This is a genomic window from Bacillus nitroreducens (genome assembly GCF_964021195.1).
Genome location: NZ_CAXHYI020000001.1, coordinates 1 through 57,671, shown reverse-complemented (window position 1 = coordinate 57,671; position 57,671 = coordinate 1). Strand labels below are relative to the sequence as shown.

Here is a 57,671-nt window from a genome sequence, read left to right as displayed (position 1 = left end):
CGACATCCGTCCTAATCGTTTGGCTCAAGGCTTGGGCACAAAAGGTAATGGATGTAGCGACTTTCACCGATACAAGATTAGCGATTTCACTTTCTGTTAATTTTACACCTTCTGGGACAAAATCAGGCTCAGATGTTGGTTTTGGAGAGCTAACTGGTGGTAATGGGACTCCTTCGTCTAACAAAAACTTTTCAATTTTTTTAGTGTCTGCTTGACTAGAATCGTATGCCGACTGTAAGGCATCTCTTAAATCTTTATCGGTAGTCGAATTTAGTCCAACTTGGTAAAGCACATGTGCTTCATTGAATGCTGTATAAGCTGTCCATAATTCCATTACTTCACCAACATGTAAAGGCGGCTTTGGCTCTTCATCAATAAATTCCTTCAGCATTGCAAGTACAGACTCAATTGGATTTGTCATGATACACCTCTTGCACAGTATTATTATTTTATATGTTTCCAAAAAAGTAGAGAATTATGAATCATATTGAAAGGTTTTGATTTATTTGTTTATCGTTGTTGTGATACAGGTTATGTAAAAAGGAGAACCGACCTGACAGGATTGGCGAAAGTAAAGGTTGAATCAGAATAAAAAATTAGGAGAGAGATGATTGAACGTGTAAGAGGTTAAAGAACGATACACAAAAGGGGGGAAGATGATCCGTTTTAATGTAGTTGTTTAGATTAAAAAGTATCAGAGACAATAGTTCTATTTAAGGATTGAGTGATCAAAAAAACACCGCCAATTAGCGGTGTAATAGACAAACATTTTCATCTGTGTATTTGCTTGCCATTCGATTGGGTAGGAACCAATCTTTGTTTCTAATTTTAGTTTTTTGTTGTCGTTAGAAGGATGGGGGTGTCACAACCCATAAACTCACACATTCGGTGTCACCGATGTTTTCATAATGGTGTGGGATGGTAGAATCAAAGTAGATTGAGTCACCTTCCTCTAAAATATAGGAGTTTTCTCCGACGGTATACTTGATTTTCCCACTAATGATATAGCCGAAGTCTTCCCCTTTGTGGCTATGTGGAAATTCTCCTGAATTCGCTCCTGGTTGTACCCTGAGTAACATCGCTTCCATTGATTTTTTATTGGTTGGAGAGAGAAGTTCGTAAATAATGGAATTATCATCTGATCTTACGATAGTAACACGCTCATCTTTACGAACCACATCTGTTACTTCTTCCTCCTCTTGGAATAAATCGACAAGTGAAATGGAGAGGGCATCCACTATTTTTCGTAATGATTCAATTGTAGGACTGTTTAGATTTCGTTCAACATTGCTTAAATACCCATTGGATAACCCTGTTTTTTGCGCTAAATCAGCAATTGTTAATCGTTTGTTTTTGCGTATTTCTTTTAATTTTTCTCCTAGGTTCACATAATTAGCCTCCTTTTTATTTTTTCGTTAATCTATCAATGCCCCTCATATATGGTCGAAGAGCTTCTGGAATGATGACACTGCCATCTTCTTGTTGGTAATTTTCTAGTATTGCCGCTACAGTTCGACCAATTGCCAATCCTGAACCGTTTAAGGTATGAGGGAATTCGAGTTTCCCATTTTTATCGCGACGGAAGCGCATATTTGCTCGACGTGCTTGGAAATCTTCTAAATTACTACAAGAAGAAATCTCACGGTATGTCTGCGAACTTGGCATCCAAACCTCCACATCATATTTCTTTGTTGCAGTAAAACCTAGATCTCCTGCACACATGTTTAGTACTTGATAAGGGAGCCCAAGTAACTGAAGGACTTTTTCTGCTTGATTTGTCAGTTTTTCTAATTCATCATACGAATCTTCAGGTCTTACGATTTTGACTAATTCCACTTTATTGAATTGGTGTTGCCTGATGAGTCCTCTTGTATCTCTTCCAGCTGAACCAGCTTCAGAACGGAAGCAAGCACTATACCCTACATAATTGATCGGTAATTGTTCATTCGTTAAGATATCATCTCGATGAATATTGATTAAAGGCACCTCAGCTGTTGGAATGAGGAAATATTCTTTTTCTGCTATTTTAAATAAATCTTCTTCGAATTTAGGAAGTTGACCAGTGGCTGTCAGGCTGTCCCTGTTTACAATATAGGGTGGAATGACTTCTTCATATCCATGTTCCTCGATATGTAAATCAATCATAAAACTGCTTAATGCGCGTTCCAAACGTGCCCCTAATCCTTTGTAAAAGACAAAACGACTGCCCGTTACTTTGGCTGCAGATTCAAAATCTAGGATGCCTAACTCATGTGCAATATCCCAATGTGGCTTTGGATCAAACGTGAACTCTTGCTTTGATCCCCAGTGACGCACGGGAACATTGTCTTCTTCAGTTAACCCTTTGGGCACGCTTTTATGTGGAATGTTCGGGATTGCGTACATAATTTGGTCGATTTCCGTTTCAATCTCACGAAGCTTTTGGTCGAACTCTTTGATTTGACTTGATACTTGTTTCATTTCTGTAATCAATGTAGATGTATCTTGCTTATCACGGTTTAACAAAGCAATTTGTTCAGATACTCTGTTTTTCTGTTCTTTAAGACTTTCACTTTTTACAATTAGCTCTCTTCTTTTTACATCTAGTTCGACAAATTTGTCAATCTCATTCAGTTGCTCACCACGGTTTGCTAGTGCTTCTTTGACGCCCTCTAAATCATTTCGTAATCTCTTCACGTCTAACATAGAGTCCACCTCAATTTTAGTTAATAAATACATTATACATAACTTTTGTTCACTATAGTGTTATTATACAGATTATTTCGGATAATTCAAATGGCTTTGATACGAAAAAACGGCTTGTCCCATCTGTTATTACCATGCATGATTTGTCCATGTTTCGAATAACTTTTAACAAGTCTTGTTATGGACGTGCATGGAAGGGAGCGAAGAGAATGGTTGAAGCGATATTGAGGTTATTTGTAAGTGAACAGCAAGCAGAGGCTGTGTTGACGAGTCCGTTGGTTGAATTAATTTTTATGGCGTTATTTGCAGGGTTTGTAGTCGCGATTTTTGCACATTTTACATTGTACAGCAAATTAAGAACGATTCGGAATTTTATTCGAGATACGAATTCATTAGAGATTGACCCCCTCAATAAAATAAAGATGGACTTTGAACAAATGAATCAAAAGGAATCGGTGAAGGTGGAGACATTTGTTCAAAATAAGATTTCTGGCTGGCGAGTGTTTCAAGTCCCTGTCGTTAATCTCATTAAACTTGTGCAAATGACTGTCTCGATATTTATTTTAATTGGAGTTCTTGGGACATTTATCGGTCTTGCGATGTCACTTGGTAGCATTGATGTGTCAGGTGACCAACTAGTGGAAAATGTGGCACTGGTACTTGCAGGGATTGATGTAGCCTTTTATACGAGTATTGCAGGGATGGGGCTGTCATTAATTATGACCATCGTCACGAGGGTTGCCAATACTGAATATATGTTAACGGATATCATGTTGAAAACAGAGTCGATTCTCGAGGGGAATGAACAGGATGGGATGAGTCGCCTCATCGCTGTTTCTGAAACCATTAATTCTTCTATTCTTGAATTGCGTGATACAAACCAAGAATCGCTTCAAAGTATTGTGAATTCTTTTAAGGGGTTCCAGGAGTATACAGTTGGGTTGCAGCAATCGGCAAAAGATTTAGCAAAATTTAATGAGGGGCTCACGGAAAATCTTAAGCAGTTCTCGGCTATTTTTCATGGCGTACAGGAATTGACGGAAGGCTTTGATCAAGGTGTGAAAAAATTGAATCAGAACTTTGGGCAAATGTTTACGTATTTTGAAAACATGGATCAGCGTAATGAAAAGATGAAAAATGCTTTTACAGAAACATATAAAAAGATAGCAGAACTTACAACAGACCAAAAGGAAACGATGAACCATTTTCAACAATCTGTCGTAGACATCAGGGAGTATTTTTCTTCAATTGCACAAAGGCAGGAATCGATCTATGGTGCCTTTGATAGACTGAATGAACAAAGTGACCATTATCTCAAACTCATGAAGGAAAATAATCTTCAGTTTGAGCGTGTGTTTGGAACAGATGTGAGTACAAAGTTAACCGATATTATTTCTTCATTAAGGGATGTTAAAAATGATTTTAAGTCGCTAGGAAACTCGATTGGACGCTTACCTCAAGCATTCGATACGATCAATAAGGCACAAAGTGAGTATAAAAATCTGCTAACCTATCGTTTTGATGAATTGACACAGTTTACTCATGAATTTAATTCTCATTTGCAAGTGCATTTGACAAATGCTCAAGCGATTGAAAGCTATTTAAGTGAAGCTTCGCGTTCGAATGAACAGGTTGGTATGAAGTATATGAAGCTATTAACTGAAATTAATCGTACGGTCACCCAAATGACAGATTCATTTCAATATAAAGAAAACCAAATAGAAGCAAGTGTAAATGCATTACGGGATACGCTCTCGAAATACGTGACAAACCTCGAAGGTACGCTTGGGGAAAAGCTAGATAAAGTCAGCAGAAATATAAATGAGTATATTCTTGAGATGAACGAATCTGTGAAAAAAGAGTTTAAGCAGATTGGTGAGATTACGGGAGAGGTGGGCCAAAGAAATGCGCGTCAGCTCCAACAAACATTAGGAGATATTGGTCAGGAATTTCAGCAATTAAATCGACAACTTCAGACGATTGCACAAAGTACGACCCAAGAAAACAGTCGGGTAAGGGTTATCACCCATGATTAATAAATACACAAGGCTGTTTCATCGGGAACAAGAGGAGAGTTCATTTTGGCCTTCCTTTACAGATTTATTAACATCAGTATTGCTGTGTTTTATCCTCATTTTTATTATCATGATGGTCATTAAATCGTTTCAAATTCAAGAAATGAAACGAACAATCGATCAAATCATGGGGGTACGAGTGGGGCTAATTGAGGATTTGAATCAAACATTTAGTGACTCCAGTATTGAGATTGATGAGAAGACAGGTGCGTTAATATTTAATACCGATATTTTATTTGAATATGACTCTGCCGTGTTAAAGCCTGAGGCATATACCTTTTTGAATGAATTTGTCCCAGCCTACCTGGATGTGTTGCTTGAGGAAGGGTATGAGGAGTATATTTCTGAAATTATCGTTGAAGGGCACGCTGACAAAGATGGTACCTATTTGTATAATTTAGAGCTCTCCCAACAGCGGGCCTATCGTGTGGCGGAATATATTCTAAGTAAAGATTTTCCGTATAAAAACATTCAAGAGCATTTAAAAACGAAGCTTACGGTAAATGGACGTTCTTTTACAGATGGACGTACGGATCCAGACGGTAGCTACAACGGTGATGCTTCTCGAAGAGTAGAGTTCAAATTTCGTTTGAAAGATCAAGAGATTTTGGAAAAGACACGAGAATTACTAGGGAAATAGGGAGGCGCCTTGAGGGTAAGTCGTTCTCTTTTGAGGTAGCGACAGTTAAGCTTAGAAGCAGTGGATTTCACGACGGAAATCACACTGCTTTATTAATTTAAATAAAGGTAATAGATGTTAAATTAACTAACGGTTGCGATGATCCAAGAAGGATTATTGCATATCTACGTTGAAGAAATTGTCCTAAAAGCGGCAGTTTAATTGAGAATACAATGGGAGTTTTTGTGTTGCATTTGAAGGAAAATACGACGGTAAAAGGGGTGAAAAAAATGAACGATACAGGTAAATCAGTAGCTAGAACGGGTATTACTTTTGGTTCAGCATTGGCAATCACAATATCTTGGAGTTTACACAAATCAATCTTATGGGCATGTATTCATGGCTTTTTTAGTTGGTTTTATGTAATCTATTATGCTTTTACTAGATAAACTTGATGAAAATTTCGGACATAATGTGTATGAGGTATTTATTATACGAACAGGTGCAATAGTTTATAAAAGAAAACAAGCAAAGCAGCTCAGTTCCTTTAAAAGGATGAGCTGCTTTATTTCATATAGATACGACCTTCTATTGTGACCTGTTTATCTTTTTTCAAAATCTTTTTGCTGGTGATCGTTCCTCTCCATACATCAGATGAAAAAGTGAGTTACTTGCATCTACTAGCTCCTCGAGAACAATAAATTACAAACATATGACAAATTAGTCGTATTTATAGTTATCTGAATTTTGTGTATCATTAAACCAAGGTTAGTCCAATAAGAAGGGGAGGAGTATTGCGATGTCTGAGACGAGAGCTTGGTCGGTCCGCATGGCTGATTCCGTGTTGCAACGATATCCCAATCTGTCAGATAAGTGGGATCATGAATATGGTGTGGTGTTAAAGTCGATTGAAGATGTGTGGCGTAAAACAAACGATCAGAAGTATATTGATTACCTTGAATCCAGTATTAAGCCGCGAATTAATGAAGATGGTGAGATTGCGGGATATCAACTGGAAGATTATAGTGTCGACCATATCAATACTGGCAGGATTTTATTTACGTTGTATGATCAGACAGGTGATGAACGCTACCGGAGAGCAGTCACTACTTTACGAAATCAATTTAAAACGCATCCGCGAACAAGTGAGGGGCTTCTATGGCATAAGCAGATTTTTCCATATCAGAGTTTCTTAGATGGAATCTACATGGCATCCCCTTTTTATGCACAATACGGAAAAACCTTCTATGAACCAGAAATTCTTGATGATGTGGTTAGGCAAGTTACATTACTCGCAAAGCATACACGGGATTCAGAGACAGGCCTCTTCTATCATGGATGGGATGAGAAAAAAGAACAAATCTGGGCAGATCCACAAACAGGACGATCACCAAGTTTTTGGGGGCGTGCTCAAGGATGGTATTGTGTTGGAATCGTAGATATTCTTGATTATCTTCCAACGGAACACCCCAATAGGGAACATTTAATTGAGATTCTTAATGGAATACTTACATCTATCGTAAACTATCAAGATCCACTATCTGGCGTCTGGTACCAAATTGTCGATCAAGGGAACAGGGAAGGAAACTATCTGGAATCCTCCTCCACACACATGTACATCTACGCCTTGGCAAAAGGAATACAAAAAGGCTATTTACCTGAAAGTCTACTTCCTGCGTTAAAACGTGGGTATCAAGGAGTCCTTGATACATTCATTGAGGTGAGTGAGGATGGGCTCGTCAATCTTCATAGTACTTGTAAAACAGCAGGGCTAGGAATCACGAACAATCGTGATGGGTCATTTGACTATTATGTAAGCGAACCTATTGCTACCAACGATTTTAAAGGAATTGGCACATTTATTATGGCCAGTGTTGAAGTTGAATCGATAAAGGAATTTGTTAAGAACGAATCTGTATGAGAAAGGGACGTTCCTTACATGTCCCTCTATTTTCAAAAGAATTATGTAATCGCTTACAATTTATTGGAAATTCATTTAGAAAGGAAGTGAATTGTTTGAAGGAGAAGATAAAAACGGTGTTTTTAAAGGTGGACTCCTTTATAGAATCAATGGCTATTTACATGCTAATGGCCATGACACTGATCGTTTCCTTACAAGTTGCCACTCGGAAAATCTTTAATATAGTCTTTTTCTGGTCTGAAGAAATCACGATCTTGTTACTCATTTGGTTTTCATTTTTAGGAATTGCGATTGGGCTTCGTGAAAAAATACATCTAGCCATGAGTGCCTTTACAAATCTATTTCCAAAATCATGGAACAAAGTGCTAGATAGAATCATTTCTGCTTCTACGTTTTTATTGGGGTTATATTTTATTGTGTATGGTTGGAAATTCTCCGTTGCGATGCACGCAAACACGCTTGCTGCCACAGGATGGCCTGTTAGTGTCATGTATATCATCATGCCCATTACTGGCATTCTGATCTGTGTGTATTCTACTTTAGAGTTCTTTGGAGTCGATACGGTAAGGCACCGATATTTAGATGAGGAGGTCGTGGAGAGATGACGTTAGGTGGAATCATTCTAATCGGAAGTTTTGTAGTTCTCCTCCTCTTGCGTTTCCCTGTTGCTGTAGTTTTAGCCATATCATCACTTATAACAGCGATTTATTTAAATATTCCACTTGAGGTCATAGGCCAACAAATCGTGCAAGGTGTCAATTCATATGGGTTATTAGCGATTCCGTTCTTCATTTTAGCGGGGCTGATTATGAGTGAGGGCGGTCTTGCCCTAAGATTAGTTAACTTCGCACAATTGTTTGTCGGTGCCATTAGGGGTGGCCTTGCGATGGTGAATTGTATCGCATGTATGCTATTTGGAAATATCAGTGGTTCCGCAGCAGCTGATGTTGCTTCGGTTGGATCGGTCATGATTCCTTCGATGAAGAAAAAAGGATATGATCCAGAGTTCTCTGTTGCTGTTACGTCTGCTGCTGCGATTCAGGGAACAGTCATGCCACCAAGCTATAATATGATTCTCTATGCTGTAGCAGCGGGTGGGGTGTCCATCTCAAGTTTATTTTTAGCAGGGATTATTCCTTGTTTGGTGATGTTAACTGGATTATTGCTTGCAACATTTTTTATAGCGAAAAAGCGTGGCTATGAGAAGGGGGAACGAATTCCATTAAGGGACGCCCCAAAAATCATTCGAGATGGGTTTCTATCCTTGTTAACGGGTGTAATCATTCTTGGTGGAATTTTTTCAGGATTATTTACACCGACAGAATCAGGAGCTATTGCTTGTATTTATGCCTATATGATAACTTTCTTTGTTTATAAGGATTTACCACTTAAACATACGAAGATTATTTTTATAAAAGCATTTCGTACTGTTTCAATGGTCTTATTCTTAATTGCATCATCTGCAGCATTTGCTTGGATTTTAACTTATTTAAAAATTCCACACTTACTAGCAGATACACTATTAACGATTTCAGATAACCCGCTCATCATCTTGTTAATCATCAATATTCTATTATTAATTCTTGGTTCACCAATGGATATGGCACCATTGATTTTGATCATGACACCAATCCTGTTTCCAATTGTGACAGCAATGGGAGTTGACCCTGTTCATTTTGGAATCATTATGATCATGAATTTAGGAATTGGTTTGATCACACCACCTGTTGGAACGGTTTTATTTGTTGGAGCAGCGATCGGGAAGGTTAGTATTGAAAGAGGATCTAAGGCGTTATTTCCTTTCTACTTTGTATTAGTTGCTGTCTTGTTGATTGTGACGTATATCCCAAGTATTAGCATGTGGTTGCCAAACTTAATCAACTCTTAATTGGTAGATTCGCATTTTATGCGTTTCATAGTTTCATGACAAATCAAAATTATAGGAAACAAGGGGGAAGTACAATTGTTGAAGAACAAAAGGTCTACAGGGTTGTTTGCATTGCTGTTTGTTTTGATGATGGTTCTTGCAGCTTGCTCAGGTGGTGGGTCAAACAAGACCGATTCTGATACGAAAGAAGGAGATGGTAAAAAGTCAAATGATGAAGGAAAAACGTATTCATTTAGACTAGCTGAAACACACCCAGCAGATTATCCTACGACAAAAGGAGATATTAAATTTGCAGAATTAGTAGAGGAACGAAGCAATGGTCGAATTAAAATTGAGGTGTTCCCATCTGCTCAGTTAGGGGAGGAAAAAGCGGTTATTGAACAGGTACAATTAGGAGCAATTGAATTCACAAGGGTTAGTAGTGGTCCACTAGCGGAATTTAATAAGGACTTTGGCGTGTTCAGTCTCCCATATATTTTTGACAATGATGAACATACATGGAATTTCTTAAATGGGGATATGGGAAATAAGATGTTAGAGAGCTTGGAAGATTCACAATTAAGGGGGCTAGCTTATTATAGTTCTGGTTCACGAAATTTCTATGCATCGTCGCCACTGACTAGTATTGACGATTTAGAAGGATTAAAGATTCGCGTCCAACAAAATAAGATTAATATGGAATTGATTGAGGCATTAGGTGCAAGTGCAACTCCAATGCCATATGGCGAGGTATACAGTTCCTTGCAAACAGGTGTAATTGACGGGGCTGAAAACAACCATCCGAGCTTTTATTCAGCGAAGCACTATGAGGTAGCACCACACTATATCTTAGATGGGCATCAACGTGTACCGGAAGTGTTGTTAATCTCTAAAACGGTTTGGGATAGTCTTTCTGCAGAAGATCAGGAGATTATTAAACAAGCGGCACTTGATTCAGTAGAATATCAACGCGAAGAATGGAATAAGTATGAGCAAGAATCATTAGAAGCTGTGAAAAATGAAGGTGCAACCGTAGTCGAGGTTGATGATTTGACTCCATGGCAGGAAAAAGTAAAACCTGTTATTGATAACTACCGTGATGAATTTAATGAAGTACTAGACGCCATCGATCAAGCCAGATAATAGGTTGATATGGTATAATTAAGCAAGGAATGAGGAGAGTCTCGAATGAGAGAGTCTCTTCTTTTCCTACTTAATTTAAATAGTGGGGATGGTTACTTGAAACCTAAATGGGGCAACATGATCGGTCTTCTTTATCGAACGATTTTACTTCGAGATAAATCATTAACGGTTAAATTATCAGTATTTTCTGCATTATTAATTATTTTCTCCATGATGATCTACACACTCATTTCCTATACTCGATTTTCTGAGGTACTCCAAGAAGAAGCACATGTTTATAATCGTCAAATTAATGAACAAATTCAATTTTATGTCGAAGGCTATTTGCGAGATTTTGAAATTGAGACCTTAAAAATTGTCAACCACCCAGACACCATTCGTTTCTTAGAAACCGAAACGTTTCAACATCTCGATGGCCAAACGGTTCCAGCAGTTCGTAAAGTCCTGAAAAATGCGGCCTACTCTAGATCGGATATCGTCAACTATACGATCATCCTCGATGATGTTCAGATCATTGATTTGGCAGATACTGAGCAAAAGCAATCTTTACTAGCATTACAACGTGAATATTGGTATGAAGATGTACCAAAAAACGGGCAAGCTCACATTATTGTGCGTCGGATCCCCAAAAGCTCGGGTAAGGGATATTCAACAAGTAGAAAAGAACAACCTGTGATTACCATCGCCAAACGTTTGGTAAACCCCAAAACCCTGCAACCATTTGGCATGTTGATTTTAGATATTAATTATAAGAGAATGCATGAAGTCGTAAATAGAGTGAGTCCTGGACACTCTGGCTATCACTATATTCTAGATGACGATGGGCGGTATGTATACCACCCAAATAATGCGATGATTGGAAAGCGTGCAGCACCATCTGAGCGAAATTTAGTTTCACCCGATCATTACCTACTGAATAAACAAGAGAATTTTTTTCTTACTTGGAGTGAAAGTGACAAGCTTGATTGGCACTTTGTCACATCCATTCCCTATTCAGAATTGATGAGTGGCGCAAATTCGATTCGAACGACTCTTTTTATTACATCTGTTGTCTTTATCATCATCGCCTGTTTAATGAGTATTGGACTCGCTACAAGTTTAATTAATCCTTTAAAGCGATTACAACACTTCATTAGAAAAGTGGAGGTAGGGGATTTCACTGGAAAAGTACCAGTTGTGTCGAAAGATGAGATTGGAATGTTAACACATGGATTTAATCATATGGTCGAGAGATTGGATACCCTAATGAAAGAGGTGTATACCTCTAAACTGAAAGAAGTTGAAATGAATCTAAGACAGAAGGAAACAGAACTGAGAATGCTTCAAGCGCAAATCAATCCACATTTTTTCTATAATTCATTAGATACGATAAGAGGTATGGCATTGGAACGAGATATGGATGATATCTCAACGATGGCAGAATCACTCGCCCAGTTGCTGCGCTACAACATTAAAGAAGAAGCGGCCATCGTAACGATCAAACAAGAATTGCAAGTAAGTGAAAAATATTTAAGGATTCAAAAATACCGTTTTGAAGAAAAGTTAACCTATCAATTTGACATTCCTGATGAATGGCTAGAGAAGAAGATTGCAAAATTCACACTTCAACCCCTCTTGGAGAATTGCATTGTTCATGGATTAGAGCCACAAACGGGGCATACAAATATTACAATTCGGGCTAAATCACATGATCCGAACACTTTTTTACTCTTGATATCAGATACTGGACCTGGTATCGAGGGAGAACAATTAGAGAAATTAAGAACTCTCTTACATAATGAATCTACTGAGTATACTGTGAATCATATCGGAATCATGAATGTTCATAAACGAATCAAGCATTTATTCGGATCTGAATATGGAATTTTTATTACGAGTAGTCCTAGATCAGGAACCACAGTTGGCATTAAATTACCACTTTAGTCACGATAAGGGGGAGAATTTATGCATCAAATCTTGTTGGTGGAAGATGAACGATGGGTGCGCACGGTTATTTGTAAAACCGTTGAAAAAACAGGATTGCCTTTTGAAGTTGTCCATGAATCTACGAACGGACTCGAGGCTTATGATTGGCTTAGCGAAAACAAAGTGGACCTCGTGTTAACCGACATTCGTATGCCTGCGATGGACGGAATCGCACTCATACAAGAAGTTCGTCGGCGTGAGATGGAGGCAGATATTATTATCGTTAGCGGGCATGATGATTTTGCTTATACCCAGCAAGCCATTCGAATGGGTGCCTTCGATTATTTATTAAAGCCTGTTGAACAAGAAGGCATGAAGGAAACATTAAATAAGTGGTTAGAGAATGAGGAAACAAAAAACGCTCCAATTGATCGGCTTAGTAAGACGAAAGATTTGAACGAACTATCTCCAATTGAGCAAGCGCTTTTTTATATTGAACAATCGACAACAAAAGATGTTTCCCTCGCAGAAGTTGCCGAAAAGGTACACTTAAGTACGAGCTATTTTTGTAAGTTATTTAAAAAAGAAACAGGAACCAATTTTAGCGATTTTATCGTGAATGTTCGACTGCAGGAGGCGGCCCGATTGCTTGAACAAACTTCTCTTCGAATTTCGGAAATTGCAGAACGACTAGGTTATTCGGACCTTGCTTACTTCAGCAATTGCTTCAAAAAGCAAAATTGCATGACACCTAGTCAATATCGAAAATATAAAACTAGCGGGATATAGGGATAGGTTCACTGTCCCTCGTAAAATGCCAGGTACCCCCATTGAGGTACCTGGCATTTTAAACATCTATAAACTTAGCTTACACTCGCTTGCAAAGTTGACTCTTCTGCGCGTTTTACCTTGATCATTTGTCTTCTTAAAATGAAAATATAGGAAAAGATGGCGAGAACAACACATAAAGCACTGTAAAGAAATACGGCACTAAAACCTGATTTCAAGGAGATAAATCCTAAGCAAATCGCGCCAACTCCGCTCCCAAGATCTTTGGCAGTAAAAAATGTTGAGTTTCCTGCACCTCTACGATCAGGAGGACAAAGCTTGATCATCGTTGCGTTTAAAGCGGGCTCGACAAAACCTAATCCTAATCCATAAAGGATACCAGTCACAATAAATCCTCCTAGTGAAGTCGCGTTGGCTAAAACCACAAATGAAATCGCCATAATGATTAGACCAGGGATCACGACAATCGAAGTCCCGTATTTATCTGACAATTTGCCACCGATAATCCGTGTAAATAAAAGCGCGAATGAATACACCGTAAAATATAAACCAATATCATTAATTCCTAATGAAAGAGCAAACGTTGGGATAAAGGTTAGGGATGCACCCATTCCCACATATACAAATGCTGTGACTAACCCAGTTGGTACAGCTGTTTTTTCAAAAAGTAATTCTGAAATTTTTCTTTTCGTTTTTGGAGCTTTCGCGACTGGCTTGGGATTTCTTTTTTCATAGTTGATCAAAAGGCTACAAATAATCGAAATCAAGCCGATCGTACCCGAAACAATGAAAAGAACCTGATAATTAAACTGTTGAATTAGATAAATCGTTAACGCTGGCCCAATGGCAGTTGCAAGTGTATTGGATAAACCATAATAGCCAATTCCTTCTCCCAACCGTTTCTTGGGAACAATATCCGATATAACGGTTCCAGCTGCATTGGTCGTCGCACTGAAACCTATTCCATGTAAACTTCTCATAATAAGAAGTAGACTAATCGAAAAGGCAACGACATATGACAGGGTAATAAAAGCGGTTACCATTGCACCAATAATAAGTACGATTCTACGACTCTTCTCATCTGATAATCTACCAAAATAAGGTCGAAATAGGATGGCAACAAACATGAAGAAACCAAACAGCATCCCTGAAATTGAATTATCTCCACCTAGATAAATTGCATATAGTGGGAGTCCTGTCATCAACATATTATTGGCAATTTGCGTTGACATGGCATAACTAAATGTGAGGAAATAATCCTTCGTCCATAACTTCTCTGAAACATTCTGTTGTTCTACCAAATGATATCCTTCTTTCTACATATAATCATATTAGCATATTAATATATTATAGAACGAAAGTTAGTAAGAATCAAAATAATCATTTAGTTAAATTACATAAATCGGTTTCTATTATAGTCAATTTTATAAATATTGTTATAATAGTACTAATCTATCAAACGGGGTGACAACATGGAAATCTCACTTTCAGAGAAAATGACAGAGTTCGGAGAATCGATTTTTAATGAATTAGCCAGCTATAAAAGACAAAAACGACAACAGGGGCACGAAATAATTGATTTAAGTATTGGTAGTCCAGACTTGCCACCACCTCCATATGTCATCGAAGAACTGTCTAGTCAAGTTCAAGATTCTTCTTTATATGGATATTCACTAACAGGAACGGATGAATTACATGAAGTAATCTCAGCCTATTATTATAGAAGCTTTGATGTGTCGGTACAAAAGGAAAAAGAGGTCTTAATGTTGATGGGATCTCAAGACGGGCTTGTCCACTTTCCGATGGTATTTGCTAATCCAGGAGATTACGTTCTCGTCCCTGATCCTGGCTACACTGCATATGGAGCAGGTATTGCATTAGCAGGTGCTATTCCTTATGGCATGCCATTAAAAGAAGAAAATCAGTTCCTACCAGACCTGGATGCGATTCCTGAGGATGTTTGTCAGCAGGCAAAAATCATGATCCTGAACTTCCCAGGTAATCCTGTTCCTGCTTTAGCAACCGAGGCCTTCTTTAAAAAGGTCATCGAGTTTGCGAAAAAATATCAGATTATCGTCTTGCATGATTTCGCCTACTCAGAATTGTATTACGATCAGAAACCAATTAGCTTTTTATCAATAGATGGGGCAAAAGAGGTTGGGGTCGAATTCAACTCACTTTCCAAAAGCTTTAATATGGCGGGATGCCGAATTGGCTATATTGTCGGGAACGCTGATGTGATTTCGGCAGTAGGTCGATTGAAGTCAAATCTTGATTACGGAGTTTTCTTACCGATTCAAAAAGCAGCGATTGCAGCATTGCGGAACTCGACAACGTTCAGTGAATCTCTGCGAGAGACATATAAAGAACGACGAGATATTTTGGTAGATGGATTAGCTGAGGTAGGCTGGAAGGTGGATTCTCCAAAAGCATCGATGTTTGTGTGGGCAAAGGTTCCAGCTGGATTTACTTCTACTGAATTTACCTATCAATTAATAGATGAAGCGGGAATTGTTGTCGTTCCTGGTAATGCTTTTGGTCCAAGTGGCGAGGGGTATGTACGAATTGGGCTTGTCCAAGAAAAGGACATCTTAAAAAGGGCAATTCAGCGGTTAAGTGAAAGTCAACTTTTACGATAACGATGTAGAATAATGTCATAAAAATAGGTGAATCTGACTAAGTATTCACCTTATTTTTATGTAAAATATTGGGTAATCTAACTATATAACTAATTCAGGAGTGTATTTCATGCACCTAGTTTATAACGCCATCCTCTTATTTGCTGCTGCGAAATGGGGTGATTGGAGGGGGTGGCGGATCTATTACCCAACCATCTTATTTTTTATCGTGGGAGATCTATTAAAAAATGTCTTGTATCATGATTGCTCGGTCTGGACCTACCAAGAAACCGTATTTGCCCAACATATTTTAATCAATCATACCTTTATTTCACTATTAATTATGTGTGTTGCATATCCTGCCACGGTTCTTATTTATCTCGGCCGTTTTCCTAATAAATGGTGGAAAAAGCTGCTCTGGATCGGCCTGTGGGTGTTGTTATATGTGATGATCGAATATATCAATTTGGAATATTTACATCTAATTAAGCACCATCATGGATGGACGATGTTGTGGTCGCTCCTCTTTAATCTCGTCATGTTTCCGTTGCTCAGACTTCATCAAAAACAACCACTTATCGCGTTAGGGCTATCAATCATTTGGATTATCTTTTTAATATCGATGTTTCCCATTCCATTGGAACATTTAAAATAAGGATCGTTCGTACTTAGGAAAATAGCATATATCCATTATAAAAGCATTTCTTATAGAGAGGAGAAATGCTTTTCTTATTGAATTATATTTTAAACAATATGTGTAGAAATGAGTGATTATAAAATTGAAGACGGAAAATAAACGGGTTCGGGCGGTAAAGATTCTGTCGATGGCTTTTTTCATATTCAGTAAGATTTACTGGTTTAAATTTCGTAAGAAACCACAGGATGAATGGAATCAGCTTTGGGAAGAGGTAGGAACTAAGTTTCGCAAAACTCTCTTTGAATTAGAAGGCTTACTCATAAAAGTCGGTCAAATCTTGAGCACAAGGGCTGACTTACTTCCGAAGCCATTTATTAAACAAATTCAAGATCTTACCGATCAGGTACCTCCATCAAACTGGGAAGATATTGAGAACATTCTTGTCGAGACGTGGGCAGCCCCCATTCATGAAATTTTTGACTCAGTTGAAACGACTGCAATCGCATCAGCCTCCATTGGTCAAGTACATAAGGGTGTATTAAAAAATGGGGAAAAAGTTGCGATAAAGGTACAACGACCACATATTCAATCCATTCTTCAAACAGACTTTCGAACATTCGCGATTATCATATGGTTCGCTGAGCACTTTGTACCTGTTCCAAAGGGATTTATTAATTTTAAAGTGCTGTTTCAGGAAATCAAACAAGTAATAGAACGTGAATTGGACTACACAAAGGAACAACAAACATTGGAATCGTTCCGTAGACGATTTAAAGATATGAACGGTTTGATTATCCCGAAGACATACCCAGCGTATTGTTCATCGAGGGTGCTTGTAATGGAATGGGTCGAAGGAGTCAAAATATCAGATGTACAGGATTTTTATGACAAGGATAAAAAAGCGCTTGCTCAGAAGTTGATTGAAATCTTCCTCCCCCAATGGCTAGAACCAGGATTGTTTCATGCAGACCCTCATCCAGGTAATGTCCTATTATCAAAGGAAGGGGAGGTCATCCTACTTGATTTTGGGATGATTGGAGAAATCTCAAATAAAGATGCTATCCATTTTCAAGGGGTAATTGAGAGCGTTTTGACTAAAAATTACGCAAAGACGGTCGAGTGTTTAACGCAATTAGGATTTTTATTACCTGAGGCCAATCAACGAACGATTGAAAAGTTAGTAGAAGACTTAATGTCATTTGAGTTATCCCAATTAAAAGAGATGGATCCAATTTCGATTAAGCGTGAAATAAATGATATTGTCCAAGCATTACCAATTCAGGTGCCAACCCGATTTGTTTTCTTAGGTCGATCATTTGTTGCTGTTGAAGGAATCGTCCAACAATTAATTGCTGAAGACGAATGGTTGGAACTCATAAAGCCTGTGTTTATAGATTGGTTGAACAAAAAAGGAAATCAGAAATGGTCCATATTTTGGCAATGGATTCAGGCACTACCAGTATTTAAAATAGTGCGCTCCGTGCAAGAATTTTTACAGTTACCTCAAAAACTAGAGGATGTAAAGGAAATCGAACAAAGACGAGAATTTCAATTTAGAGTTTTCGAAAGTCATAAAAAGCATGTATTTCAGTTATCATTAGTAGGCGTTGTCGGAATAGGAGTAGGTATAGTGGCATCACATACTCTGGTGCTATATCTCTCTAGTGGACTAACAGCTTTAAGTGGAATAGGATTTATGATTGTATCCTATAAACAGAAAAAATGGCTAAAGTATATGCAAGAAATACGTAAATGAAAATCGCGAGGATCACTCCCCGCGATTTTCCGATTCTTCCCATTGTTTATTTTGGTTATATATATACCGAATCATCTTCATGGTTTTACTGCCTTGAATCATAATCACAATTGTATAGATTGTGGTTAAAATAACCCCAAGAATCGCAATCCAAAACAGTGTTGTGATTTTCATACCTCTATTTAACATATCAATCCTCCCAATCTCTCGTTACTTTGTAGTTTTAACGACTGGGCTAAGATTATCCATTTTAAATGGAAAAGTATTTTCAAACCGTACAAATTGTTTATATGATACAATGCTTTAGAAGTAGAAAAAAGGGGAATATAGTATGTCTGAAACCAAAATAAAACCAACCATCTTAATCATCGCAATTGCTTTAGGTGCGATACTAAATCCTCTTAATACAACGATGATTACGGTAGCATTACCATCCATACAACAAGACTTTGAACTTTCTTCAACGGATATATCGTGGTTAATTGCTTCATATTTCATCGTAAGCGCGATATTCTTACCGATTATCGGAAGGTTAAGTGACCATTATGGTAGGAAACGAATTTTTCTAATTGGACTAGTCCTTGTTTTGATTTCATCCGTGTTAGCTCCATTGTCGCAAAACATGATGACCTTACTGTTGATGAGGTTAATCCAAGCAATTGGAACATCAGCCCTTTATCCTGCAGGAATTGGGATGGTTCGCTTATATATTCGCGAAAATCAAAATCGCGTCATCGGTACTTTGGCCGTGTTTGCGACTACATCTGCAGCATTTGGGCCAACGATAAGTGGTTTATTAATTCGTTATGGAGGATGGCCCGTTATTTTTTATGTCAATTTACCAGTCATTTTTCTGTCAGCCCTTTTGACATGGTTCTATATTCCGAAAGATGAACCAATGAAGGGAACTGCATTTAAGTGGGATATCGGCGGGATGGTATTATTTAGTGCATTTATCACAAGCTGGATGGTGTTTTTGCTTTCGTTAGAAGGGGGATTTAAGGTTTATTCCTTCATCTTATCAATCATTTTGACAATTCTTTTTTATACATATGAAAAGAAGATGGCAGAACCCTTGATCAATGTCGTATTTTTACGAAAAAATCCCAATATATCGGTGGTTTATACACAGTATATCTTATCAACACTGATCTTCTTTTCCATTTTGCTATTCGCACCAACCTACTTACAAGAGGTGATGGAGTTAGAATCAGAATATACGGGATTAATGATGTTGGCGTTATCTGTCTCCGCGATGCTTACAACTCCACTTGCCACCAGATGGGCAGAACGAGTAGGATATAGGATTCCGTTACTAGTTGGAGCTGTGATTGGAATTGGAGGAGTCGGGTTGTTATTTGTAACAACGAAGAATTCTACCTTACTCTGGATCATTCTTGTATTAGCCGTGTTTGGAGTTAGTAACGGTCTGACGAACATTAGCCTTCAAAACCTGCTATACACTTTTATCAGTGTTAGCCAAACTGGCATTGCGTCTGGTTTACTCATGACATCTAGGTTTATCGGAAATATCCTAGCCTCTAGTATTTATGGTGTTGTGTTTGCAGTTGGACTAAATGATATCAGTAAAAATTCAATGACACTCGTTTTATTGGCTGTTTCGCTCATCATCATACCAGGTATGTTTTATGTAACGAATCAAAAGATAAAGACAGAACAGTGGTAAAGGAAAAGCCATCATGCTTGATAGGCATGATGGCTATTTTGATGTTATTGGAATATGGAATTTCGTCAGTAATCTAGTGGCTGTTTTTCATATGGGGTCTCACGGCCAGAATCAGTGCAAGTGCAATGTCCATGGGAGCTAATCTCTGAAAACATCGTAACGTATAACAACTATTTAGGTGCATTTTTGTTAGCTTTTAAGAAAGCTTCGACAGATTCATCCAGTAATTGTTCGCGATTCATATCTTCATTTACGTCAGAATCTACTTCCATTTCGGAGTTGAATACTCCATATGTATCATCAGGATCAAAAGGATTATATTTTTCTTTCTTCATATGCTTTCACCTCTTACCGATAGTGTAAGCAACTTATTAAAAATATACTCTATCTTTTGATTGGTCGTTCAAGCGTTAATATTTCATCGTCTAAAGAGGCAAATTGTTGATCAACGACAGCCTTCACATCGTGAACGGCCGCGTTATAGATGTGTGGAGCTAGTTTTTCTTTTACAAAATGTAAGACCTGTTCTGCCGCAAACTCGCTAATTTCCTCATCTCTTTCTAAAGAGAAAAACTCTTGTATGTCAGAAATCATCATTTGTTGCTGTTCTTTTGATAGTTTTAAGTACACAAAAAACACTCCTTCGATATAAAATTAAGTTATAAAAAAGGCTTGGGTGTTTCAACCCAAGTTTTTTCATAAGTTATCTTAGAATTTATACATTCACACTTTCGGCTTGGTTAGCCTTTCTTTGATGTACTTTTTTCATTGCAAACCTTGCAATTGGTTGAGCAATGACTAGCTCAATCCAAAAGGCTACACCGAAGTTTCTAAACCAACTGTGAAAGAAATTCTGAAAAGGTTCTAGGCTAATTTGTTTCGTACCAACCCAAGAGCCAATAATTGTGAGAAGTATGGATAAAACCGTCACATTTAAAACAGTACTCAGTAATATTCTAGCATTAAACCCATCTGTTTTTCCTACGAATTTAGGCATGATTTTACCAACTAGAGGTCCAGCAACTACTTTTACTAATAAAACCACGATCACCCACATAAATGGAATAATCTTTAAGGTTTCAAAATAGCTTTCTTTACTAAAGCCACGTTCCATCCCCATAATAATTGGTGCAATTGTATTTACTGAAATGATTGACACAATAAGTAAAAACAATATACCTTCTTTCGCATTTTGTGGCAGTCGATCTTCTTTATACATACTTTTACCCTCCGAAAATAAAAATTCAGATGGTAGACGTATCTATTAAGACATATATTTTTGGTGGACGAGTGCCTACCAATATCTCTACGCACACTGATTTAACCATTATAACAATAGTTGTAATCAACGAAAAGTGATTTTTAGGAAAAAAACGGCTGTCCAAAAAGTCACTGAAAAATGACTTTTGAGGACAGCCCTCATTTTTTGTTTTTTGGGTTTACTAAAAAATCTGGTGTTGATTTCCGCTGCAGGTACTCGCTTTCTTACCTGTAGTCAAGTGTTTTTCTTACCTGTAGTCAAGTGTTTTTTTAAAATTGTTTTTCTGTCATAAATAATTTAAATAGTTTAAAGCTGCCGACAGGCCGTTACTCTCCGTTCCGGCGCTCCGCTTTCCGCGGGCATGGCTTGAGCCTCCTCAGGAGCGAAAGGACTGCTCCCTGCGGGGTCTCAAGGCTCATGCTATTCCCGCAGGAGTCGAGCGCCTGCACTACTAGGACCAGGTTTGGATAAAATAAAAATGTGTATACCAAATAGACCTAGCGAATATTTGTTTTTTTCACAAGGTCTTATGTGATATAGTGGAGCTATCCTGTTACGAAGCTTTGGCTGATTCGTAATCATACAGGACATCATGTTGAATAAGGTGAAATGCGACTTTCAAGAACTTATTCACACATGCAATCATCGCAACCTTATGGGGCTTACTCTGGGGTTGCTTTTTTAATTGGTCGTAATAATCCACAATCGTATTTTTAGTTTTTGTCCTTAATGAGATCATTGACATCACCATGAAATAAAGGATCTGCCTCAACCTTCGGTTTCCACGTTTATTTATCCGATCCTGGTACTGAAGTTTACCTGATTGGAACCGTTGGATATCAATCCCTACGTATGCATTGACCTGTTTGTGATTTTTAAAGCGGCGGATGTCGCCTAACTCGCCAATTATTCTAACTGCTGTAGATTCCCCAATTCCAGGAAATGACACGAGAACTTGAAAATCAACACGATCTTTCGATAGATCCACCATCTGTCTAATAATATCCTTTTTCTGATCCACCAGTTCCAAAATGCGTTTGGCATAGTGTCGTAGATGTTGGCAGCGTACGTCTTCCGGCCGAATTGCTGAATAGGAATTTTCTGCAGCGTTGATTAGTAATGCCGCTTTTTCCTCCGCTTTTTGATTAGATATATTCTTACGGGTTGCTTGTTTGATTTGGTTACGTAAATCCTCTTTTGAAAGCATATGTAAGCATGCAGGATGGGGATAAAGCTGAATGATATTTAAAAACAGGACTGAGCTCTTTGTAAATACCTTTTCAAGTAGCGGAAAGCTTAGTTGTAGGAAAGAGTGTAGCCTGTTATAGTGATGCCTTATCTCCTTTTCTATATCTTCATAGTAGCGTCCCAGTGCACGCATTTGTTCAAAGTATTCTTCTTGTACGTATGTTTCCTGCCGGTCCAATCTGAAATGGGATTTAGCCAATTCATGTGCATCACTAATATCTGTTTTATGTCGGCGCATGGCTGCCATCTGAAGCTTAGCCTCCAAAGGGTTCAAGCGAATATAGGGATATTGGTGTACCTGCAGGAAGTTCTCAAGCCCTTTAGAATAGACACCCGTAGCCTCAAAGACAATGTCAGGTACTTTGCCGTCCTGTTCCCTAAGTGATTCAATACGTCCTTTTAATGATTGGAATCCAGATATCGTGTGTTCTAATTCCCCTTCATATTGACAGCGTTGATAGCAGTCGTATATTACTATTGTACTTTTTCCCATACTTACGTCAAAAGCAATTACATGTTTCATAATTCTTCCCCCTGTTTACATCACATAGAAGTTCTTCACAGTGCCTCATCGATTCCACTTTCTTATACACGATCTCGAAGATCCAACATACTAAACTGATTCTAATAAGGGTGTGAAGCGTGTCGGTTTCCTTATACGGATTCTTAGATCCCAGCGAGTACACGACTTCACTTCACTTCTACTAAAAAAATAGTAGCACAAACCGTGGCCTTGGTCTGTACTACTAATGTTAGTATGTTTCCGCGGGCGGTCCGGGAGCCTCCTCGTCGCAAGCTCCTGCGGGGTCTCCCCTGGCCACGCTTTTCCCGCAGGAGTCTCGTACCTTCCGCTACAATCAACAAGGTTACAAAATTTAATAGTATTGACTCGTAACTTTTAAAAAAACACACAAAAAAATCATCCTTTTTAGTAAAATGAAGTTACCACACAACATTCCAGAAAGGATGATTTTTTATGAGCAATCAATTGATTACTAATGAAAATTATAACACGCAAACATCCCTTTCCAGAGTTCAAAGAGGAGAAACTAGAAGTTCAAAATGAAGAAAAACAAAAAGAACCTAATCCAAGTCTACGCTCAACGTAAAGTTAAAGTAGAAAGTGTGTTCGGTCACGTCAAGGGCAATAGGTCGTTTCGCAGATTTTCTCTGCGGGGGCTCGACAAAGTATATGTCGAGTTTGGAGTTGTGGCATTAGCCCACAATATATTGAAAGTAGCAGGCATACGCCAGCTACTTTCAGAGAAAAATCGAAAAAAACAAAAAGGCAAGGGAGAAAAACGGTCGTTTTTCTCCCTTGCCTTATTTTTTAGGACTTATCGGACAGCCCTGCAATTCGCTGTTAGTGATTTTTTAATAAATGCGATCACCATTAAAGATGGAGTTCTTCACCACAACGTAATCTACGTGGCGGATTGCATCTAATGTTTTTCCTCCAGCATATGATATAGAGGATTGAAGGTCTTGTTCCATTTCTTTTAATGTATCTTTTAATGAACCTTTATGTTCAACATAGATTTTCTTACCTTCAACGTTTTTCTTTTCACCTTTTTGGAACTCAGAAGCTGAACCGAAGTATTCTTTCACTAATTTACCATCGACTTCTTTTGTCTCACCTGGTGATTCTTCATGGCCCGCGAATAGAGAACCGATCATGACCATTTTCGCACCGAAGCGAACTGATTTTGCGATATCACCGTGAGTACGGATACCACCGTCTGCAATAACAGGCTTCGTAGCAGCCTTTGCACACCAACGAAGGGCTGCAAGTTGCCATCCTCCAGTTCCGAACCCAGTTTTGATTTTTGTGATACATACTTTACCAGGGCCAATTCCAACCTTAGTCGCGTCAGCACCCGCATTTTCTAATTCTCTCACTGCTTCAGGTGTACCTACATTACCAGCGATCACAAAGCTCTTAGGTAGGTGAGCTTTGATATGCTTGATCATATCAATCACTGAGTTTGAATGACCGTGAGCAATATCAATTGTAATGAATTCTGGAACTAGATTCTCCTCAGCAAGTTGTTCAATGAACGTGTACTCCTCAGGTTTCACACCAACACTGATGGATGCGATAAGGCCACGTGCATGCATGTCTTTAATAAAATCAACACGTTTTTCAGGGTTGAAACGGTGCATAATATAGAAATAGCCATTTTCAGCTAAAAATAGTGCAATCTTTTCATCGATAATGGTCTGCATGTTTGCAGGTACAACTGGAAGTTTAAATGTGTGGCCACCAAACTCAACTGTTGTGTCACACTCAGAACGACTGTTAACAATACATTTTGCAGGGATTAATTGAATATCTTCGTAATCAAATACGTTTTCCATTTAAAAACACTCCTAAAACCGAATATTATTTTCAATGTCGTTTAATAATGTTCGTGCCATTAGATAATGTACATGATTTTCGAATTGATGTCAAAGCTTTTTTATTATTTGCGAACGAACAAGCAAAAATCCACAAAAAAAAAGCCTGCAATTATCGCAAGCTTTCATCCTTACATAATATCGTTTAGTTCGGAATCAGAATAAACGGATATGAGAATCACCGCTGTTGTTTCTCCAATGTTTTTTACAAAATGGGGGACACTCGCGTTCCAGCTGAAAGAGTCTCCTTCTTCAACAACTACCGAATCTTCGCCTTGTTCAGCAAGGATTTTACCTTTCAACACTAAATGACATTCTTCTCCTTCATGGGCGTTTGGTTCTCCCATTGAAGCACCTGGTGGGCATTCCACAATCATCATTCGTAATCCGCCTTTTGAGGTAAGATGTTCTACCTTTAAGTTGTTAAAGGAAGTTGTTGTCCGAGCATCCTTTCGAACAACCCGCATATGTTCTTTCTTTTCGAGTAATAAATAGGGAAGTGGTACCTCAAGGAAATCTGCAATTGCTTTTAATGTATTAATCGATGGTGAAGTGTTATTGTTTTCAACATTACTAATAAATCCTTTTGATAGGCCTGTGCCTTCACACATTTGCGCAATGGTGATCTTTTTACGATTACGTATGGCACGAATTTTTGTTCCAATATCCATTTTTTGTACCTCGCATGTATTCGATTAGAGAACTTATTTCTATATTAGCAAAAAAGTGGTTGACAATCTACTTCATCTCTTGTTATCTTATAAACAACAAATATTCATATGAGGAAACAAATCGTAAATGGTTTCTTTTTTTGTTGCAGAGTTTTCTTATACGAATCTTTTATTCGTAAGTAAATACACTTCTGTGAGGCATACAATTGCTAAAAATAAAAAGAAGGAGGTTATAGAATTGAAATCACCATTTGTTTATGCGCTTCAACAACCTTCAAACTTTGATCCGAATAAAAAATATCCTGCCTTATTTTTAATGCACGGTATGGGAAGCAATGAACGAGACCTTCTTTCATTGGTAAGGGGACTGGAGGATACATTCTATATTTTTAGTATTCGCGGTCCACTTTCACAGCCACCTGGATATGCTTTTTTTACAATCGAAGGGTATGGAAAACCACACAGAGATGTATTTGACCATTCAATCGGCCAACTTACGCATTTTCTGGATTATGCTTCAGAAAATTATCCGATTGACCCAGAAGAAATCTATTTACTAGGCTTTAGCCAAGGTGCCATTGTTGCGATGACGTTGGGGCTTACCTTAGGAGAACGAATAAAGGGTATTGTTGCATTAAGCGGGTATCTTCCGTTTTTCGTAAAAGAGGAGTATGACATTAAGTCGATTCAAAATCTTTCAATCTTTATTTCACACGGGGTAAATGATCCTGTTTTGCCGTATGAATGGGGCGTAGAAAGCAGAACCTTTTTCGAAAAACAAGGAGCCAATGTGAGTTTTCACTCTTACCCAGAAGGGCATCATGTTTCATTACAAAATTACCGTGATTTGATGGAATGGATCACGAACAATCTAGAAATTGGAGGAAATCAAAATGGAAAATAAATTTGAAGTAGGAAGTTTCATTATTAGAGTTGTTTTAGGAATTATCTTCTTTATGCATGGTCTAGATAAGTTTAAAGGTGGAGTAGAAAATACAGCAGGTTGGTTTGAAAGCATCGGGCTTCCAGTATTTTTAGCGTATGGTGTTGCGGTTGTTGAGTTAGCAGGGGGCATCATGCTAGTTCTTGGATTATTCAGTAGAATCGTTTCGATTCTATTTGCTATCGTGATGATTGGAGCGATTGTGAAAGTGAAACTGGCAATCGGATTTTTTGGAAATGGACAAATGGCAGGTTATGAAATGGACTTAGCGTTTCTCGCAATGGCTATCATGATTGCGATCACTGGTTCTAAGGCATTTGCTCTTGATCAATTCATTTTAAAAGGAAAAGAGAATACAACAACCTCTATTAATTAAGTGAAAAAATGAGGACTGTCCAAAAGGATAGTCCTCATTTTTATATTTATTGGGTCTATAAGATATGGATGTTGATTTCCGCTACAGGTTTACAAAAATCAGTAATGGTGCAGTAAAAATTCATATAAAGCACACGACTGTCCCTTTTCTACTTAAATGTCACATTAATCATAACCACTTCAGATCTCGTTCCGATTCTTAGTGGTGGCCCCCACGTCCCAAAACCAGAGGATACAATCGAGTGCATATCGCCTTTTTTCAACCAGCCATAGTCATTTTCGTAGAGCATGTTGGTGATCAGACTTCCAGGAAATATTTGTCCACGGTGGGTGTGTCCCGATACAATCAAGTCGATTCCATTTTCAGTAGCCACATCTAGCTCATTCGGTTGATGGTCTAACATAATCATTGGTTTTGATGGGTCAAGAGCGGCAACAAGCTCTGGGATGTTTTCTCGATCTTTATCGGTATCATCATTTCTACCAATGATATAAATATCATCTTCCAACATGATCACTTCATCGGTTAAAACCTCAATACCTAGCTTTTCCATTTCTTCCACGATCCGTTGATTGTCGTTTCCATAATAATCATGATTACCTAGTGTTGCATAAACGCCAAGTGGTGCACGAACGTTCAATACTATCTCGCCCATGTTTTCTTTAATGAAGGGTTCGATATAATCGTCGATAAGATCGCCTGGAATTAAGATGATGTCTGGACGAGTTTCTTCTATTAAATGGACAAACTTTTCTAAATGCTTTTTACCAACAATACTACCAAGATGAAAATCGGAAGCCATTAAGATTTTCAGATCATTCCGTTCGACATCTTTCTTGATGGTCACATCATAAGTTTGTATGACTGGGCTCCATGCGTAATACGTCCCAATACTAAAAAGAACTAGATATACTGCAAGTACGCCAAAACCAATAGAACGAATTCTTTTCTTCTTAAATAGAAAAAATAATAGAGTTGCAATTGGAAGTAAAATGAGGCCAAATCCTGTCAGGATTAGCCAATAATATCCAAGAGTGATGAAAAAGGAAGAAGTAGTTATGTAGCCGACAAAAACGGATAACGATAAAACAGAAATGATTAATATATACGTTTTCTTAAATTTGAAAGCAAATGATCGTTTGAGCCACACCCAGCCCATATACCCAAAATAACTACACATTCCGACATAAAACAAAATGAAAATTAAAATCCCAAGGATAAACATAGTCCTAATAGCCCTTTCAAAAAAAATTAACTTTCCATTATAATAGTATAATTGAATCCAATAGAATGTGTCTTGACTTTTGCTTAAGAAAAATTGTCATATTTACATTGGGACCTACGTAATTTATTAATGTTTGTAAAAAAGGTGTACAGGCAGGGATGAAAAGGATTACAATAATTGCAAGAAAATTTCGGGGTTTTCTAGTACTCTTGACTTTTGAAATAAACATAGTAAAGTAAATGAATGTGTTGCAGATGTAAATTTTATTACGGATGTTAATAATTTGTTCATAATTTCTTGATAAAATGGTCTTTGTGTTTTGGTAGAGAATTGAATTAAATTTTAGTTTAGATTGAAGGTAGGTGCAATCATGGAAAAGAACATACTAAAACGTGGTCAAAATATCTTCACTAACTTTTTTGGCTTTTTCTTACTAGCAGTACTATTCCTTTGGATGAAAACGTATATTTCACAATTAACTGAGTTCAACTTAAATATTGATAATTCATTACAGACCTTTTTATTATTCTTAAATCCACTTGGGTCTGCATTATTCTTTTTAGGATTTGCTTTTTTAGGTAAAGGGAAAAAGAGATATAGACGTCTACTCATTATCTATTTTCTAATGTCATTCCTTTTATACGCAAATATTATGTATTACCGATTCTTTAGTGATTTTATTACATTACCAACCTTGTTCCAAACACAAAACTTTGGTGATGTAAGTGGAAGTATTGTTTCCCTGTTAAAACCGTATGATTTCTTGTTCTTTATTGACTGGATTATCTTACTTGCACTTGTTGTGTTTAAAGTGGTAAAGGTTGAAACAACTACGAAGATGAAGGGGTTAAAAGTTGCCGCGCTTTATGCATTCGCGATTTTAATTTCTACGGTTAACCTTACGCTTGCTGAGGCAGACCGTCCACAACTTTTAACACGCGGATTTGATCGTCACTATATCGTGAAATATTTGGGTATGTATAACTACACAATCTACGATGCTGTTCAGAGTACGAAAGCTTCTACTCAACGCGCGTTAGCGGACAGTAACGACAGTATTGAGGTCATTAACTATACAAAGGCAAATTATGCTGAACCTAATCCAAAGTATTTTGGAATTGGTGAAGGAATGAATGTGATTTATGTGCATCTTGAATCCATTCAAAACTTCTTAATTGATTATGAGTTACATGGGGAAGAGGTTACACCATTCCTTAACTCATTAACTAAGGACGAAAACACGCTTTATTTTGATAATTTCTTCCATCAGACTGCACAAGGTAAAACAGCTGATGCGGAATTTATTCTTGAAAACTCATTATATGGTCTTCCACAAGGTTCTGCTTTTACTACAAAAGGCATGAACACATACCAAGCGGCACCAGCTATCCTTGGGCAACAAGGCTATACATCAGCGGTGTTCCATGGTAACTCAGGAAGTTTCTGGAACCGTAATGAGATTTATAAATCATTTGGCTTTAATCATTTCTTTGATTCAAGTTATTATCAAATGAATCCAGAAGATCTAGCAGAATACGGACTAATGGATAAGCCATTCTTCGAACAATCTGCGGATCTATTAGAAACATTACCAGAACCATTTTATACAAAGTTTATTACTGTAACGCATCACTATCCGTACCGTATCAGTGATGAGGATGCAACGATTGCTCCACATACAACAGGTGACCGTTCAGTTGACCGTTATTTCCAAACGGCACGATATGCGGATGAAGCATTAGAGCAATTCTTCAATGATTTGAAGGAAAAAGGATTATATGATAATTCCGTTATCATCATGTATGGGGACCATTATGGAATTTCTGCGAACCATAACAAAGCGATGAGACAAGTTCTTGAGAAAGAAGAGATTACACCATTTGATAATGCAGCCTTACAACGTGTACCACTGTTTATCCGTGTTCCAGGAATGGAGGGTGGAGTGATGCACCAATATGGTGGTCAAATTGACCTTCTTCCGACACTCATGCACTTGTTAGGAATTGAGACGAAGGATTATGTTATGTTCGGAACTGACCTGTTGTCAGAGCAACATGATGAAGTGATTCCTTTCCGTAATGGTGACTTCGTAAGTCCAACGATTTCTTCAGTTGACGGTAAGTTTTATGATTCTTCAACTGGAATAGAAATTGAAGATGATCAGCTTGAAACGGCGAAAAAGCTACAAGATATTGTTGAAGAAAAATTAGCAACTTCAGATAAAGTTGTAAATGGTGACTTGTTGCGTTTCTACACTCCGCCAGGTTTTGAACCAGTCAAACGTTCAAATTACAATTATTTAATGGATGGAGATTCAGCTGAATAACGAGTAAGGAAGCTACCTAAGCTTGGTTCTTAGGTAGCTTTTTTTCATGCGGTTTTACCAGTCTCGAGTGTATGTGTAGTAGGAATGATAGGGCAGGCTAAGGAGTAAGGATGAATCTTACATAATTGAGAAGAGTAAGGAGTCGTGTACATGAAAAAACGAAAAATATCAGGTGATCCTCGCTTTAAAATTGCGAAAAGAGAATCACTGATTGGAATAGGAATGGCTATTTTTAATTTCATTTGGTGGTTTGGGTTCGCCTATGGATTAGGGTCAAAGCCAGTCGATGAGTATACATATATTGCTGGTTTACCAAGTTGGTTTTTTTATAGCTGTGTTGTTGGATTTGTCGTTGTTGTGTTTTTGGTCATACTACTTGTTAAATGGGTCTTTAAAGAGGTCCCCTTTGATGAGGATGAGGGAGGGGATTCCCTATGAATTGGGAAGTCATGATACCTTTTATTGGCCTGTTAGTGATCATTTTTATTGTAGGTATTTATGCGGCTAGTCGCTTAAATAAATCGTCTGGATTTCTCCAAGACTATTTTTTAGGAAGTCGGGAGCTTGGCGGGTTTGTGCTTGCGATGACAATGGTAGCTACATATGGAAGTGCAAGTAGCTTTATTGGTGGACCTGGTGCAGCTTACAACATAGGACTTGGATGGGTCTTGCTATCAATGATACAAGTGGTCACTGGGTATTTTGTTCTGGCTGTATTAGGAAAAAAATTCGCAATCGTTGCCCGAAAAATCCATGCTGTAACCGTCATTGATTTTTTAAAGGAACGTTATCATTCAAAATGGGTTGTTTTGTTATCTGCCATTAGTATTATTATTTTCTTGTTTGCATCAATGTCTGCCCAATGGGTTGGAGGAGGAAGGTTAATTGAATCGTTAACAGGATTGTCGTATACAAGTTCACTGTTTATTTTTGCGGTTTCGATTTTAATATACGTCACCATCGGTGGATTTCGTGCAGTTGCTTTAACCGAAACGATACAAGGAATTATTATGTTTGTTGGGACATTTATCATCTTAATCGGAACCATTATTGCAGGTGGGGGTATACCATCAATAATGAGCGATTTACAAGCGCAAAATCCAAATCTAGTATCTCCATTTGGACATGATCGTTCGCTTACTCCACTGTATTTATCCTCATTTTGGATTCTTGTTGGCGTTGGTGTTGTTGGTTTACCACAAATTGCGGTTCGTGCGATGTCTTATAGACATGCAAAAGCCATGCATCAAGCGATGATCATTGGAACTATTGTAGTTGGATTTATTATGCTTGGGATGCATTTATCTGGAGTATTTGCAAGAGCCGTCATCCCAGGAATCGAGGTCCCAGATACAGTGATGCCCCTCCTAGCGATGGAGGTTTTACCACCTTGGTTAGCAGGAATTGTCCTTTCTGCACCAATGGCAGCAATCATGTCTACTGTCAACTCTTTATTGTTAATCGTGGGCTCTTCCATTGTAAAGGATATATATTTAAATTATATAAAACCAGATGCATCGGAAATCACGGTGAAAAAGGTGAGTATGTCAGTAACGGCACTAGTTGGCGTACTTGTCTTTTTCATGGCAATCAATCCTCCAGATTTACTCATTTGGCTGAACTTATTTGCCTTTGGTGGGCTTGAGGCTGCCTTTATTTGGCCAGTCGTCCTTGGGTTGTACTGGCGTGGTGGAAATAAATACGGTGCGATTACCTCTATTATCGTTGGAGTGGGAAGCTATATACTTATCCATGTCTTTAGCCCAGAACCATTTGGAATGCATTCAGTTGTACTTCCAGTGCTTTTCTCACTCATTACCTTTGTAGCTGTAAGCTTACTGGTGAAGGAAAAAGATATGGAACATATACGAAATATTGATGCGAAGTTTTCATAATCTTGTAGTAGTTCGGTTAGAGTAAAATGCTCTATATCGAACTATTTTTTTGTCGAAGCGAAGAAGGACATGGTGCAAGGTTTGATGCAATGATAAAAGATTTTTATATTGTACCTAGAAGCAATTGATCTGATCAATTGCTTTTTTGGAATTGTGTTTGTGATTACTTTGTTCAACATAAGTGCGAGCATAATAAAAAGAGCCTTGTGTGATAGCCTTGTACGATGGCGCTGAAGTTTGAATCGTAAGAACGTCTAATCAGTATATATTATGAGTTTTTAATTAACTTGAGATACCTAATATGTTACCATTTGAACCAAAGGGTTTAGCTAAAAGGAGGAATCACTTATGAAAAAATGGAAGATTGCGTCGATACCAGGAGACGGGATTGGTAGGGAAGTTGTACCTGCAGCCATCGATGTTTTGAAAACGGTGTCAGATCTACATGGTGGATTATCATTTGAGTTTGAAGAATTTCCGTATAGTTGTGAATATTATTTGGAGCACGGTTCTATGATGGACCCAGATGGTCTTGATAGACTTGCAGATTTCGATGCAATCTTCCTGGGCGCTGTTGGCAACATAAAATTAGTTCCAGACCATATTTCTCTTTGGGGCTTATTGATCAAGCTACGTCGGGAATTTGAGCAAGTGATTAACATTCGACCTGCAAAGCTGTTAGATGGGATACGTTCACCACTTCTGAACCCAAAAGATTTTGACTTAATTGTCGTTCGTGAAAATAGTGAAGGGGAGTACAGCTCTGTTGGGGGCAGAATCTACCAAGGGGATGACGAAATAGCGATTCAAAATGCTGTCTTTTCTAGAAGAGCGACAGAACGTGCGATGCGCTATGCCTTTGAATTAGCTAAAAAACGAAAACAACATGTGACAAGTGCGACAAAATCGAATGGAATTGTCTACTCCATGCCATTTTGGGATGAAGTATTCCAGGACGTTGCAAAAGATTATCCAGGTATCACGACCGACTCACAGCATATCGATGCATTGGCTGCCTTCTTTGTAACACGTCCTGAAAAATTCGATGTCATTGTCGCAAGCAATCTGTTTGGAGATATTTTAACTGATGTAGGTGCTGCCATTATGGGAAGTATCGGTGTTGCACCTGCTGCGAATATCAATGTAAATGGAAAATACCCTTCCATGTTTGAACCAGTCCATGGATCAGCTCCTGATATTCTAGGCAAGGGAATTGCGAACCCGATTGGTCAGATTTGGACTGCTAAAATGATGTTGGATCATCTTGGTGAAGAAGAACTTGGCACACAGCTGTTAAATGTCATCGAGAGTGTAACCAGTGATGGGATCTATACACCTGATCTCGGAGGCGCACATACGACCTCAGAGGTGACAGCAGAAATCATGGCACGATTAAAAACATTATAAGAACGTGCGGTTTGCTAATAGGTTGTCTCTAAGGCCTGCAGCGAAAAATCAATCGTGCCAAAAACGAACACAGTCTTTTCATTAACTGCAATAGGAGAATCAGTGATGTTGGGATATTATAGCAAACTCTCATCAGAAGTATATGACATTGATAAATATATCGGACTATCATATGGGGATGTTGAGTACTATAGTGAACGATTAAAAGCTTGTGAAGGGAATATTCTTGAGCCAGGTGTTGGAACAGGTTGGATTCTCATCCCATTATTAGAAAAAGGTTTAAACGTAGACGGATTTGATATATCGGAGGACATGTTACAAATTTGTCGTCATAACTGTGAAAAGAGAGGATTAAAACCGAATCTTTTTAAAGGGGAAATGGAATCATTTTTCTTAGTTAAAAAATATCAAGCCATTATCATCCCTACAGGTACCTTTCTTCTATTACACAGAAGGGAAAAGTCAATTCAAGCTTTAAAAAATTTCTATCACCATCTCGAAAATGGTGGTAAGTTAATCCTCGATCTCTTTTTACAAGATAACTTTACGCTTGATAAACCATCAACAAGAACGTGGGAAACGAATAAAGGTGAAATGATTACATTGGAAAGTAAACGGGTTAAAGTTGACTTTATCAATCAATTCACCATTTCTCATCATCGATACGAAAAATGGAGTAATGGTCAATTAATCCAAACGGAATTAGAGCAGTTTCCACTTAGGTGGTATGGTGTTGAAGAATTTAAAATGGTACTTGAACAAATTGGATTTAAAGAGATTTTAATATCGGCGGACTATCAATTCGGGCAATATCCTACGAAATCAAGTCAAATGATCACCTTTGAAGCGGTAGTGAATAAATCATAATCATTTCTATACAGGGTGAGGAGTAGTGAAATTTTTAAAAACAAGGTAAAAAAAGTTATTGCTTAGCTTTTACGTGAAGTTCCTCCTATAATTGTCACAGTCGTCTTAATTGTTCTAAAACCAAAAAGGACTCTATAAAAAAAACATGTCAAATGGGGTTAGAGAGTGTAGGCAAGGTCAAACTTGACTTTAGTCTACACTCATTTTTTATAGAATAGTAAGATTCACTTTCCCAGACTGTCTTTGAAAACGCTTGTCAGACAAGGTGCGCTCACCGATCGAAGACGCGAATAGAAGTTGCTTCATGAGCGGACGAGTGAGGTTTGCAACGAAGTATGCGAGCGTTTGTCAACAGTCTGAAACCCCCATATCAAATGGGGGTTAACCTCGATAAACACTATCACATGTATTTGCTTGTGGCTCGTAATAACAATGTTGTTTGAATTGACCACTAAATGGTTGACTGTACCAGGAAGGTGGGCATGGACCATAAGGATTAAAATACCATAGAGAATACTTTGAAGGGTGCTCGCGCCAAAAGGTTAAGGTTTGCCTCGCTAGTTTTCTTTCAACCTCTCTAGCGGGGTTATAAAATAAGTTTCCTTTTTGGACAGCTTCAAAGGAATAATTTCCTCCTTGTACTTGATAAATCACTTCACGAATTGTCCTTACATCTTTAAAATCTAAACAATCGGCTACAGCTCGGTTGACAATCACGTTGCCAACCATTAGCATCCCTAGTCGTCCTTCACCTTCTGCTTCTGCCCTCATCATCCTTGCGACTAAATCAACATCCTTGTCTGTATATTTCACTCTTGCCACTTTACATCACCTCTAAAAGCAGTGTATGAAAACTGCCTCAAAAAATGTCGGTTTTGTATCATTTTTATCTTATTTTTAACTAAGAAACATTGCGGAAGAGGATGAATGTTTTTATGTATCCAAACTACTTCTATAAAAATAGGAAATCATGAAACTTTATGCCTATCTTTATCGTAAATATGGCTAAGACAGAAGATTTATCAAAAGGAGTGCTTGGTGTGAGTGAAGGAAAATTAGAAAATCAATTGTCGCCTGCTTTTCCTAAAATACGATTGATATCTGATTCGATTTCTAATCTAATTGGATTATTGGTGATAGCGGTATTGTTTTGGCTAAATCATTATTTTTCATGGCCGACATGGGCGTTATGGATTTTGATTGCAGTTCTTGTGTTTGCTGTACTTGGTTCGATCTGGTCCTTAATTGAAATTAAGCTTTTGTACCGAACTTGGAGATATCAGATTGATGATGAATATCTTCAATTGAGTTATGGCGTTTTAACAAAAGAATGGGTAACCGTGCCGATGACAAAAATTCAGTCTGTTTCCACGAGTCAGGGGCCGATTATGAAGCGTTATAAGGCTCGTGCGATTAGAGTTGAAACAATGGGTTCTTCCCATACTATTCCTGCCTTAGAAGAGGATGTAGCTCTTGAAATAAGGGAAAGACTGGCAGAATATGCAAAGTTGAAGGAAGCTGATGAATGATGAGATATCATCCACTTAGTATTGGTTTTCAGATCTATGAATTAATCAAGAATAGCTTCTTTCTCATTCTGCTTTTATTTGTGATACGAAGAAGTTCAGACGCTTGGTATTTTGTTTATGGACGATATGCGTTTTTACTATTTGTAGGGTTACGATTGTTCTACATATTCGCATCTTGGTTTGTAGAGAAATATGAGTGGAAGGACAGGACATTTCATATACATAAAGGACTATTTGTTAAACGCACGAGTACCATCCCTTTTTCCAGGATTCAGAACGTAACAAGGAAAACAACGGTATTTCATAAACTATTTGGCCTTACATCCCTGACATTTGAAACGGCAATGGACGGGGAAGACGATTCGATTCAGTTTGAGGTCATATCGAAAAAACATGCGGAATTTTTAATTGAGTTGGTTCAACCAGGTAAGCAACAAGATCTCCTACACCATGAAAATGATGAAACACTTCAGGAGAATGAGGAACTAGAACAGAAGACTGTTCAAGAGGAAAGTCGCACGATTCATTTTACACCAGAGAAAAAAGACTTATGGAAAGCGAGTTTTACCTCTTTGAGCTTCTTAGCCATTATTCCGCTTATTTTTGCAGGCTTGGATTTTGTAGAACCGTTTTTACCTGATCCAGACAAGCTAAAGGGCTTCTTTCAAGTATTACTTGCAAGTAAATGGCTTTTTGTGATCATTCTTATTTTCGCTGTGATCATTTCCGTTACAATTGGGGTCGGAAGAACATTCATCCGTTATGGAAAATATGAAATTTCATCTGATGCTCGTTACATCTATATCAATCGGGGAGTAATTGACGAAAGTTTTTTTGCAATTGAAAAACGTAAAATTCAAGGCTTAGAAATGAAGCAAACATTTCTCAAACGAGTATTTGGTTTAGTGGAAGTGAAATTGATCAGTTCTGCGAATCCGAATAGTGGTGATGAATCGGTCAATGTGAATTCTCTCTATCCATTTTTACCTATAAATAAAGCGTACGACTTAATCGAAGAAATCCTACCAAGCTATCAGTTGCAAACCATTCAGTTAGAAAGGTTACCACGTAAATCCTTATGGGTAAAATTAGTGCGACCAAGCTGGCTCTGGATTATCGCAACGGCTGCATTAATTTATTTCAAGCCTGAGCTATTTGGTATCGAACAAATGTGGTGGATCTTGTCTCTAATCCTATTATCATTAATCATCTTGCAGCGAATTCTTGATTTTCTTCATACGAGATACGCTGTGAAAGATGACCAGGTCCAATGGTGGCAAGGTGGATTAACGACCCGCATGTTTGTCACAAAGCGAAGAAATGTGATTGAAATGTCATATTCGCAGTCAAGACTACAAAGGTTTTTCCAAATTGCGACAATTACAACATTGAATCGTTCGATTCCGACACATATTGAAACAATAAATGATCTGCCATTACCATTTGTACTGGATTTTGAAAAATGGTATTTAAAGCGAAAAGGGGACATTGAAATTATAAAAGAGCCTGTTGGGGGCGAGACTGTGCCAAAAGAAGAGGACAATCGAGTCATCAATTCTTAATATGTCGATTATTTTGTAAAAATTTAGGATATAAAATAATAATTTGATAGTTGACAATTGTATGAAAAAAGTGTTAATCTTCAAGAGCACTAAGAAAAAAATGGCAAAGGAGGAAAGGACAATGAGAAACTTAATGATTGGAAACCAAATCTACAATCCTATACATTGTCCATACCTTCTATTTGTTTGACTTTATCATTCCAAACTAATATGAGGTATAGGTACGCCAACTATACCTCCTATAGAGATGCACGCTCTATTTAGGGTGTGCATCTTTTTTGTGTCTGGAAATTTTTTCTTAGTGGATTAAGTCTAGCTCTGGGTGCTATCGGCTCGAGGTAATAAGCCAATCCCTGCGGAAGGTAAAATACGCTTTTGCGTCAGGCTTAGCTTATGATTGTCGCCTCTACTAGTACGGCAAGGATTCCAGCGCGAGGCACAGGACGTGCCTTTACTTAGCTGGAATTGGGGTGGCGCCTAGAACTTTCAAAAAGGGGAGAAAGACAATGTGGAAAAAACAAAGAGTATTGATTTGCAACAAGGAATTGCTTGATAGTGGGTAGCTCTTGTTTGGTAGTCTGGGTTGAGAAAGAAGGTATGAGACATGTTTGAAGTATTAGGTAAGTTACGTTGGTTTTACAAAACATATTGGCTTCAATATACCATCGCTATCGTCTTGTTAATGATTGCTACTGTATTGGAAGTAATACCACCTTATTTACTAGGATCCGTAATTGATATCATAACAGCGGGTGAAATGACAAGAGCCGTATTGATTCAATATGTACTTCTATTTGTAGGGATTATTGTAGTTGGTTACTTCCTGAATTTTTACTGGCAGTACCGATTGTTTGAAGGATCTTTGAATCTAGAAAAACTCATGCGTCGAAAACTCATGCTACAGTTTTTAGACATGACGCCAACATTTTATGAAAAGAACAGAACGGGTGACTTAATGGCTCGTGCAACGAATGATTTGAACGCGGTTTCACTCACAGCGGGTTTTGGAATCATGACCTTAATTGATTCTACCTTATTTCTCGGTACCATTATTTTTGCAATGGGGTTCATGATTTCATGGAAACTAACATTCTTCGCGATGCTACCCGTTCCAATTATGGCGGTGCTCATTCAATATTTAGGAAAAATTGTCCATGAACGCTATATGAAAGCGCAGGACGCTTTTGGTGAATTAAATGATAATGTGCTAGAGTCTGTCGCAGGCGTACGAGTCATTCGTGCTTACGTACAGGAGAAGCAAGATGAAAAAGTTTTTGCTGAGAAGAGTGAGGAAGTTTATCAAAAAAATATGGATACAGCGAAAATAAATGCATTATTTGGTCCAATTACAAAGGTTGGAACTGGCATCAGTTTTGTTGTCGCCTTAGGCTATGGAGCATTCCTTGTAACCAATGGTGAAATGACAATTGGTCAACTCGTGACATTTAATGTGTATCTAGGGCTAGCTGTATGGCCTATTTTTGCAATTGGTGAACTGATTAATGTGATGCAACAAGGAAATGCATCTCTAGATCGAGTACAAGAAACATTACAATACGAAGCAGATGTAAAAAATGCAAAGCATCCAGTTGCGGTTCCAAGTCCAAATACGATCGGTTTTCACGATTTAATGTTCCAGTATCCAACAAGTCAGGTAAAGAATCTCCAGAATATTTCTTTGCGCTTGAGAAGAGGAGAAACATTAGGAATCGTGGGAAAAACAGGTGCGGGAAAAACAACATTTTTACGGCAATTATTACGTGAATATCCTCTCCAAGAGGGGCAACTAAGGATTGATGGGATAGACATTGCTTCTCAAACGAAAGAACAAATCCTTGATTGGATTGGCTATGTTCCCCAGGATCATGTGTTATTTTCACGCACTATTCGTGAAAATATCTTATTTGGAAAAGAAGATGCGACTGACGCTGAAATCGATAAAGCGATCGAGTTGGCCTATTTTAAAAAAGACTTGGAAAACCTACCGCAGGGTCTGGAAACCCTTGTTGGTGAAAAAGGAGTTTCCTTATCAGGAGGACAGAAGCAGCGTGTGTCCATTGCACGTGCACTCATCAAGGATCCCGAAATATTAATCCTAGATGATTCTTTATCGGCTGTTGATGCAAAAACGGAGGCTAAAATCATAGAGAATATTCAACGAGAACGAAAGGACAAAACGACGATTATTACCACACATCGTTTATCTGGTATAAGGCATGCTGACCATATTATCGTCCTCGATGAGGGAAAAATTATAGAACAAGGAACGCACGAAGAACTCACACGACTAAATGGCTGGTATAAAGAACAATTTGACCGTCAACAGTTAGAGGGGGGCGGCACATGAGTACGGGTAGACGATTAATCACATATGCAATGTATTACAAGAAACCAATTTTTCTTGGCTTGTTTTTCTTAACACTGGCTGTCATCACCGACCTTGCAGGTCCATTTCTTGCAAAGTACATGATTGATGAGCATATGGTCGTTGGGAATATCGCAGTTGGCCCCATAGCCTGGTTACTTTGTATCTATCTACTATTAGCCATCGCAACTGCAGTATTGAGATATTTCATGTATATCTATTTGCAAGTGGGGGCAAATAGAGTGATACAAAAATTACGTCAGGATGTGATTGGGCATATTCATACATTGCCCATTCAATATTTTGACCAACTTCCTGCTGGTAAAATTGTCGCACGTGTTACAAATGATACGGAAGCAGTCAGAAATTTATATGTTCAGGTGCTTTCAAATTTTGCGACAAGTTTTATTTCAATTGCGGGTGTCTATATTGCGCTCTTCATCCTCAATTGGAAACTGGCGATGCTTGCATTGCTAATGATTCCACTTATCTATTTGTGGATGATTTTGTATCGGAAATACGCATCCCAATATAACAAAGTGATCCGTAAAAAAATTGCAGATATTAACGCGATGATCAATGAATCGATTCAAGGAATGACGATCATTCAGGCATTCCGTCGTGAAAAACAAATGACGAAAGAGTTTGATGAGATGAACGAGGAGCATTATGCATACGGAAGAAAATTATTAATATTAGATTCCGCAACATCATTTAATCTCGTCAATACATTACGTCTCATCATGTTTACGATCTTCATCATCTATTTTGGAACTCAATCATTATCAATTGGTGAGGTGGCATCTGCAGGAACGTTGTACGCCTTTGTTGATTATTTAACAAGACTATTTAATCCCATTACAAATGTCGTGAATCAGTTTTCCCAATTAGAGCGCTCTCTTGTTGCAGGGAAGCGAGTGTTTGATGTGTTGGATAAAAAGGGAGAAGCTGTCTCTGAGGATACGATACCGAGATATAAAGGGCATGTTGTCTTCGATGATGTGACGTTTGCCTATAAAGACGATGAGTATGTATTAAAACATGTATCATTTGAAGCAAAGCGTGGAGAAACCGTCGCACTAGTTGGTCATACAGGCTCAGGAAAGAGCTCGATTATGAATCTACTCTTCCGATTTTATGATCCATCAAAAGGACGTATTTATATCGATGGAATCGATATAACATCATTGCCAAGGCAGTCCATCCGTCAACACATGGGAATCGTTTTGCAGGATCCATATTTGTTCACAGGGACAATCGCTTCAAATGTAAGCTTGAATAATCCAAGGATTACAAGGAAAAAAGTAGAGGAAGCTTTGCGAGCAGTAGGTGCAGATCGTGTACTTAAAAATCTCGAAAAAGGGATTGATGAACCCGTGATTGAAAAAGGAAGTACGTTGTCATCTGGTCAACGCCAGCTTATTTCATTTGCTCGTGCCCTCGCCTTTGACCCTGCCATTCTCATATTGGATGAAGCTACTTCTAACATTGATACGGAAACAGAAGAGATCATTCAACATGCGATGGATGTACTCAAAAAGGGACGAACAACGTTTATCATTGCACACCGTCTTTCAACGATAAAAAATGCAGACCGCATTCTTGTGTTGGATCGAGGTATCATAAAAGAACAAGGTACCCACGAAGAATTGTTAGCTCTTGGTGGTACTTATTCTCAAATGTACCAGATGCAAGCTGAATCACTACATGTTTAAAAAGATGACCACTGGGATTCACTTCCCCAGTGGTTTTTTTCGTGTGGAAGGCTTCATTGTTTTTAAAAAAAGAATCTTTTAATTTTTGAAACTTTTTGTATCATCATAACGTGGATCGAGTGAAAGGTGGGCAGTGATGGACCCTATTGTTTTACCGTGAGTTAGATCGCTTTTAAACAAGCAGTTATCATGAAAGACTGTCGCAAGTGTATTTTTTGTTTTAGGATCTTGCGCATTTTATTAATGTACCATCTGTTCCTTATGGCCTATAAACAGTGAACCATCTTGTTGGACTTCTGCATACATTACATCTTTCGGAGTTGAAATACCTACTTGTTTTAATTGTTGCATGAGCCAATCATGATTTAAATCAAGTTCTGCCAAATTCTTGGTCAACACTTTTCCATCCGCGATTATCTCTGTAGGGAGGGAAAAGATTTTTGTTTTTGAAGCGATATTCATATCACCTTTCGTCACTGCCAAATCTTCTTCTTTTTTCAATATAGATAGTTTTCCATTGGTTTCATAGATCGCATAATCAACCTCTTTGATTGAAAAAACATTTTGTTGCCTTAATAATGTATTCATTGTATCAACGTCAAGTCTACTTTTACGAAGACTCTTCTCAAGAAGTTCTCCGTTTTTTACAATAATGATAGGATCACCGTTTAATAATTTTCGCGCTTTTTTTGACTTCAGTTCAATCGTATCAATTAATAAAGTGATGATTGCCCAGCCAGTCAATGAGATGATTCCATGAAGAATACTAAAGCTAGGATTGGTTAATAGGTTTGCTGTAATGGACCCGATTGCTATAGCGGAAGCAAAACTAAAAAACGTCATTTGACTAATCTCTTTTCTTCCCATTAACCTCGTTAATGTATATAAACAGAAAAAACCAAGTGTAATTCGAAAAACTAACTCTGGAATATTCATATTCCAACATCCTCCCATAACCTTTCATATATACATTTTTTGCTAATGCAGATTCATTTATGCTTTATCCATTTGTTTTTACCATCTTCTGTCTAGGAAAACCTATCATTTGATATCTTATAGTTAACTTGTAATAATGGAAGAAATGGAAAAGAAAGGGGCTAGATCGATGAAGGTTTGTGTAGTCGGAGCAAATGGACAAATTGGAAAACAAGTAGTCGAGTTATTAAAGAATAGTGGGGAGCATACACCTCTAGCGATGGTACGTAAACAAGAACAAGTAGCCTATTTTGAGAATTTGGGTGTCGAGACCGTTGTCGCAAGCATCGCTGAGAGTGTTGGTAGCATTGCTGAAGCCATTGCAGGTTGTGATGCCATTGTGTTTACTGCTGGTTCTGGTGGTCATACAGGTCCTGACCAAACTTTGTTAATTGACCTTGATGGTGCAGTTAAAACGATTGAAGCAGCGGAACAAACAGGCGTCAAGCGCTTTGTGATGGTAAGTGCACTTGGTGCCAACGATCGAGAAAGATGGAACGAAGCCATTCGTCCATATTATGTCGCAAAGCATTATGCAGATCGAATACTCGAACAAAGTGATTTAATTTATACGATTGTTCGACCAGGTGGTTTATTGAATGATGAGGGTACTGGTATGGTTGCAATTGGAGATCGTTTAACAAGACAAACAATCCCTCGTGCAGATGTTGCCAAAGTTATTGTGTCAGCTTTAACCGAAGAAGCTACCTATTATCAATCCTTTGATCTCGTCAGTGGAGAAATACCAATTGGCGACGCTTTGAAAAATGTAAAAAGTGAGTAAAAGAACCGCTTGCGACTATATTGGTCGCAAGCGGTTTTTTTTGTAAAAAAATCTAGCCCAATTGCATCATGAATGCAAATAAGCATTTCATTCCGACATAGATTTGCGGAAAAGAGGGTGGTGTGTTCCAAAAAGCTCTAATTCTGACAGAGCTACTTGAAAAATGGGGTCGAGTGTCCAAATCGTCCATTGACTCTGACAGAGCTTCGCCGAAAAAAAGCTGAGAGTCTAAATCGTCCATTGATTCTGACAGAGTTTTGCTGGAAAAAAACTGAGAGTCCAAATCGTCCTCTGATTTTGACAAAGCTCCCCAGTAAAGTGAGTTGAGAGTCCCAATCCGCCTCTAATTCTGACACAGTTCCGCTAATAAACAGCGTCCTCTGTCCAAAAGTCATTACAGGTTATCTTACCTATCTGCAGGAAACACTAATCCAATTTGCTTCCGTGCTTCATCTAATATTTCCATGACAGCCATAGAATTTTCATAGCTATTGACAGTTGATTCTAGAGCGCCATTTTGAATCAGTTCAATAAATTCTTTCGCCTCGTAATACATCTGGTGCTGATCAGGAAGAACGGAGATGTCTTCAACGCGACCATCACGGTAGTGAATTTCTACTTTTTCAGGTGAACTGATTTTATCAATTAAGATACTACCATTTTCACCTTGAATTTCTGAAGGGATATAGGAGTTTGTGATTTTCGAAAACATGACCATTCCTTCCATCCCATCATAGTGCGCGAGTATGCCACCTTCACCATCGACACCAGAATCAAGCATAAGGGCACTTGCTTTAATAGAGTTTGGCTTACCAAACAATTGGACCATCGGATAGACGCAGTACACGCCAATATCCATTAATGACCCGTTTGAAAATTCAGGTTTGAAGGCATTTAGAACCGTTCCTTCTTTATAGGCATCATAGCGGGAAGAATATTGGCAATAGCTCGCAAAGTAACGGCGTACTGGGCCAATTTTATGTAAGTTCTCGCGAATGCTTGAATAAGAAGGGAGAAATCCTGACTTTAGCGCCTCCATTAATAGTACTTTGTTTTCCTTTGCTGCTTGAATCATTTCTTTTAGCTCTCTCGTATTTGATGCAATCGGTTTTTCACAAAGAACATGTTTACCATGTTTTAATAGATTGATTGCTTGGGAAGCGTGGAAAGAGGTTGGGCTTGCGATATACACAGCATCCAAGACATCAGATTGTGCCATTTCTTCAATCGACGTAAAGGTATGTGGTGCTTGGTGTTTCTCTGCAAATTCTTTAGCGCGTTCCTCTGTCCGCGAATATACCGCAGTTAATGCAAAATCCTCAATTGTTGTTGCTGCTTCTAAAAAAGCTTCTGTAATCCAGTTGGTGCCAATTATTCCAAATCGAATCATACATATCCTCCATTAGTAAAAGATATATTCATTATATCAAAGATAAAAAGCGAATGAAAAAATGGTAAAATGAGTAAGTGAACCTAACAAGAATAGGGATGAGGATATGAAAGTTTTTTTTAGTTCATTACAATGGCTTGCTTTTATTATTGCTAGTTCCGTTGTTGCACCGATTGCAATTGCGGCTCTATATGGAATGGACCCTGGCGAGACAGCTCGTTTCGTTCAACGTACGTTCTTTGTATTGGGAATTTCAGGGTTGGTTCAAGTGTATTTTGGACACCGACTGCCGATTAATGAAGGGCCTGCTGGGTTATGGTGGGGCGTATTCATTATTTATGCTGGATTGGGACCAACTTTATATGGTTCAGGTGAGGAAACGCTTCGGGTCATTGAAGCAGGCATATTGGTAAGTGGGTTTCTTTTTATGTTATTAAGTGCTCTCGGTATTATTGAGCGACTTTCAACATTATTTACCCCCGTAGTAACAGGGACGTATTTAATCTTACTTTCCCTTCAATTGAGTGGTTCCTTTTTAAATGGAATCTTTGGAGTCGGATACCAGGGGTCAGAAACCGTTGATTTAAAAATCCTTGTGATTTGTTTATTCCTTATCGTTTTTACGTTTGTTTTTGCCGAAAAAGGCCCTCGAGCCATCAGACAATATTCCATCCTCATTAGCTTAGCCCTTGGGTGGGCCATTTTTGCGATGTTTGGATTAACCGAAAAGACAAATGCAACTTCAGATAAATGGATAGAAGTTCCTGATCTCTTTGCTTTCGGACTCCCTACCTTTGATGGTGGAATGGTGACAACGTCCATTCTCGTAACCTTATTGCTTTTAACGAATATGATTGCAAGTGTTAGAGTCGTTGAACAAGTTCTTCAATCACAAAAGGTACCACTAGAAAAAACGAGGTATCGTCAAGCGGGGTTTATGGCAGGAATTAACCAGCTTTTTGCAGGGCTTTTTTCAGCGGTTGCACCTGTGCCAATCTCTGGAGCCGCAGGTTTTATCGCAACCACGAAAATTAATAGTAGGCTACCGTTTATTGTAGGAAGTTTTATTTTGGTCGGAATTAGCTTCTTGCCAACCGTCATGAATTTTCTCTCAGGCTTGCCCGCACCAGTTGGTTATGCAACGGTTTTTATTATTTTTGCGAACTTGATGCTACCAGCATTAGCGGCTTTTGAAAATCTTCAAGGTAGTAGTCACTCCAGGATGATTGTCGTCTTTTCGTTATTCGTTGGAGTAGGGTCAATGTTTGTACCTTCTGCTGCTTTTAAAGATGCACCGCCCATGTTAACATCGATTTTAAATAATGGGCTAGTCCTTGGAACAGTTGTCGCTATCATAATTGAACAAACACTTACAAGGCTAGGTTCTAAAAAGAAAGCAAGAGCTTAGGTGAAGGAGTCCTAATTGTGATACTATATAGAAAAGTCTGTTAATATAGTTTGATAGTCTCAGTAGAGGTGACCCTATGGATTCGGTAAAAATGTATATAGCTTTTACGAAAAAAGCATTTATGAGATCGGCTGCCTATCGTTTTGACGTTTGGACAAGACTGGTTTCAAATATTATTTTTCTATTAATGTGGATGTCAATTTGGTATGCACTCTATATGGATAAAGACGAGGCCAGTGGAATTTCGTTAACGGCAATGCTTACATATGTTGCAGTTAGCCAGTTTTTAACAGCAGTCAATGGCGCTGGAACACCTTTGTGGGAACTACAAGAAAAGGTACGTACAGGGGACATCGCACTCGAGTTAATGAGACCCTTCGATGTACCTTTACGTTATTTGTTCGCAGACTTTGGGAGTGTCGCATTTTACATGTTGACCGCTCTTGTCCCGTTATATGTCTTTTTATTTTTCTTTGTTGATTTAACCTTACCAACCTCTTGGGTGACCTGGATGTTATTTTTAGTATCTGGATTTTTAGGATTTTTGATCCGATACTGTATTGAACTCACCTTTGGTTTGTTTACGTTTTGGCTCATTGAAACAGGAGGTATTGAGGATATCTTTTATTTTTCCGTTTCGCTTTTATCTGGTTCGGTTATCCCATTATGGTTTTTCCCAGAGTGGTTGCAAACATTTGCGGAATATTTGCCATTTCAAGGAATCTATTTTATCCCGAATGCTATTTTTATAGAGGAAATCACGGGGAACGAACTTGTAGTTTCCCTCGGGATTCAACTGTTTTGGGTGGCTGTTTCTTACGCAATCCTCCGATTTGTTTGGCGTAAAGCGTCAAATAAAGTAGTTGTGCAGGGAGGGTGAACAATGAAAAAAATAATCGAATATGTGCGTTTATATTTTCGTCTAGTTGGTGCAGGAGTACGGGCGCAAATGCAGTATCGATTTGCATTCGTGATGCGGATTGTTGGAATGGTCGCAGCTTACACAGGAACAGCGGTCACGATGTGGGTAATGCTCTATCAATTCGAGGAGCTTGGAGAATGGAATTTCTATGAATTGCTTTTTCTATTTGCACTTGCTGTGTTATCGTGGGGATTTTGTATCATATTATTTTTCCATTTTAGAAGTTTGGATACCTATATTGTAAACGGAACGTTTGACCGTTTTCTCGTTCGGCCAATTAATCCGTTCTTTCACTTTATGGCAATGAAATTTGATATTGGTGCCGCAGGTCAGTTTATTTTTAGTATTTTTGTGTTTATCTGGGTTAGCAATGCCCTCGATATTCACTGGCAATTAGGGAAGATTCTCTTTTTACTTGGGGCGGTAATTGGCGGGGTATTGGTTCAAGGTGGCCTTCTTGTTTTTATATCAGCCATTGCCTTCTGGACGACAAAGTCAGAGCGGTTTTATTGGGTTGTGATGTATCCAGCCCGAAATTTAACGAATTATCCACTAGCGATTTATCCTAAAATGGTTCAATGGGTGACGGCATTCGTTGTACCATTTGGATTCGTAAATTACTTTCCAGCTGCGGTATTACTAAATAAGGAAATACCTTATTTTCCATCATTTATCGGTTATTTTACGCCGCTTGTGGGAATCGTATTTTTCACTGTCGCCTATTATGTTTGGATGCTTGGCTTGCGTCGATATAAAAGTGCTGGATCGTAAAAGGGGGTTCATGTTTTGGCCATAATTGAAGTAAAAAATCTACGAAAAGAGTTTAAAATTGCAAAAAGAGAGACAGGTTTCGTTGGGGCATTAAAAAGTGTGATGAACCGCCAGTTTGTCACGAAAGAAGCTGTGAAAGATATCTCATTCTCGATTGAAAAAGGCGAAATGGTTGGTTATATTGGGCCAAATGGTGCAGGTAAGTCAACGACCATAAAAATGCTTACGGGCATTCTTGTTCCATCAAGTGGGTCGATTCAGGTCAATGGAATTGTTCCTTATGAAAATCGAAAAGAAAATGCAAAAAACATCGGTGTTGTATTTGGTCAACGGACCCAGCTTTGGTGGGACTTACCGACAATTGAATCGTTTGAACTGTTAAAGGAGATATACCGAGTCTCAGATTCTCGTTATAAAGAGAATATGGAAACATTCACTGATATTTTAGGCTTAGGTGAGTTCTTAAATACACCTGTAAGGCAGCTCTCGCTTGGACAGAGAATGAGGGCAGACATCGCAGCCTCACTATTACATGATCCTGATATACTATTTTTAGACGAACCGACAATTGGACTTGATGTTGTCGCAAAGGAAAAAATGCGTGAGTTTATCCAGGAAATTAATACGCTACGAAATGTGACGGTTATTCTAACGACACATGATATGGAAGATATCGAGAAACTTTGTAACCGAATGATATTGATTGACCATGGCCAGAAGGTCTATGACGGCGACATTGCGGCCGTGAAATCACGCTATGGAAAGATGCGAACACTCATTGTCGATGTTGAAGAAAATGGACGGGACCTCCAAGTATCGAACGGAGAGCTTTGCAAGCAGGAAGGGAACCGTAAATGGATTCGGTTCAATCGTGATGAATATTCCGCCTCAGATGTGATTTCACAAATTACAAAAACCCATAATATTACCGATTTGACTGTAGAAGAACCTGAGATAGAATCGATTATTAGCCGAATTTATCAAGAGGGTTTTTCAAAGGAAGAAGTTCCAGTGAAAATGTAACAATTTATTTGTTTAGCACCACTAAGATTGATTTGTGGGGCTTTTTCTTTTTTGGGTCTATTCATTTAATGTTATACCGTAAATATCTCAATGTCCGTTATTAAAAGATGTCCAGAATTCAATCAATTACGGTACAAGCATCATAAAAATTTGAAAAAGAACTGGAAATAAAGGAAAATAAATTGGAATTCGTTGTTACAATTATGTAGGAGTGGAAAGATGAGAGATATATCCATATTAATTGCAGATGATGAGGATGAAATAGCCAATCTAGTTGCGATTCATTTAGAAAAAGAAGGGTACCATGTCATTCAAGTATCGGATGGAGAAGAGGCGGTTCATGTCGTAGAAACTCAGCCAATCGATTTGGTTATTTTAGATATTATGATGCCGAAAATGGATGGCTATGAAGTCACGCGTCACCTTCGTGAAAAGCATAATATGCCCATCATCTTTTTGAGTGCCAAGACATCTGATTTTGATAAAGTCCAGGGATTAGTTATTGGAGCAGATGATTATATGACAAAGCCATTTACACCAATCGAATTAGTTGCACGGGTGAATGCTCAGTTAAGACGGTTTATGAAGCTTAATCAACCAATATCCCAGAAAAAAATGAGTTTGGAATTCGGGGGACTTGTCATTTCACCTGAACAGCGTACCGTAGAGTTATATGGTGAAAATATTGAGTTAACACCAAAAGAATTTGATATTTTGTATTTATTAGCTAGTCATCCAAAGAAAGTATTCAGTGTCGAAAATATTTTCCGCCAAGTATGGGGGGAAGCATACTTTGAAGGAGGGAATACGGTTATGGTCCATATTCGCACCCTCCGAAAGAAACTGGAAGAAGATAAACGTAAAGACAAATGGATCAAGACAATATGGGGAGTTGGGTATACATTCAATGGGTAGAAGAATACGCAGTTTTCGTGCAAAGATGATCTTGTTATTTGGAATAAGTATGTTACTATCAGGCATCGTTACATATATACTTTTTAGAACGCTGCAAATCTATTATCATAACAATGTTCGTCTTGAAGATCCGTTAGCTCAATTTCGTTATTATATCGGGGCTTTCGGAGACTTTACGATCTTTTTTATTGTATTTATTTTACTTTCTTTTCTGTTTTTCTTTTTCCTTACAAAGCCCTATTCAACCTATTTCAAACAGATTTCTTCTGGGATTCATAATCTTGCACGTGGTGACTTTACACAAAGAGTACATATTCCTTCAAATGATGAATTCAGTGAAATTGCACAGGACATTAATCGTGCAGGTGAAAAATTAATAGAAGCAGTTCAAAGAGGGGATTTTTCAGAAAGTAGCAAGGACCAATTAGTTGTTAATTTGGCGCATGATTTACGTACACCCCTGACATCTGTTTTAGGTTATTTGGATTTGGTCTTGAAGGATGATGGCTTGACGAAAGAGGAGAAGGAACATTTTTTAACAGTCGCGTTTACTAAGTCCCAACGATTAGAAAGGCTAATTGATGAATTATTTGAAATTACTAGATTGAACTACGGGATGTTGCCACTTAAAAAGAGGAAAATAAATGTAACTGATCTGCTTAATCAATTAAAAGAAGAATTGTATCCCGTCTTTGAACAAAATAACCTAATTGCAAGGATAAACTGTCCACCGAATCTACCAATTTTAGGAGACGGTGATTTACTAGCTCGTGTATTTGAAAACCTTCTAACAAATGCCATTCGTTACGGAACGGATGGTCAGTTTGTCGATATCAACGGTATGATAGTTGAAGATGAAGTAGTCATACAAATCGTGAATTATGGAGATCTTATCCCAGCGAATGATATTCCACATCTCTTTGATATGTTTTATACAGGTGACAAGTCACGAACTCATCAGGAGGATAGTACAGGACTAGGCTTATTCATTGCAAAAAATATTGTGGAACAACATGATGGATCGATTATGGTAGAAAGCAATGTCATTAAGACCTTTTTTGAAGTTCATCTACCAATTGAAAGGGACCTAAATGTAGAAGAATAATCGTAAGAATAGAATTTAAGAAAAATTTAAGAATTACCCCACTCTTTATTTAAACAGTTTTTCCTATTCTTTATTCAAGGATGTAAAAGGAGGACAATTAAATGAAGAAGTGGGTTTTTTTATTCCTGCTATGTATAGGACTTATTTACTTTTATATTGAACCTGTATTTGCACCAAAAGTAGATATACAACATGGTGTGAAGGATGAGGAAGGAAACTTTGAAAATGTACATTTAATAGAGGTAACAGTGGACCAAATTTATCAGGGAAATCTACTTTTAGTGAATCAAGAATATCCTGTTCGAAAAACGAGTATTAAATCAGATATCGTACATTTACATTCTCATCCAGAATTAACTAAAGAATATGGATTAACGAATGACATCCAGTTATCTCAAGAAATCGGACGAGAATTTTCAAAGATGATTGCTGCTGCAAACAAAGAGGGTGTACGAAACTTCACCATTACCAGTGGTTTTAGAGGCTTCGAAGAACAAGGAATGCTCTATAAACAAATGGGTTCTGACTATGCTTTACCAGCTGGCTATAGTGAACACAACTTAGGTTTATCGTTAGATGTAGGATCGACTCAAATGAAAATGGCAGATGCTCCTGAAGGAAAATGGGTCGAGGAAAACGCATGGAAGTTCGGATTCATCTTACGCTATCCAAAGGACAAAACAGAGGTAACAGGCATTCAATATGAACCGTGGCATATTCGTTATGTTGGCCTTCCACATAGTGCAATTATGAACGAAAAGAATATGGTTTTAGAGGAATACTTAGACTACCTGAAGGAAGAAAAAGTTATTTCAGTAAGTATGCAAGGGGAAAATTACACAATTATATATTACCCGATCACGGAAGATACGAAGCTTGAAGTACCTAGGAATACTCACTATGAGATATCAGGAAACAATATGGATGGGGTCATTGTGACCTCATACGAGTGAATCAAAAAAATGCCCCGAAATACGTTTCGGGGCAAATCTTTCTAAAAGAATAAATACGCCATCCCAACAACAATTGGTAACGTAATTAGCGTTCGTAGTAAAAAGATAATCACGAGGTCTAGGAATGAAACGGGTAGCTTTGAACCGAGTAATAATCCACCAACCTCAGACATGTAAATTAACTGTGTAATTGACACGCCAGCGATAACAAATCGCGTTAACTCATTTTCAATATCCGCACCAATAATAGTCGGTAAAAACATATCTGCAAATCCAATTACCATTGTTTCAGCTGCAGCAGCTGCCTCTGGCACTTGCAACAACGTGAGGATAGGTACAAATGGAGCTCCGAGATATGTAAAGAATGGTGTAAACTCTGCAATAATGAGTGCAATCGTACCGATTGCCATTACGACAGGGACAACACCTAACCACATATCTAGTACGTTTTGGATACCACTCTTTAAAACTTTTGAGAAGTCTCCGCTTTTTCTTGCTTGAATGGCTGCTTTTTCCATTCCCCATTTGAACTGATTGACATTCGGCGGTATGGACTCATCGGTCTTTTTAGTTGATCCTTCATAATACGTATCCGCTTTTCTTGATAATGGTGGGATACGTGGCATGATGATGGCTGCCACTAATCCTGCTATCAGGATTGTTAAATAGAACTGACCGAACATATTCTCTAATCCCATTTGAGCAAGTATAACTACCGTAAACGTGATGGAAACAACAGAGAAAGTTGTTCCGATAATCGCCGCTTCTCTCTTCGTATAATAGCCTTCCTCATATTGCTTATTTGTTAGAAGGACTCCAACAGTACCATCTCCAAGCCATGATGCAATGGCGTCAATCGATGAACGGCCTGGTAATCGAAACAGTGGACGCATCACTTTGGTCAGCATCGCTCCAAATAGCTCTAATAATCCAAAATCAAGTAACAAGGGTAGAAATAGTCCCGCAAATAAAAATACCGAAAATAAGACAGGGATTAAATCAAATAGCAATGTCCCACCAGTTACATCAGACCAAATCGCTGAAGGACCGAGTTTAAATAAGGTCAGAATAGCGAAAATCATCCCAAGTATTCTTGTGATCACCCATACTGGTGTTACATAAAACAGTCCAGATAAAAAAGGTGATTTCGTAATAAATGCAGGCTTTACAAATAGGGATATGAGTGAAATGATCCCCGTAATCGAAATCAAGCCAGTCATAATATAAGGAATCGATCCACCTAACCAATCTTGAACAATGCCTGCTAGGATTGCAACTGGGATTGTAAATGAATCTTTATATTGAAAAGGAATAATAAATAAAAGAATTCCGATGATGGATGGTATTAGAAATTGTAAATAACTAAATACGTTTGGTTTTTCTTGATATTTTTGCTGCTCCATGGTTTCACCTCAAAAAATCTATAAAAAGTCACAATGTCTACTTTATAATAAGTTGCATTAAAATGCGAGTATTATTTTAATAAAAATGCTTAAAAACGCATAAAAATACTATTCTGAAAAAGTATTTACCAGCTTTTTGTAGCATTCCCATTTAAGTGTAAGAATAAATGTATGATGAAGGAATGCAGTGGAAAACTATAACAAAAAAGGAGTGGTATGATGAAAAAGCGACAAAAGAAAGAAGAACCTACCATCGCGGTTGGGATGGACACTGAAGATGAATTACAAAAGGATGCAACAATGGAAGAAATTGAAAAAGGAGACTTTACTCAAGTTACAATCCTCACAAATGATGAAAATGACCCGAGTTAAAAAGAAGAAGCATTGTTACTTAGGTGACAATGCTTTTTTTATTATAGGAATAAAATCCAATTTCGATAATGAACAAAATAGACAACCCCGAACATGATAAAATTGTAGTATACTAGAAATCATGCACATGTAGAGTCGGAAAAAGTGGGAGAATGATTATGTTACAGAAACTCAATAAGAAATTAGAAAAGCTTATGCCACTTATTACGCCAACAAGCGTTGTAATTGGTGTTTTACTAACTGCTTATTTAGCTCCATTTTCATATTTAGTTCCATGGATTTTTGCTTTTATTACCTTTTCTGGAGCGCTTAGTTCAAGCTTTACTTCTTTAAAAAGAGCGATTACTCATCCATTTCCTATCCTGTTAGCTCTTTTTACGTTACACCTAATCATGCCTGCATGGGCTTGGATTGTCGGTCATTTAACCTTTCCAGGCGACAGTTTTACGATTACAGGTTTGATTTTGGCAGTTGTGATTCCAACGGGGATATCTAGTTTCATCTGGGTCGCAATGAAGCATGGAAATATTGCACTCACCCTCTCTATCATTTTAATCGATACCCTGATTTCTCCATTTGTTGTACCATATAGCTTAACTCTGTTTGTAGGAAGCAATATAGAAATGGATATTTCCAGTATGATGCAAGGTCTCTTTTTCATGGTTGTGCTGCCTTCTGTCCTTGGGATGCTCGTTAATCATGTTACAAAAGGGAATGTGACAAAAACACTTAGCCCGAAGTTAGCTCCATTTTCAAAATTAGGTTTGGGCGTCGTGGTTGTATTAAACAGTGCGGAAATTGCTCCATACTTGCAAAATGTGAACCTGAAAATGATTAAAACTGCTGTTATTGTGTTTTTTATTGCGTTTTGTGGATATCTGATTGCTTGGGGAATCGGCCATTTATTGAAATTAGATAAAGACGTTATCATAGCCCTTATCTTTACAGGTGGAATGCGAAATATCAGTGCAGGTGCTGTTATTGCCATTGCATTTTTTCCACCAGAAGTAGCCGTACCAGTTGTTTTAGGAATGCTCTTCCAACAAATTTTAGCTTCAATCTATGCTTCCTTTATTGACCGAGCCTATACATTTAATCGGGTTGAACAAAAATTCACTGCATAAGCGTTAGTCTAATGGCTAACGTTTTTTTTGTGAAATATCTTGCTATTCTTTTTCAAAACACATACGATAAATATTTGTGATGACCGGGCTCAAAACTGACTGTTTGAAATACCTGTAAAACGACAAGACTAGAAATTGAAGGAAGGGATTTACATATGGAAGAAGCAAAATATTGTAAAGAGTCTTTTGTTGTAAAAACAAGTAACGTTTTTCCGCCTGATACAAATTATCATGGTACCATGTTTGGTGGTAAGTTAATGGCCTATATAGACGATGTCGCATCGATAGCTGCTGTACGTCATTCACGTTCTCCAGTTGTCACTGCATCTACAGATTCAGTGGATTTTCTACATCCAATCCAAGAGGGGAGCTCTGTTTGTTTAGAGGCTTTCGTAACTTACACAGGTCGCTCGTCCATGGAAGTTTTTGTTAAGGTGATTGCAGAGGATTTATATACGGGTGACCGGAATATCTGTGCCTTGTCATTTTTGACGTTTGTTGCGTTAGATGAGAATGGAAAACCAAAACCTGTCCCAAAAGTAATTCCAAAGTCAGAGGAAGAAAAAATGCTTCACGAATCTGGAAGAGAACGTGCGGAAAATCGCAAAAGGCGTAAAAAAGAAAACGAAAAAATGGCTGAGAAATTTAGTATTGCCCTCCCATGGGAAGTATAAAAAAGGATGTATGAGTCAATTAAGACTCAGACATCCTTTTTTGTTCTTTTAATAAATCACGAATTTCAGTGAGGAGTAGTTCCTCTTTTGTTGGAGTTGGTTCAGCAGGCTTTTCTTCTTCTTTTTTCTTAAAACGCTGGAAAAATCGAATAAACATAAAAATAGAAAAAGAAATAATTAAAAAGTCCACAACCGTTTGAAGAAACATTCCATATTTTAATTCTGCGCCTCGGAACGTGAAAGCTGCATCAGAGATTTGTACCCCTCCGAGAATAAACCCAAATAGAGGCATAATGATATCATTTACGAGTGATGTCACAATTTTTCCGAAAGCACCGCCGATGATTACCCCGACAGCAAGATCGATGACATTGCCTTTAAGGGCAAACTTTTTGAATTCATTCAGCATAAGCATTTTCTCCTTTCAAAATACAACTTATTGTTACAGATTTCTGTTTAAAAGAAAATAGTGCATAAGTCTTAACTATTGAACCTTTCCAACTGGTGTAGCATATTTTCATTTCGTAAAATTTCAATCTGTCTTTCACCTAGCAAGTCAAAGTGGGGAAATCCAGTTCGATTATGGATATATTTAGACGGAATACCGTATTTCTGTCCCCATTGAATCAGTTTTTCAAGATCTGCACAGCCAACCTTTGTTACGGTCGTCATTCCGGGGAACCGATCATCAATCCAATAATGTGTCAAAAATGCGATCTCACCTTGTGATACTTTTTTCTTCCACTCCACAAGCTCCCTGCGTTTAATACCAAAAGCCATCCCATTTCACCTCTATACGACCATTTATCTATTTTTACCCATTATATCAAAATCAATTAGTAGTGATAGTATGTCAAATTCCGTACACTTTGTCATTTGTGTTCTATAACTTTATTTTGCTAATAAAATTGTAACATCATCCAAGAAAAAATCGTTAGGAGTGGGATTTTGAAAAAAGCTGATCAATTTGTAGTCAATGCAGACAGACAAAGTGTTTATTCCGTATTTATGGATCCAATGAAACTAGGACCATGTTTTCCAGGTTGTAAAGAGGTCAAACAACTTAGTCCAACAAAATACGAAACATTGGTAGAGGTAAAAGTTCAATTTGTCCCAATCAAAATTCAGGGGGTAGGGGAGCTAAAAGAAACCATTGAAAATGAACGAATTGTCGTTGAAATGAAGGGGAAACCCGTTTCACTAGCAGGTTCCTTCACCAATACACTCACAGCGAACCTGAAGTCCATCGAACCAAACAAAACCCTTGTCGAATACGAAATGGACTTTGAAATGACAGGAAAATTAGCCTCTATCGGGGAACTTTTAATGAAAGGTTCAAAAAATAAACAATCTGCGGAATTCATGAAGAACGTGCAAGAACTATTTCAACATACGTAATCCAGCGAGTATTGTGGTATTCAGGGAATTGGAGTTTGGCTTAGCCTTGAGGGGCTCGAGTAGTGTTATTTTCCAGAAAACGGGTGTTAGTTATAACCCAGTGGTCTTCGAGTCTAGTCATATTCCAGAGAATAGGAGGTTGGCTATACTCCAGTGTTGTTCGAGAGTTGTCAGATTCCAGTAAATAGGAGAATGGCGACAATCCAGTGTTATTCGAGTGTAGTTAGCTTCCAGAAACTAGGAGGTGGGCTATACTCCAGCGCAGTTCGAGTGTAGTCAACTTCCAGAAAATAGGAGAATGACCACCCTCCAGCGCAAATCGAGTGTTGTTATCTTCCAGTAAATAGGAGAATGACGACACTCCAGCGTTATTCGAGTGTAGTCAGCTTCCAGAAACTAGGAGACTGGCTATACTCTAGCGCAGTTCGAGTCTAGTCACTTACCAGAATTTGGGTAATTGAGTATACTCCAGTGTTATTCGAGTGTAGTCAGCTTCCAGAAACTAGGAGGTGGGCTATACTCCAGCGCAGTTCGAGTGTAGTCAGCTTCCAGAAAATAGGAGAATGACCACCCTCCAGCGCAAATCGAGTGTTGTTATCTTCCAGTAAATAGGAGGTTGACGACACTCCCGTGTTATTCGAGTATTATCATCTTCAAAAAAATAGGATACTGGCTATACTCCCGCACTGATCGACTATTGTCACATCCCAGAATTTAGGTGTTAGCCACACTCCAGCCATCTTCGAGTAACATCACATCCTAGAAATTAGGGAGATGAGTACACTCTACCCTCCAATTGTTGGCACTCGACTATACGCAAGTACTTACTGTCGTCTGTACTCCAGCAAGAATCGAAAAGTACTTCACCTAGAATCAGGAAGTTCAACTAATCTCCAACCACATTTTTAAGTGTACAAATCCACGATTACAACAAAAAAGAGATTAGTAGGTACCACTCTACTAAT

The 57,671-nt window shown here is 38.1% G+C and carries 54 protein-coding genes and 1 pseudogene (1 of these 55 running past the window's edge); 37 read left to right on the top strand and 18 right to left on the bottom strand.

The genetic code is table 11. From position 1 onward, the window contains the following. From ACWPVE_RS00275 to serS, 3 genes are all read right to left on the bottom strand, one after another. On the bottom strand, window positions 1-421 hold the 5' portion of the coding sequence (locus tag ACWPVE_RS00275; protein ID WP_453989767.1) for a DUF3231 family protein. 128 nt of this gene lie to the left of the window's left edge; 421 of the gene's 549 nt are visible here — the first part of the coding sequence; it begins with the start codon at window positions 419-421; its stop codon lies off the left edge, out of view. Window positions 422-845: 424 nt separating this feature from the next. After that, window positions 846-1,388: a helix-turn-helix domain-containing protein gene (locus tag ACWPVE_RS00270; RefSeq protein WP_453989765.1), complete on the bottom strand. Its 543-nt coding sequence runs from the start codon at window positions 1,386-1,388 to the stop codon at window positions 846-848. 16 nt (window positions 1,389-1,404) lie between these two features. After that, complete coding sequence (serS, locus tag ACWPVE_RS00265) at window positions 1,405-2,685, bottom strand: serine--tRNA ligase (protein ID WP_453989763.1); 1,281 nt, start codon at window positions 2,683-2,685, stop codon at window positions 1,405-1,407. A 209-nt stretch (window positions 2,686-2,894) separates the two neighbouring features. Here serS and ACWPVE_RS00260 point away from each other — a divergent pair, with 209 nt between their 5' ends. From ACWPVE_RS00260 to ACWPVE_RS00220, 9 genes are all read left to right on the top strand, one after another. After that, entirely contained in the window at window positions 2,895-4,721 is a 1,827-nt protein-coding gene (locus tag ACWPVE_RS00260) for a MotA/TolQ/ExbB proton channel family protein (RefSeq protein ID WP_453989761.1), read from the top strand. Beyond that, a complete protein-coding gene (locus tag ACWPVE_RS00255) occupies window positions 4,714-5,400 on the top strand; it encodes an OmpA family protein (RefSeq protein WP_453989759.1) in 687 nt (228 codons plus the stop codon). Before ACWPVE_RS00260 ends, ACWPVE_RS00255 begins: the two co-directional genes overlap by 8 nt. Window positions 5,401-5,669: 269 nt before the next feature. Then, the gene (locus ACWPVE_RS00250; protein ID WP_453989757.1) at window positions 5,670-5,828 is read left to right on the top strand and encodes a hypothetical protein; all 159 of its coding nucleotides are present in this window, start codon (window positions 5,670-5,672) and stop codon (window positions 5,826-5,828) included. Window positions 5,829-6,178: 350 nt separating this feature from the next. After that, a complete protein-coding gene (locus ACWPVE_RS00245; RefSeq protein WP_453989755.1) occupies window positions 6,179-7,300 on the top strand; it encodes a glycoside hydrolase family 88/105 protein in 1,122 nt (373 codons plus the stop codon). An 86-nt stretch (window positions 7,301-7,386) separates the two neighbouring features. Continuing rightward, the gene (locus ACWPVE_RS00240; protein ID WP_453990814.1) at window positions 7,387-7,905 is read left to right on the top strand and encodes a TRAP transporter small permease; all 519 of its coding nucleotides are present in this window, start codon (window positions 7,387-7,389) and stop codon (window positions 7,903-7,905) included. Then, a complete protein-coding gene (locus ACWPVE_RS00235) occupies window positions 7,902-9,188 on the top strand; it encodes a TRAP transporter large permease (RefSeq protein WP_453989753.1) in 1,287 nt (428 codons plus the stop codon). Before ACWPVE_RS00240 ends, ACWPVE_RS00235 begins: the two co-directional genes overlap by 4 nt. A 75-nt stretch (window positions 9,189-9,263) precedes the next feature. Next, complete coding sequence (dctP, locus tag ACWPVE_RS00230; RefSeq protein WP_453989751.1) at window positions 9,264-10,310, top strand: TRAP transporter substrate-binding protein DctP; 1,047 nt, start codon at window positions 9,264-9,266, stop codon at window positions 10,308-10,310. Between the two features lie 45 nt (window positions 10,311-10,355). Then, the gene (locus ACWPVE_RS00225) at window positions 10,356-12,233 is read left to right on the top strand and encodes a cache domain-containing sensor histidine kinase (RefSeq protein WP_453989749.1); all 1,878 of its coding nucleotides are present in this window, start codon (window positions 10,356-10,358) and stop codon (window positions 12,231-12,233) included. Between the two features lie 21 nt (window positions 12,234-12,254). Next, window positions 12,255-13,004 carry a response regulator transcription factor gene (locus ACWPVE_RS00220; RefSeq protein WP_453989748.1) on the top strand — a complete coding sequence of 250 codons (750 nt, stop codon included), beginning with the start codon at window positions 12,255-12,257 and terminating at the stop codon, window positions 13,002-13,004. Between the two features lie 74 nt (window positions 13,005-13,078). On the opposite strand, the gene ACWPVE_RS00215 is transcribed toward ACWPVE_RS00220, so the two are convergent. After that, entirely contained in the window at window positions 13,079-14,305 is a 1,227-nt protein-coding gene (locus ACWPVE_RS00215; protein WP_453989746.1) for an MFS transporter, read from the bottom strand. A gap of 171 nt (window positions 14,306-14,476) precedes the next feature. Here ACWPVE_RS00215 and ACWPVE_RS00210 point away from each other — a divergent pair, with 171 nt between their 5' ends. From ACWPVE_RS00210 to ACWPVE_RS00200, 3 genes are all read left to right on the top strand, one after another. Then, window positions 14,477-15,643, top strand: coding sequence for an LL-diaminopimelate aminotransferase (locus tag ACWPVE_RS00210; protein WP_453989744.1), 1,167 nt, complete (start codon window positions 14,477-14,479; stop codon window positions 15,641-15,643). Window positions 15,644-15,752: 109 nt separating this feature from the next. Next, on the top strand, window positions 15,753-16,277 hold the full coding sequence (locus ACWPVE_RS00205; protein WP_453989742.1) for a CBO0543 family protein: 525 nt from the start codon (window positions 15,753-15,755) through the stop codon (window positions 16,275-16,277). Window positions 16,278-16,401: 124 nt separating this feature from the next. After that, complete coding sequence (locus tag ACWPVE_RS00200; RefSeq protein ID WP_453989740.1) at window positions 16,402-18,015, top strand: ABC1 kinase family protein; 1,614 nt, start codon at window positions 16,402-16,404, stop codon at window positions 18,013-18,015. Between the two features lie 12 nt (window positions 18,016-18,027). Here the strand turns inward: ACWPVE_RS00200 and ACWPVE_RS00195 are convergent, their stop codons facing one another. Continuing rightward, window positions 18,028-18,204, bottom strand: coding sequence for a hypothetical protein (locus ACWPVE_RS00195; RefSeq protein WP_453989738.1), 177 nt, complete (start codon window positions 18,202-18,204; stop codon window positions 18,028-18,030). A gap of 142 nt (window positions 18,205-18,346) precedes the next feature. On the opposite strand from ACWPVE_RS00195, the gene ACWPVE_RS00190 reads away from it, so the two are divergent. After that, a complete protein-coding gene (locus ACWPVE_RS00190; protein ID WP_453989736.1) occupies window positions 18,347-19,702 on the top strand; it encodes an MFS transporter in 1,356 nt (451 codons plus the stop codon). 170 nt (window positions 19,703-19,872) lie between these two features. On the opposite strand, the gene ACWPVE_RS00185 is transcribed toward ACWPVE_RS00190, so the two are convergent. From ACWPVE_RS00185 to ACWPVE_RS00170, 4 genes are all read right to left on the bottom strand, one after another. Continuing rightward, complete coding sequence (locus ACWPVE_RS00185; RefSeq protein WP_453989734.1) at window positions 19,873-20,037, bottom strand: hypothetical protein; 165 nt, start codon at window positions 20,035-20,037, stop codon at window positions 19,873-19,875. A gap of 49 nt (window positions 20,038-20,086) precedes the next feature. Next, the gene (locus ACWPVE_RS00180) at window positions 20,087-20,332 is read right to left on the bottom strand and encodes a DUF2164 domain-containing protein (RefSeq protein WP_453989732.1); all 246 of its coding nucleotides are present in this window, start codon (window positions 20,330-20,332) and stop codon (window positions 20,087-20,089) included. An 85-nt stretch (window positions 20,333-20,417) separates the two neighbouring features. Next, window positions 20,418-20,921 carry a hypothetical protein gene (locus ACWPVE_RS00175; RefSeq protein ID WP_453989731.1) on the bottom strand — a complete coding sequence of 168 codons (504 nt, stop codon included), beginning with the start codon at window positions 20,919-20,921 and terminating at the stop codon, window positions 20,418-20,420. A gap of 595 nt (window positions 20,922-21,516) precedes the next feature. Beyond that, entirely contained in the window at window positions 21,517-22,734 is a 1,218-nt protein-coding gene (locus ACWPVE_RS00170; protein WP_324301027.1) for an IS110 family RNA-guided transposase, read from the bottom strand. Window positions 22,735-23,273: 539 nt separating this feature from the next. On the opposite strand from ACWPVE_RS00170, the pseudogene ACWPVE_RS00165 reads away from it, so the two are divergent. Further along, window positions 23,274-23,447, top strand: a pseudogene (locus ACWPVE_RS00165) (transposase); the annotation flags it as partial. Window positions 23,448-23,585: 138 nt separating this feature from the next. Here the strand turns inward: ACWPVE_RS00165 and guaC are convergent. Together guaC and ACWPVE_RS00155 are read right to left on the bottom strand one after the other, a co-directional pair. After that, window positions 23,586-24,569 (bottom strand): GMP reductase, encoded by a 984-nt coding sequence (guaC, locus tag ACWPVE_RS00160; RefSeq protein ID WP_453989728.1) that lies wholly within the window; start codon window positions 24,567-24,569, stop codon window positions 23,586-23,588. A 170-nt stretch (window positions 24,570-24,739) separates the two neighbouring features. Continuing rightward, window positions 24,740-25,279 carry a helix-turn-helix domain-containing protein gene (locus ACWPVE_RS00155; protein WP_453989726.1) on the bottom strand — a complete coding sequence of 180 codons (540 nt, stop codon included), beginning with the start codon at window positions 25,277-25,279 and terminating at the stop codon, window positions 24,740-24,742. A gap of 238 nt (window positions 25,280-25,517) precedes the next feature. Between ACWPVE_RS00155 and ACWPVE_RS00150 the strand changes: the two genes are divergently transcribed. Then, window positions 25,518-26,183 carry an alpha/beta hydrolase gene (locus tag ACWPVE_RS00150; RefSeq protein ID WP_453989725.1) on the top strand — a complete coding sequence of 222 codons (666 nt, stop codon included), beginning with the start codon at window positions 25,518-25,520 and terminating at the stop codon, window positions 26,181-26,183. Next, window positions 26,173-26,598: a DoxX family protein gene (locus ACWPVE_RS00145; RefSeq protein ID WP_453989723.1), complete on the top strand. Its 426-nt coding sequence runs from the start codon at window positions 26,173-26,175 to the stop codon at window positions 26,596-26,598. Before ACWPVE_RS00150 ends, ACWPVE_RS00145 begins: the two co-directional genes overlap by 11 nt. A 148-nt stretch (window positions 26,599-26,746) precedes the next feature. Here the strand turns inward: ACWPVE_RS00145 and ACWPVE_RS00140 are convergent, their stop codons facing one another. Then, window positions 26,747-27,823, bottom strand: coding sequence for a metallophosphoesterase (locus ACWPVE_RS00140; protein ID WP_453989722.1), 1,077 nt, complete (start codon window positions 27,821-27,823; stop codon window positions 26,747-26,749). Between the two features lie 370 nt (window positions 27,824-28,193). Here ACWPVE_RS00140 and ACWPVE_RS00135 point away from each other — a divergent pair, with 370 nt between their 5' ends. From ACWPVE_RS00135 to ACWPVE_RS00115, 5 genes are all read left to right on the top strand, one after another. Beyond that, window positions 28,194-30,149, top strand: coding sequence for an LTA synthase family protein (locus ACWPVE_RS00135; protein WP_453989720.1), 1,956 nt, complete (start codon window positions 28,194-28,196; stop codon window positions 30,147-30,149). A 150-nt stretch (window positions 30,150-30,299) separates the two neighbouring features. Further along, the gene (locus ACWPVE_RS00130) at window positions 30,300-30,587 is read left to right on the top strand and encodes a YhdT family protein (RefSeq protein ID WP_453989718.1); all 288 of its coding nucleotides are present in this window, start codon (window positions 30,300-30,302) and stop codon (window positions 30,585-30,587) included. Beyond that, complete coding sequence (panF, locus tag ACWPVE_RS00125) at window positions 30,584-32,044, top strand: sodium/pantothenate symporter (RefSeq protein ID WP_453989716.1); 1,461 nt, start codon at window positions 30,584-30,586, stop codon at window positions 32,042-32,044. Before ACWPVE_RS00130 ends, panF begins: the two co-directional genes overlap by 4 nt. Before the next feature lie 348 nt (window positions 32,045-32,392). Next, a complete protein-coding gene (locus ACWPVE_RS00120) occupies window positions 32,393-33,451 on the top strand; it encodes a tartrate dehydrogenase (RefSeq protein WP_453989714.1) in 1,059 nt (352 codons plus the stop codon). 105 nt (window positions 33,452-33,556) lie between these two features. Next, window positions 33,557-34,318, top strand: coding sequence for a class I SAM-dependent DNA methyltransferase (locus ACWPVE_RS00115; RefSeq protein ID WP_453989713.1), 762 nt, complete (start codon window positions 33,557-33,559; stop codon window positions 34,316-34,318). 381 nt (window positions 34,319-34,699) lie between these two features. On the opposite strand, the gene ACWPVE_RS00110 is transcribed toward ACWPVE_RS00115, so the two are convergent. Next, complete coding sequence (locus ACWPVE_RS00110) at window positions 34,700-35,140, bottom strand: cell wall hydrolase (RefSeq protein WP_453989711.1); 441 nt, start codon at window positions 35,138-35,140, stop codon at window positions 34,700-34,702. Window positions 35,141-35,358: 218 nt separating this feature from the next. Here ACWPVE_RS00110 and ACWPVE_RS00105 point away from each other — a divergent pair, with 218 nt between their 5' ends. The 4 genes from ACWPVE_RS00105 to ACWPVE_RS00090 all read left to right on the top strand — a co-directional run bounded on the left by ACWPVE_RS00105 (window position 35,359) and on the right by ACWPVE_RS00090 (window position 41,489). Continuing rightward, complete coding sequence (locus ACWPVE_RS00105; protein WP_453989708.1) at window positions 35,359-35,847, top strand: PH domain-containing protein; 489 nt, start codon at window positions 35,359-35,361, stop codon at window positions 35,845-35,847. Beyond that, window positions 35,844-37,409, top strand: a complete 1,566-nt coding sequence (locus tag ACWPVE_RS00100) for a PH domain-containing protein (protein WP_453989706.1) — start codon at window positions 35,844-35,846, stop codon at window positions 37,407-37,409. The genes ACWPVE_RS00105 and ACWPVE_RS00100 overlap by 4 nt, the downstream gene beginning before the upstream one ends. A gap of 604 nt (window positions 37,410-38,013) precedes the next feature. After that, window positions 38,014-39,756 (top strand): ABC transporter ATP-binding protein, encoded by a 1,743-nt coding sequence (locus ACWPVE_RS00095; RefSeq protein WP_453989704.1) that lies wholly within the window; start codon window positions 38,014-38,016, stop codon window positions 39,754-39,756. Continuing rightward, entirely contained in the window at window positions 39,753-41,489 is a 1,737-nt protein-coding gene (locus tag ACWPVE_RS00090; RefSeq protein WP_453989702.1) for an ABC transporter ATP-binding protein, read from the top strand. Before ACWPVE_RS00095 ends, ACWPVE_RS00090 begins: the two co-directional genes overlap by 4 nt. Before the next feature lie 240 nt (window positions 41,490-41,729). On the opposite strand, the gene ACWPVE_RS00085 is transcribed toward ACWPVE_RS00090, so the two are convergent. Beyond that, window positions 41,730-42,425: a YetF domain-containing protein gene (locus ACWPVE_RS00085; RefSeq protein ID WP_453989700.1), complete on the bottom strand. Its 696-nt coding sequence runs from the start codon at window positions 42,423-42,425 to the stop codon at window positions 41,730-41,732. 169 nt (window positions 42,426-42,594) lie between these two features. Between ACWPVE_RS00085 and ACWPVE_RS00080 the strand changes: the two genes are divergently transcribed. After that, the gene (locus tag ACWPVE_RS00080; RefSeq protein WP_453989698.1) at window positions 42,595-43,248 is read left to right on the top strand and encodes an SDR family oxidoreductase; all 654 of its coding nucleotides are present in this window, start codon (window positions 42,595-42,597) and stop codon (window positions 43,246-43,248) included. A gap of 406 nt (window positions 43,249-43,654) precedes the next feature. On the opposite strand, the gene ACWPVE_RS00075 is transcribed toward ACWPVE_RS00080, so the two are convergent. Then, window positions 43,655-44,638: a Gfo/Idh/MocA family protein gene (locus tag ACWPVE_RS00075; RefSeq protein WP_453989696.1), complete on the bottom strand. Its 984-nt coding sequence runs from the start codon at window positions 44,636-44,638 to the stop codon at window positions 43,655-43,657. Window positions 44,639-44,744: 106 nt separating this feature from the next. On the opposite strand from ACWPVE_RS00075, the gene ACWPVE_RS00070 reads away from it, so the two are divergent. The 7 genes from ACWPVE_RS00070 to vanY all read left to right on the top strand — a co-directional run bounded on the left by ACWPVE_RS00070 (window position 44,745) and on the right by vanY (window position 51,735). Further along, window positions 44,745-46,046: a purine/pyrimidine permease gene (locus ACWPVE_RS00070; RefSeq protein WP_453989694.1), complete on the top strand. Its 1,302-nt coding sequence runs from the start codon at window positions 44,745-44,747 to the stop codon at window positions 46,044-46,046. A gap of 76 nt (window positions 46,047-46,122) precedes the next feature. Then, complete coding sequence (locus tag ACWPVE_RS00065) at window positions 46,123-46,926, top strand: ABC transporter permease (RefSeq protein ID WP_453989692.1); 804 nt, start codon at window positions 46,123-46,125, stop codon at window positions 46,924-46,926. A 3-nt stretch (window positions 46,927-46,929) separates the two neighbouring features. Then, window positions 46,930-47,739 (top strand): ABC transporter permease, encoded by an 810-nt coding sequence (locus ACWPVE_RS00060; RefSeq protein WP_453989691.1) that lies wholly within the window; start codon window positions 46,930-46,932, stop codon window positions 47,737-47,739. 15 nt (window positions 47,740-47,754) lie between these two features. Beyond that, window positions 47,755-48,762, top strand: coding sequence for an ABC transporter ATP-binding protein (locus tag ACWPVE_RS00055; protein WP_453989689.1), 1,008 nt, complete (start codon window positions 47,755-47,757; stop codon window positions 48,760-48,762). 219 nt (window positions 48,763-48,981) lie between these two features. Then, window positions 48,982-49,677 (top strand): vancomycin resistance response regulator transcription factor, VanR-F/VanR-M family, encoded by a 696-nt coding sequence (gene vanR, locus ACWPVE_RS00050; RefSeq protein ID WP_453989687.1) that lies wholly within the window; start codon window positions 48,982-48,984, stop codon window positions 49,675-49,677. Then, window positions 49,670-50,782, top strand: a complete 1,113-nt coding sequence (locus ACWPVE_RS00045) for a sensor histidine kinase (RefSeq protein ID WP_453989684.1) — start codon at window positions 49,670-49,672, stop codon at window positions 50,780-50,782. Before vanR ends, ACWPVE_RS00045 begins: the two co-directional genes overlap by 8 nt. Before the next feature lie 101 nt (window positions 50,783-50,883). Further along, window positions 50,884-51,735 (top strand): VanY-A/VanY-F/VanY-M family D-Ala-D-Ala carboxypeptidase, encoded by an 852-nt coding sequence (gene vanY, locus ACWPVE_RS00040; RefSeq protein ID WP_453989682.1) that lies wholly within the window; start codon window positions 50,884-50,886, stop codon window positions 51,733-51,735. A 41-nt stretch (window positions 51,736-51,776) separates the two neighbouring features. On the opposite strand, the gene ACWPVE_RS00035 is transcribed toward vanY, so the two are convergent. Then, complete coding sequence (locus tag ACWPVE_RS00035) at window positions 51,777-53,138, bottom strand: YjiH family protein (RefSeq protein WP_453989680.1); 1,362 nt, start codon at window positions 53,136-53,138, stop codon at window positions 51,777-51,779. Between the two features lie 219 nt (window positions 53,139-53,357). Here ACWPVE_RS00035 and ACWPVE_RS00030 point away from each other — a divergent pair, with 219 nt between their 5' ends. The 3 genes from ACWPVE_RS00030 to ACWPVE_RS00020 all read left to right on the top strand — a co-directional run bounded on the left by ACWPVE_RS00030 (window position 53,358) and on the right by ACWPVE_RS00020 (window position 55,308). Continuing rightward, on the top strand, window positions 53,358-53,510 hold the full coding sequence (locus tag ACWPVE_RS00030; protein WP_453989678.1) for a hypothetical protein: 153 nt from the start codon (window positions 53,358-53,360) through the stop codon (window positions 53,508-53,510). A 158-nt stretch (window positions 53,511-53,668) separates the two neighbouring features. Then, window positions 53,669-54,634 (top strand): bile acid:sodium symporter family protein, encoded by a 966-nt coding sequence (locus ACWPVE_RS00025; RefSeq protein WP_453989676.1) that lies wholly within the window; start codon window positions 53,669-53,671, stop codon window positions 54,632-54,634. A gap of 155 nt (window positions 54,635-54,789) precedes the next feature. Then, window positions 54,790-55,308, top strand: coding sequence for an acyl-CoA thioesterase (locus tag ACWPVE_RS00020; RefSeq protein ID WP_453989674.1), 519 nt, complete (start codon window positions 54,790-54,792; stop codon window positions 55,306-55,308). A gap of 19 nt (window positions 55,309-55,327) precedes the next feature. Here ACWPVE_RS00020 and mscL read toward each other — a convergent pair whose 3' ends face one another. Further along, window positions 55,328-55,717, bottom strand: coding sequence for a large conductance mechanosensitive channel protein MscL (gene mscL / locus ACWPVE_RS00015; protein ID WP_453989672.1), 390 nt, complete (start codon window positions 55,715-55,717; stop codon window positions 55,328-55,330). 71 nt (window positions 55,718-55,788) lie between these two features. Beyond that, entirely contained in the window at window positions 55,789-56,088 is a 300-nt protein-coding gene (locus tag ACWPVE_RS00010; RefSeq protein ID WP_453989670.1) for a hypothetical protein, read from the bottom strand. A gap of 168 nt (window positions 56,089-56,256) precedes the next feature. Between ACWPVE_RS00010 and ACWPVE_RS00005 the strand changes: the two genes are divergently transcribed. After that, window positions 56,257-56,706, top strand: a complete 450-nt coding sequence (locus tag ACWPVE_RS00005; protein ID WP_453989668.1) for a CoxG family protein — start codon at window positions 56,257-56,259, stop codon at window positions 56,704-56,706. Window positions 56,707-57,671: the final 965 nt, after the last annotated feature.

What these genes read in the sequence shown, in the direction of transcription:
- serS (WP_453989763.1), bottom strand. Translation starts at nt 2,685, where the DNA reads ATGTTAGACGTGAAGAGATTACGAAATGATTTAGAGGGCGTCAAAGAA.
- ACWPVE_RS00260 (WP_453989761.1), top strand. Translation starts at nt 2,895, where the DNA reads ATGGTTGAAGCGATATTGAGGTTATTTGTAAGTGAACAGCAAGCAGAG.
- ACWPVE_RS00255 (WP_453989759.1), top strand. Translation starts at nt 4,714, where the DNA reads ATGATTAATAAATACACAAGGCTGTTTCATCGGGAACAAGAGGAGAGT.
- ACWPVE_RS00250 (WP_453989757.1), top strand. Translation starts at nt 5,670, where the DNA reads ATGAACGATACAGGTAAATCAGTAGCTAGAACGGGTATTACTTTTGGT.
- ACWPVE_RS00245 (WP_453989755.1), top strand. Translation starts at nt 6,179, where the DNA reads ATGTCTGAGACGAGAGCTTGGTCGGTCCGCATGGCTGATTCCGTGTTG.
- ACWPVE_RS00235 (WP_453989753.1), top strand. Translation starts at nt 7,902, where the DNA reads ATGACGTTAGGTGGAATCATTCTAATCGGAAGTTTTGTAGTTCTCCTC.
- ACWPVE_RS00225 (WP_453989749.1), top strand. Translation starts at nt 10,356, where the DNA reads ATGAGAGAGTCTCTTCTTTTCCTACTTAATTTAAATAGTGGGGATGGT.
- ACWPVE_RS00220 (WP_453989748.1), top strand. Translation starts at nt 12,255, where the DNA reads ATGCATCAAATCTTGTTGGTGGAAGATGAACGATGGGTGCGCACGGTT.
- ACWPVE_RS00210 (WP_453989744.1), top strand. Translation starts at nt 14,477, where the DNA reads ATGGAAATCTCACTTTCAGAGAAAATGACAGAGTTCGGAGAATCGATT.
- ACWPVE_RS00205 (WP_453989742.1), top strand. Translation starts at nt 15,753, where the DNA reads ATGCACCTAGTTTATAACGCCATCCTCTTATTTGCTGCTGCGAAATGG.
- ACWPVE_RS00195 (WP_453989738.1), bottom strand. Translation starts at nt 18,204, where the DNA reads ATGTTAAATAGAGGTATGAAAATCACAACACTGTTTTGGATTGCGATT.
- ACWPVE_RS00190 (WP_453989736.1), top strand. Translation starts at nt 18,347, where the DNA reads ATGTCTGAAACCAAAATAAAACCAACCATCTTAATCATCGCAATTGCT.
- ACWPVE_RS00185 (WP_453989734.1), bottom strand. Translation starts at nt 20,037, where the DNA reads ATGAAGAAAGAAAAATATAATCCTTTTGATCCTGATGATACATATGGA.
- ACWPVE_RS00175 (WP_453989731.1), bottom strand. Translation starts at nt 20,921, where the DNA reads ATGTATAAAGAAGATCGACTGCCACAAAATGCGAAAGAAGGTATATTG.
- ACWPVE_RS00170 (WP_324301027.1), bottom strand. Translation starts at nt 22,734, where the DNA reads ATGAAACATGTAATTGCTTTTGACGTAAGTATGGGAAAAAGTACAATA.
- guaC (WP_453989728.1), bottom strand. Translation starts at nt 24,569, where the DNA reads ATGGAAAACGTATTTGATTACGAAGATATTCAATTAATCCCTGCAAAA.
- ACWPVE_RS00155 (WP_453989726.1), bottom strand. Translation starts at nt 25,279, where the DNA reads ATGGATATTGGAACAAAAATTCGTGCCATACGTAATCGTAAAAAGATC.
- ACWPVE_RS00145 (WP_453989723.1), top strand. Translation starts at nt 26,173, where the DNA reads ATGGAAAATAAATTTGAAGTAGGAAGTTTCATTATTAGAGTTGTTTTA.
- ACWPVE_RS00140 (WP_453989722.1), bottom strand. Translation starts at nt 27,823, where the DNA reads ATGTTTATCCTTGGGATTTTAATTTTCATTTTGTTTTATGTCGGAATG.
- ACWPVE_RS00135 (WP_453989720.1), top strand. Translation starts at nt 28,194, where the DNA reads ATGGAAAAGAACATACTAAAACGTGGTCAAAATATCTTCACTAACTTT.
- ACWPVE_RS00130 (WP_453989718.1), top strand. Translation starts at nt 30,300, where the DNA reads ATGAAAAAACGAAAAATATCAGGTGATCCTCGCTTTAAAATTGCGAAA.
- panF (WP_453989716.1), top strand. Translation starts at nt 30,584, where the DNA reads ATGAATTGGGAAGTCATGATACCTTTTATTGGCCTGTTAGTGATCATT.
- ACWPVE_RS00120 (WP_453989714.1), top strand. Translation starts at nt 32,393, where the DNA reads ATGAAAAAATGGAAGATTGCGTCGATACCAGGAGACGGGATTGGTAGG.
- ACWPVE_RS00115 (WP_453989713.1), top strand. Translation starts at nt 33,557, where the DNA reads ATGTTGGGATATTATAGCAAACTCTCATCAGAAGTATATGACATTGAT.
- ACWPVE_RS00100 (WP_453989706.1), top strand. Translation starts at nt 35,844, where the DNA reads ATGATGAGATATCATCCACTTAGTATTGGTTTTCAGATCTATGAATTA.
- ACWPVE_RS00095 (WP_453989704.1), top strand. Translation starts at nt 38,014, where the DNA reads ATGTTTGAAGTATTAGGTAAGTTACGTTGGTTTTACAAAACATATTGG.
- ACWPVE_RS00090 (WP_453989702.1), top strand. Translation starts at nt 39,753, where the DNA reads ATGAGTACGGGTAGACGATTAATCACATATGCAATGTATTACAAGAAA.
- ACWPVE_RS00085 (WP_453989700.1), bottom strand. Translation starts at nt 42,425, where the DNA reads ATGAATATTCCAGAGTTAGTTTTTCGAATTACACTTGGTTTTTTCTGT.
- ACWPVE_RS00080 (WP_453989698.1), top strand. Translation starts at nt 42,595, where the DNA reads ATGAAGGTTTGTGTAGTCGGAGCAAATGGACAAATTGGAAAACAAGTA.
- ACWPVE_RS00075 (WP_453989696.1), bottom strand. Translation starts at nt 44,638, where the DNA reads ATGATTCGATTTGGAATAATTGGCACCAACTGGATTACAGAAGCTTTT.
- ACWPVE_RS00070 (WP_453989694.1), top strand. Translation starts at nt 44,745, where the DNA reads ATGAAAGTTTTTTTTAGTTCATTACAATGGCTTGCTTTTATTATTGCT.
- ACWPVE_RS00065 (WP_453989692.1), top strand. Translation starts at nt 46,123, where the DNA reads ATGGATTCGGTAAAAATGTATATAGCTTTTACGAAAAAAGCATTTATG.
- ACWPVE_RS00060 (WP_453989691.1), top strand. Translation starts at nt 46,930, where the DNA reads ATGAAAAAAATAATCGAATATGTGCGTTTATATTTTCGTCTAGTTGGT.
- vanR (WP_453989687.1), top strand. Translation starts at nt 48,982, where the DNA reads ATGAGAGATATATCCATATTAATTGCAGATGATGAGGATGAAATAGCC.
- ACWPVE_RS00045 (WP_453989684.1), top strand. Translation starts at nt 49,670, where the DNA reads ATGGGTAGAAGAATACGCAGTTTTCGTGCAAAGATGATCTTGTTATTT.
- vanY (WP_453989682.1), top strand. Translation starts at nt 50,884, where the DNA reads ATGAAGAAGTGGGTTTTTTTATTCCTGCTATGTATAGGACTTATTTAC.
- ACWPVE_RS00035 (WP_453989680.1), bottom strand. Translation starts at nt 53,138, where the DNA reads ATGGAGCAGCAAAAATATCAAGAAAAACCAAACGTATTTAGTTATTTA.
- ACWPVE_RS00030 (WP_453989678.1), top strand. Translation starts at nt 53,358, where the DNA reads ATGAAAAAGCGACAAAAGAAAGAAGAACCTACCATCGCGGTTGGGATG.
- ACWPVE_RS00025 (WP_453989676.1), top strand. Translation starts at nt 53,669, where the DNA reads ATGTTACAGAAACTCAATAAGAAATTAGAAAAGCTTATGCCACTTATT.
- ACWPVE_RS00020 (WP_453989674.1), top strand. Translation starts at nt 54,790, where the DNA reads ATGGAAGAAGCAAAATATTGTAAAGAGTCTTTTGTTGTAAAAACAAGT.
- mscL (WP_453989672.1), bottom strand. Translation starts at nt 55,717, where the DNA reads ATGCTGAATGAATTCAAAAAGTTTGCCCTTAAAGGCAATGTCATCGAT.
- ACWPVE_RS00010 (WP_453989670.1), bottom strand. Translation starts at nt 56,088, where the DNA reads ATGGCTTTTGGTATTAAACGCAGGGAGCTTGTGGAGTGGAAGAAAAAA.